A 57,671-nucleotide genomic window follows, 5' to 3' on the forward strand; every position below is an offset into this window, starting at 1 on the left:
CCCTGCTGAACCTAATGCCAAAGGCCGTCTGGCCTACACGCATCGGGGTGGCCGTCTGATGATTACCAAACCGCTGCATGGTGGAGGGCGTCAGTTGCTTGCGCAGACGGGCGACATTCATCGTGCTGACCGCAGAGGCATCATTCCCCCATGCGTGGCGGATAAAGGTGACGACGGCCGCCACCTGCGCATCACTCAGCCGGTTGCCAAAGCCCGGCATGGTGAAGGAGGAGGGCGCTCCCTGTGTGCCGTGCAGGGTGGCACCCGTCAGCACGATATGGATCAGGGAGTCCGGCGCGGCATTCATCACCACCGGGTTGCCCGCCAGCGGGGGGAAGGCCGGGGCGTAGCCTGCGCCGGTGCTGCGGTGGCAGGCAGCACAGTTATCCAGATAGAGGCGCTGGCCGTTCGTCAGCTTGCCGCCTGCGCGGAGGGCGCGTGTGGCGGCGGGGTCTGTCTGCCAGTTCTGCTCGGCCTTATTGGCAGCGGGCAGGGCCTTCAGGTAGCGGGCCATGGCAGTCAGATCATCATCCGTCAGATACTGCGTGCCGTGATGCACCGCCGTGTCCATGTTGCCAAAGGCGCTGCCCCGCATGTTCCGGCCCGTGCGCAGGAAGGCCGTCAGGTCCGCCACACTCCATGCGCCCAGGCCCGTGCGGGGTTCTCCACGCAGAGAGGGCGGGGTCCAGCCATCCACTGCCGCACCGCCTGCCAGATACTGCGGGCCATCCTCTGCCGTCAGTGCGGTTTCCTGCATGGCGAGGCCGCGTTTGGTGTGGCACGCGCCGCAATGGCCGGGGCCTTCTACCAGATACGCGCCCCGCGCCAGTTCCGGAGTGGGGAAGCTGCGCTCGGCTGATTTTCGGGCTGATTCAGGCGAGGGCGCAAACACCCACCGCCACACCGTCAGCGGAAAGCGCATGGAGAGCGGCCACGGAATGCCATTGGGCCGCACCGCCTGCGCCACCGGCTGCACGCCGTGCATGAAGTAGGCATACAGCGCGTGCAGATCCTCATCCGTCATGCGGGCGTAGGAGGGGAAGGGCATGGCCGGGTAAAGCGCTGCCCCATCTGGCCGCACGCCTTCCCGAATGGCGCGGACAAACTGCGCTTCCGTCCAGTTGCCAATGCCGTTGGTTTTATCCGGCGTGATGTTGGAGGAATACAGCGTGCCAATAGGCAACTGGAACGCATACCCCCCGGCAAAAGAGGGGGAGCCGGGCAGGGTATGACACGCTGCGCAGTCTGCTGCTGCGGCGACATAGCGGCCTTTGGCGATCAGATCCTGAGTGTTCGTGCTCGTGGACGTGCCTGAGCTGGTGTCTGAGCCAGTGTCAGCGCCTGACGGGGTAGACGGTGCTGCCGCAGCGAAAACTGGAGTGGCGAGGAGTGTGGCGAGTGCCAGACCAGAGAAGAGAGATGCAGAAAAGCTTTTGCTCTTACCCGAGTTTTCCCGAGTGTTAGAACGGACTGCGGACTGTGCGCCAGCATGCATGGGCGGGTTTGCAAAACGGCTCATAGCGCCACCAGTGGGCCGCCATTGCCCTTTAGCCATTGGGTGCGGATGTGGTGGGCGGACCAGTAGGCGAGGGCGGCGACCAGCCCCGTGGGGTTGTAGCCCATCCCCTGCGGGAAGGCGTTAGCACCCACGACAAACACGTTCGGCACGTCCCAGCTTTGCAAATACCGGTTGAGGGCTGAGGTTTTCGGGTCATCCCCCATCACAGCGCCGCCGCACAGATGGGTTGTCTGATAGTCCCGCACGTCAAACGGTTTGCCCGGCTCCCGCATGCCGTAATGGGCATCCTGCGCGCCAAGGGCTTTCACCACGTTGGCAAGCTGGCTGATGACGTAGCGGTTCATGCGGATGTCGTTGTCTTTCCAGTCAAACGTCATGCGCAGCATGGGCTGGCCGTAGCTGGTGCGCCATGTGGGGTCGAGGTCCAGATACACATCGCGGTAGGCCATGTTGGAGCCTTGCGCATTGATGGTGAAGGAGTGGCGATACGTATCAATCGCCGCCTTTTTCCACGCACTGCCCCAGCGTGGTGCCCCCGGTGTGGCGGCTTTGGCCCCGGCAATGGGTTTCACCCCCGCCTGATTAACCCACAACGGCGAGCCACCAATAAAGCCGAGCGGCCCGTGGTCAAAATTGTCGCTGTTGAAATCATCTATCGCAACACCACCAGCGGATCCGATAAACTGGTCCGTGCTGCGGGTGGGTGGCATCCAGACCGTGCTGTTGGTAATGTTCTGGTAGGTAAAGTTGCGCCCCACCGTGCCCGTATTGCTGGCAGGGTCATACGCTTTGCCAATACCGGACAGCAGCATGAGGTGGACGTTATGGAACTGGAAAGCTGCCAGAATGACCAGCCCAGCAGGCTGGGTCATGTGGTTGCCTTCGGCATCCTGATAGACAACGCCTGTGGCTTTCTTGCCTGTGGAATCCAGCAGCACCTTCAGCACATGCGCGTTGCTGCGGAGCGTGAAGTTCTCATGCCGCCGGAGGGCGGGCATGATGTTCACGTTGGGTGAGGCCTTTGCATACATGTAACAGGCATAATCGCTGCAATAGCCACAGAAGTTACACGGCCCCATCTGCGCGCCATACGGGTTTGTATAAGGTTGGGACGCATTGGCGGCAGGCATGGCGTAGGGGTGATACCCGGCCTCTGTCGCCGCATGGCGGAACAGGTGCGCGGTATAAACATCGCGCAGCGGTGGAAGCGGGAAATCATCCGAGCGGTCGGGTGCAAAGACGTTGCCCTTGCCAGTGGCTTTGCCATTGACCGTATAGGCTTCACCCGACGTGCCGAAGACTTTTTCCGCTTTATCAAAAAACGGTTCCAGCTCCGTATAGGTCACGCCGTAATCCTGAAGGTTCATGCCCTCGGGAATAAATTTGCGGCCATAACGTTCTATAATATGGCTGCGCAGGCGGAGGTCCTGCGGGGGTGCGCGGAAATGCACGCCCGTCCAGTGCAGGCCCGCACCACCCACACCAGCACCCGGCAGGAACGCCGCCAGCCGACGATACGGCACGGCTTCCTGATCCGACCGGTTGCGGACTGTCACGGTCGTTTGCGCGGGGTTCTGGAACAGCTTGTAACGGACAGCGCCTTCCAGCTCATCCAGTGAGGACGGATACGCTCCATCCCGTGCTGTGGAGCGGCGCTTGCCGCGTTCCAGCATAACGACGGAGAGGCCGGCCTCACAGAGTTCTTTCGCCATGATGCTGCCAGCCCAGCCGCTGCCAACCACCACAACATCCACGGGGGGAAGAGTTTTTTCAGCCATGCTCAGCACTCTCCCCGGCAATGGAAACGGGGCCGTAGGGATAGGGGGTGTCATACCGGTCCACCCAGTCCATGTAGTCACCCCGCGCACCGGGGAAGCCCATCATCAGCCAGCCCGCCATCTGGCGGTTGCCACCATGGAGGGGGTCCGCAAACGCGCCCTCGATCGTGTCGGACCGGAGTTGTTCAAAAAAGGTCGCGGCGGGTAGGGTGTCAAACTGCGTGGCGTTTTGTTCCAGCGCGGTCAGAATGCTGTCCTGCACCTCTGGCGCGAGGGTTTCAAACGCGGCCTGATGCGTCTGCTGCACCCAGGCCATCACGCCAGCCAGACCAACCTTGTAAATCTGCTGCGGGCTGTAGGGGAGCTGATAGCCCAGATTGGCCGGGGCATCTGTGCGGTGCGGGCCTTGCATGTACCACAGTTCGCCACGACCCCACGGGGTGTCCATCTGCCCATCAATAAAGTGGGGCACGCCCAGCGCGATGGCCCCCGGTCCCTGCGCATCCGCCGGGAAAATCCGCTCACAGGCCGCACTCAGCAAGGCAAATTCCGCCGGGTTGAAAAAGCGTGGGGCGTTGGGCTGGGTGGCGGTTGGATGTTTGGACGGAGCTGTGCCGGGGGGCGCGTGGTCCGCTGCGGCTTGCGCGGCGGAAGGGGCAGCCACGGCCCCCAATGCCAGTGCGGCGGCACCTGTGCCCAGACCCTGCACGATATGGCGGCGGGTCGGAGGGTATAGGGTCGCAGCTGGTTCCGGGGGCTCGGCACTCTGCTGTGCGGGCGGGGTCTGGGCAGGGCTGGCCGCAGCGGCATGCGGGTGGGGCGGCTGCTCGGTCTGCGGGGCTGCGGGATAAGGGCGGTTCGGCATGTCAGGCATCGGCGGCTCTTTTCCGTGGACGGGGGATGACCTCAGTCGGTCCCCGGCCCCGCTCCAGCAGCTCTGTTGCGCGACCGTTCTTTCTCTATGGTTAGCGGACCGGGGGCGCGGAAACAAGGTTGCGCCCGCTGTCTGGCGCGCCGGGAGCGGCGGATGTGGGCGGCTCAGCCCAAAAAAAGGGCGGCTCCCCGTAAGGTGCCGCCCCCTTTCTGCTCGTGTTTAAAAGCTGGTTTATTACCAGATTTTCACGCGCTGCTTGGGTGTCAGATACAGGGCCTGACCCGGTTTGACATCCCATGCCTTGTACCAGGCATCGATGTTGTGCATCGGGATGTTCACACGCGCTTCCGGCGGGGAGTGCGGGTCGGTCACGATCAGGTTTTTGACCGTGTCATCACGCAGCTTCTCGCGCCAGACCTGCGCCCAGCCGAGGAACACGCGCTGGTCACCCGTCAGGCCATCAATAACCGGAGCAGGCTGACCGCCCAGAGACGCGTGATACGCATCCAGAGCCAGCGTCAGGCCACCAAGGTCAGCAATGTTTTCACCCATGGTCAGCTTGCCGTTGACGTGCACGCCCGGCAGCACTTCAAACGCATCGTACTGCGCACCGAGGCGATCAGCCAGCTTCTGGAAGCGGGCGGCATCGGCCTTGGTCCACCAGTCACGCAGGCGGCCATGTTCGTCAAACTGACGGCCTTCATCATCGAAGGAGTGGGTCATTTCATGACCAATCACGCCACCAATGGCCCCGTAGTTCACGGCGGCGTCGGCCTGCGGGTTGAAGAACGGCGGCTGCAGGATGGCGGCCGGGAACACAACCTGGTCAAACAGCGGGTTGTTGTAGGCGTTCACCGTCTGGGGCGTCATGTCCCATTCGTTCCGGTCCACCGGCTTGTCCAGACGGGCCAGCCAGTAATCCCACTCAAACGCGATGCCGTTTTTGGCGTTGCCGTAAACATCACCTTTGGTCACGTTCAGGCTGGAATAGTCGCGCCATTCATTGGGGTAGCCGACCTGAACTTCAAAGTTTTCCAGCTTGCGCAGGGCGGCTTCCCGCGTTTCCTTGCTCATCCAGGTGTTGTGCTGGAGGCGGATGCGGAAGGCGTCTTTCAGGTCCCCCGTCAGCTTCTGCATGGCGGTGCGGTTTTCTGCGGGGAAGTAGCGCTCTACATAGACCTTGCCCAGAGCCATACCCATGGCGGCACTGGTAGCCTGCACGCCACGTTTCCAGCGCACGGGCAGAGCCGGCTGGCCGGAAAGGGCTTTGTTGAACGTAAAGCGGGCCTGCACAAAGGCATCCGGCAGGTAGGTGCTGGCGTTTTCTACCGTATGGAACGCCTGCCATGCCTGAAGCAGACCGATATCTGCCGTGGCCAGAATGGCGGCTTCACCCGTAATGGCCGTGGGTTCACCCACAATTACGGTGCGGTTTTCAAGCCCGTCTGCCGGCAGGCCGGCGGCGGTCAGCCAGGCAACCCAGTCAAAGCCCGGAGCGGCTTTGGTCAGAGCGGCCACCGTCATCGGGTTGTAGGTTTTCTGCGGGTCACGCAGGTCGGTGCGGGCCCAGTGGACTTCGGCCAGCTTGGTTTCAAACGCCACAATGGCGGCTGCGGCGTTGGCCGGTTCCGGCCATTTGATCAGCGTGAGCGCCTGCGTGATGTACGTCTGATAGGCGGTGCGCTTGGCGGCGAATTCCGGCTTCAGATAATAGTCACGGTCCGGCAGGCCCAGACCAGCCTGATCCACGTCCAGCGCGTAGCGGGTCGGGTCCTTGGCGTCTGGGTTGATGCCCAGAGAGAACGGGGACGTCATGAAGTTGGTGGACGCAGAACCGGAAAGCGTTGCGAACGCTTTGGCGTCACGCATCTTCAGGATGCTGTCCAGATCGCCCTTCATGGGCTTGGTGCCCTGCTTCTCGATGGATTTTTCATCCATGAAGGAGGCGTAGAAGGTGCCCAGCTTTTCCTCAATGCTCTTGGGGTGCTTGACCGGGTGAGCGGAGAGGTCGTTCAGGATGCTCTGCACCCGTGAGCGGGAGAGTTCAGCCAGCGCGTTGAACGGGCCATAGCTGGTCATGTCTGACGGAATGGTCAGATGGTCCAGATAGGTGCCGTTGGCGTATTTGAAGAAGTCGTTGCCCGGCTTTTCTGCGGTGTCACGCCCGGCAAGATCCACACCCCATGTGCCAAAGGAGGCCTGAGGCACAGCCGTGGGGGCTGCGGCCTGCGGGGGGGTGTCTGCACGGGCAACGCCTGCAACGCTGCTCAGGCCGAGGCCGGCAGACAGAAGCAGGGCCACACGACGTGACAATTTGGCATGACGGCGCACTGTCATGAAGTCTTCCTATATTCTGGTCGGGGGCGGGAGCCGGAGCGCCTCCCCCGTCGTTTTGTGGAACAGACTGTTCCGGTGTGGGGATAAAAGCATGCCATGCCGGAAATGCCTACCCTGCGGCATGAATTGGGGTGCCGGGTTCTGAGGCGGCCCGGAGGGGCTGTTTCTAAGTGGTTGTGCCCGGAGCTGGAGCTGGAGCTGGAGCCGAAGTCGGAGGGGAGGAGCGGATGGCCTCCTGTTTCGCGTGGGGTGTGCAGGCGAAAGGGTGCGCGAGTATCGGGTCGGAGCACGGGAGGGCATGCACTGTCAGTCAGAGCCTGAGCGCCTCAGTGGCGTGGGGAGGGGGGGATGTGGCACCGACGCAGAACATAGTGCAACAGCAGTTGGTGAGGAAGAGAGACGCGTCGTGCAGAAAAAGCAGGGGGGCGGGGCTTCAGAACAGGCTGCGGGGCAGGGGGAAGGTTAGAGGGCGCGCGGTTTCTTTTCCCTAAGGCGATTCGATTTCATAAAACATAAACGGTTTCACTCAGGATTTTAAATTCAACATTATTGAACTTTTTGCGGAGAGTGAAAAACACTGCGCCTGAATTCTTTTTTGAAAACAGTGTCTTGCTCTGTGGGGGCTTACGGGAATCTGACGTGATTCTCTTATATTTTCACCAGAGATAAACAAATTTCATGTAATACGCGTTGGTCTCCGGCGTGTTCCGGCCTTCCACGCTGTGGGAATAACGCGTTGTCAGGCTGATATTTTTGGTCAGGGTGAACATGGCCCCAACCCCCATGGCGACCTCCCGGCTGCTGGAATTATCAATCCAGTTCTGCACGGTGCGGTCACGCGTGCCCGCAGTATTCTGCCAGTCAAAGGCCAGGAAGGGTTCAACCACGCGGTGGGCTTTCCAGCTAAAGCGCAGGTTGCTGTGGAAAGTTGTGCCGGGTGTGTAACTATGTTGTCCGTCAACGTGTTTTGTCATGTTGACGATGGCGCCCAGATCCCCATCAAAGCTGAAATGCTTCCATTCATAGTCAAAAATGAAGCTGGAGAGGTTGGACCAGTAGTGCGTGGCCAATGCGTCTCGCGTGCCGCTGGGGGTTTGTAAAAAAGTCTGAATACCGAAGGTGCTGTGTTTATTGGGCTTGAACCACACCGCCGGGCCGCTGATGGTGCCGCCCAGGCCGCCATAATTGGTGCCGTTGGCCAGCGTGTAGGATTCGGTCTGGATGACTTCAAACGCAAAGCCGACATGGGGTAGAGCGTCAAAACTCCTGAAATGCACGTATTTTGTCATGCCTGCCCAGGTGTGGCTGCCGCCCTGCGGCTTGCGCGCGCCCTGACTGTTATAGGTGGAGCCGGCGGCATTGCCATCCCCATACTGCACCAGAACGTTAAACGGCTTGAAATCGACCGGCAGGTCATATTCATGCGGGCCGATAATGGCCAGAGGGATGTCCGCCGCCTGTGCTGTGGAAACCCCCGTAATGCCCCCCAGAATTGTCAGGAAAACTGCGGGGAAAATACGGAAAATATCCGTAGGAGACAGGGATTTGCACAGGGGTTTGGGGTTGAAAAAAGAGGATAAAATGGAACAAATCATACAGGCAGGCACTTTTTAGCTGGTAACGGTTTCAAACAGGTCTTACACAGCGCGGCCTGTGCCTCTGGCCAGCGTGGCGGACTAACAACGCCACTAATGAAGTTTTTTTGAAGAGACGGTACGTCACAAACAGGTGATGATTTTATAAATCACATAAATGTTATTTAAATATCGCTTGAATGATATGGTCAGTAGCAAGGGATAGGGAGACGCAGAGAGAGGCAAAAAGACCAGTATATCTTACCATTTTGGTAAAAGTCTGACGTTAATTCATAAAAACTGTGAGGTTAAAATGAAGCCGACCTTAACGAGGTCATTAGGGCTTATAACCGGTGTAGCGCTGGCGCTGGTGGGGCTTTACCTCGCCATCGCGGGCGGGCAGCTCGCCTTTCTTGGCGGTTCGCTGTTCTACCTGTTTGCCGGTCTTGTCCTGATTGTAACGGGCGTTCTTGGTGTTGTACGGCCAAAGGCGGCACCGCTTGTTTATGCCGCCCTTATGCTGGTGACCCTCATCTGGGCGCTGGCCGAAACGGGCCTGAACATCTGGGGGCTTGAAGTCCGTCTTATCACCTTTCTGGTGTTTGGCGTGTGGCTGCTGGTTCCGGCTGTATGGGCAACAGGCCGCGGCTGGATGGCGGATAAAGCAGCGCTTCTGGGCAGCGTTGCCGTAACCGGCGTTGTGCTGCTGGCAAGCTGCTTTACGTCCTATTCCATCAACGGCACCCTGTCCCCCGAGCGTATGGCTGCGAGTGACCCGACTGCCGAGACGGATAACAACATTGCCAATGCAGACTGGCATTATTACGGTCGCACGGCGCATGGGGACCGGTATTCTCCGCTGGGGCAGATCACCCCGCAGAACGTCTCTCACCTCAAGCTGGCCTGGCAGACGCAGACGGGTGACACCGCCCGCGCGGGCGAAGCCGAAGTGGCTGGCCCGGATCAGGGGCATGAGTTCAACCTTGAGGTGACGCCCATCAAGGTGGACGACACACTCTATATGTGTACGCCCCACAGCTGGATTGTGGCTATGGACGCCGCAACCGGTAAGATCAAATGGACGTATGACCCCCGCCCTGACAAAAAGGATGTGGCGGCAAACGTGTATCTGGCCTGCCGTGGTGTGTCCTATTATCAGGCTCCGGAAGGCGCTCAGACTTCCTGCCCGAAGCGGATTTTCTCCCCCACGGCAGACGTGCGTCTGGTGGCTGTGAATGCGGAAACCGGCAAGCCGTGTGATGACTTTGGCGATCACGGGTCCATTTCCCTGCGCACCTACCTGGGCAATGTGCCGCTTGGCTTCCACTTCGTCACCTCTCCGCCGCTGGTGGTCAAAGACCGCGTGGTGCTGGGTGGCTGGGTGATGGATAACCAGGCCAACTTTGAACCCTCTGGCGCTGTCCGTGCGTTTGACCCGATGACGGGTGAACTGGCATGGGCCTGGGATGCCGGCCACACGCCGGAAAACTGGAAGCCCGGTCCGAATGACGAACTGACGCGCAACACCCCCAACGCATGGGGCGTGTATACGGCAGATCCGGAACTCGGCCTGCTCTATATTCCTACGGGTAACTCCCCGCCGGATAACTGGGGTGGCTCACGCCGTCCGTTTGACGAGGCAACCTCCAGCGCCACCATTGCTCTGGATATTGAAACCGGCGAACGCAAATGGACCTTCCAGACCGTGCATCACGATCTGTGGGACATGGACATCCCGGCTGGTCCGTCTCTGGTTGATCTGCCCGGCCCGAATGGTGAGAAGATTCCCGCACTGGTGCAGAGCACCAAGCGTGGCGAGTTCTTCGTGCTCGACCGCCGCACCGGCCAGCCTGTTCCGGGCTACCCGGTTGAAGAAAAGCCGGTTCCCACTGCTGGGATTGCGCCGGATGACCATGTGTCTCCCACCCAGCCGTACCCGGTTGCCATGCCCTCTCTCACCCCGCCGGATCTGAAAGAAACGGACATGTGGGGGGCAACGCTGCTGGATCAGCTCATCTGCCGTATCCAGTACAAATCTTCCGCGTATGAAGGGCAGTTTACGCCCCCGCACGTTGGCAAAACCACCATTGTCTACCCGGCCTTTTACGGCGTAGTGGACTGGCAGGGTGCAACGGTTGACCCGGTTCGTAAGGTTCTGCTCGCCAACGCCAGCTACCTGCCGTTCCGCATTAAGCTGGACCACCGCACCGGACTGGAACAGAGCGGCGCTCTGCCCAAATGGAACGGTGAAGGCAATGAACCCACACCTAAGGGGAACGCTCTGGCGATCTCGCCGAATTATGGCACCCCGTATGTGGCCTACACCAACCCGTGGCTGAACCCGCTGCAGATCCCCTGTAAGGGGCCTGTCTGGGGCACCATGACGGCGATTGACCTGGTGACGAAGAAGATCATCTGGCAGCACCCGATTGGCACCACGCGTGACACCGGGCCTTTCCGCACCCACAACAACCTGCCGCTGCCCACGGGCATGTATAATATTGGCGGGAGCGTTGTGACCAAGGGCGGCATGGTCTTTATCGGTGCCACGGCAGATGACTATCTGCGCGGGATTGACCTTGCCACGGGTAAGGTGATCTGGCGTGACCGTCTGCCCGCTGGTGGTCAGGCTACGCCGATGTCCTATTCCGTTAATGGCAAACAGTATGTGCTGATTGCCGCCGGTGGACATGGTGGCCTCGGCACCCGCTCTGGCGACTACATCCGCGCTTACGCGCTGGATGATGCCGCTGCAAAATAACGTGTCGGGACTGGCAGTGTCCTGAAAGGCGCTGCCAGTTTTCCTCGAGGGTTCGAAAAGTCGGTTCCGACCTTTTACGAGGTTGGGGCCGGCTTTTTTTTGCGGGGTGTGCGCGGTGCGGCAGAGGTGCGCCCTTGCGGGCGGGACCGGGCACTTAGCAAAATGGCGCTGCGCAGATGGGTATACATTTCTGCCCGCGCGACACCTGCATCTCTGCGGCGAATAGCATCCAGAATGCGCTGGTGGCCTGCGAGGGTTTCTTCCACCGAATAGTCCGGCAGGGACACCAGATTACCCACGCGGGAAAACCAGATCTGGTCGTAACTGATTTCAAGCTGACGGCGGAGGAGTTCGTTTTGCGCGCCCTGTGCAATCAGGACATGGAACTGGGTGTCCAGCCGTTCAAACTCATAAAACTGTTTGGCGTGTCCGGCTTCAGCCTGGTCATTCAGGCAGGCCTGAATGGTTTCAATCAGGGCTTCATCCGCGCGTTCGCAGCACAGCGCGACGGAGGCGGTTTCAATCGCTTCACGAAATTCGTAAATCTGCCGGATGCTGTCATGAGACGGGGAGGCGACAACATAAAACCGCCCCTTCCGGCCAATCAGCTTATCCTGATGCAGCCGTTGCAGGGCTTCCCGTACAGGCGTGCGGCTCACGCCGTAGCGGCGGCCAATTTCCTCCTCCTGCAGGACGGTGCCGCCCTGCACGCGGCTGTCAATCATATCGCGGCGGAGGGCGGTATACAGCTCTTCACCTGTCAGGGAGGGGCGACTGTCAGTCATTGGTCCATCATAGCCGGTTCCGGGAGTGCGAGTATGAGGGCTTCTTATCTGAAAGTCATGCTGTGATGAAATGACACACATCACCGGCCCGCAGAGGACTCCCCGTTGCAGCCAAAACGCGCCAGCGTGAAGTGTTCACGCCCGAGTGTATCCTGCTCCCCGGCAATTAGGTTGGCCATGAGTTTGCCAGCGGCTGGCCCTACGCCAAACCCATGCGCGGAAAAGCCAGTCGCGACAAACAGGCCGGGATATCGGGCGACAGGGGAGAGAATGGGCAGAGCGTCGGGCACCACATCAATAACGCCCGCCCACATGGCGGCAACGCGGGTTTTTTCAAAGACCGGCATATCTTCACGCAGGCGTTGCATGGTGCGGGCGAGTGTTTTGCGGTCCGGGGCCGGGTCACACGCGCGGTACTGCTCAAACGGGTTGAGGCGGTCTTTCCCGAACTGTCGTTCCTGTTTGAGTTCTTTCACAAAGGAAGAGCCGACACGTACGCTCAACAGTTTTTTCTGCTTTAGGAAATTGGGCATGAACTCCCGCATAAAGCGGAAGGAATCTGGCGTGACGTAGGTGATGGATGAATTGCGCTGGGCAACCGTATAGCCGCCGTCCATCCGTTTCCGCACGGAAAAGCGGGAGGATGCAATAATCGGGTCCGGCCCACCCTCTACAGGCTCCGTGCGCAGAACGGAGGCAATCACTTTGAGCTGCGGCAGGACAATATCAACCGTTTTGCACAACCAGCGGGACCAGATGCCAGCCGCAACCACAACGGCGGAGGCGCTGATGCGTCCGGTTTCTGTTTCAAACCCACAGGCGCGGCCGCCCTGAATATCAATGCTTTTGACTGCAGTATCCGGCAGGATAGTCACGCCTGCGGCTTCGGCCTTGCGGGCCAGAAAGCGCATGGCGAGATCAGGCTCGGCCCGACCATCGCCCGGGCTGTAAAGTGCGCCAGCCCATTGCCCGCGGCTTTGGGGGAGCAGGGTGTGTATTTCAGGCTGCCCCAGTTCACGCGCATCAAACCCATGCGTGCGTGCGGCGGCCAGCCAGCGTTCCAGCGTGTCCCACTCTTCCTTATCCTGCGCGAGGGAGAGCAGGCCGCAGCGCGTATAGCCAAAGTCGCCTTCTTTTGCCCATTGTTGCCAGAGCGGACGGCTGGCAACAGCCAAAGGCAGTTCCTCCATGGCTTGGCTGATGGTGCGCACCCAGCCCCAGTTGCGGCTGGACTGCTCATAACCGGGGCGACCTTTGTCCAAAACGGCAACAGAGAGGCCTTTTTCGTGCAGAAACAGCGCAGTGCACAGGCCAATAATGCCACCACCAGCCAGAATAACATCATAATGGAGCGGTGCAGACGACGGCTTTGTCATGATGACCAGAATCTCCGTTGCAAAGCGTTTAAGAGAGGAACTTTTTCGGCATACTGAAAATAGCGATAAACGCTGACGTGAGTCTTGGGAAGAAGTTTTTGTATGCTGAATTGCGTGATTCCGGGCAGATGCGTAGACCGGTCGGTGATTTTTAAACGGATATAAAATTCTAAAAATCTACTGATATAAAAACAATAAAATTATAAATTATGTGTCAATAACTGAGACTATTTTAGTCTGCAACATACCGGAAAAGAAAAGATTTTCCGAAGCGGGTGGCCAGGCTGAAGAAGTGGGAGAGAGAATCAGGTTGGCTCTTTTTCCGCAAAGGAATAGGGAGAATCTGCAGGACTGAGACCTTTTTTGGAAATCTGAAAATCCTGTAGGGAAAATATTATATTATTCAGACAATGAAGAATAAAATCCTTTTCTCATAAGGGGATGTGTAGATTTGATGTGTTGGGTTGCCGGAAATTAATAGTTCCGTTTTCAAAACATGATTGACAGGCATGTGTTGGGTGAGACTAATCTCGGTATACCGAAATTTGGGATGAAGAATTGCCAGTGTGATGGTGCCGGTTCCCCGTATACCGAAGATCCTGCGGGGGCGGACCGTGGCACACTCTCAGACCAGACAAACAACGCCTTGGCCTGTGACAGGAGACGTAATGTGCGCCGTCTTTCAGCAAATTCTGTAAGTCTTTTTTGTGTTGCGGTTCTGGCGGCTGGCAATACGGCCTCCGCATTGGCGGAAACCGGCAAGGATACTGTGCGGAAGCGGGCACCCGTTCGGGCAACAGGCCGGGCATCCGCCACTCCTGCTTCCGCCCGTCCCGCACGGAAAGCCGGGCCGCTGATGGCGGGAAAAGCTGAAGAAATTACGGTCAGTTCCGGCCTGACGCCGAATGGTGTTTCAGGTCGTTCCGCTGGTGGCGGCATGATGCCGAAGCAGACAGATCCTTTTGCAAAAAGTGGTGTTACCCGCGATTATATTGCCGCACAGGCCCCTGCAACCAATGCGCTGACGTTGTTGCGGAATGTGCCGGGCGTTGTAGTGGCCTCGGCTGACCCGACGGGGGCGACAGACCGTATGAGTGTCTCCATTCGCGGGATGAACCAGAACGAACTGGGCTATGAGCTGGAAGGGATGAACCCGTCGGACGTTCTGTATTACTCCCCGACCTCCTCCGGCTGGGCGGATACGGAAAATATCGGATCTGTGACGGTAACACCCGGCGCGCCGGATCTGATGGCCCCGACATTCAGCGCCGTGGGTGGGTTGATTAGCGAGAAGCTGCGGGACCCGTCCCATAAATTTGGCGGTTTGCTCGACCTCACTTATGGCGGCAACAATATGCGGCGTGAGTTCCTCCGGCTGGATAGCGGGGAGTGGGGCCACACCGGTATTCACAGTTTTGCGTCCTTTTCTGATACGCAGGCGTCCAACTGGCGTGGGCCGGGCGGGCTGCACCGCTGGCATGTGGACTTTAAGGCGAACAAGAAGTGGGGAGATGGCAACAGCATTTCCGCCTTCATGTCCTATAATGACGTGCAGGAAAACCTGTATACCTACCCCACCATGGCGCAATGGAACGCCTATGGCATAAACTATAATTACAGTAAGAATTTTACCGGCAGTAATACGAACTATTACAAATTCCATCAGTATGAATGGAAACATGCGCGCGCCAGCGTGCAGATGAAGTTCAAGCTGGCGGAAGGGCTGAACCTTTCAGTCACGCCGTATATTTTTGATGTGGATGGCACGGTGCAGGGCGGCAGCACGCTCAACCAGAACAAGGCGTTTCTGGGGGCAGACTCTGCCACCCCGCTACAGTTTCCTGATGGCTCGGCGTCCTCTCAGGTGGCGCAGTCCAATGATACGTTCCATGAATCCACTTTTGGGATCAACAGTGTTCTGGACTGGAAAAAAGGCCATAATGACCTTCAGTTTGGCTACTGGTATTCCTACATCAATTATGCGGAAGACCCGACATATTCTCTGCCCGATGCAGCAGGGAACGCCAGCCGGTGGGGGCAGGACCCTGTTCTGACAGCCTCCGGCGCAGCGCTGAAACAGTGGGATGCACATGTTATTCAGCAGACCAACACGCTGAGCCTGATGGACACCTATTCCCTGTTGCATGATCGCCTGAAAATTTCAGTAGGTTTCAAGGAGGCCATGATTACCCGCACGGCAACCAACCTGATGCCCGGTGCGACTTACGCAACCGGCTTCAGCGATGCGCAGCCTCTGCCGCGTGTGGCGATCAGCTACCAGATTACGCCGCGGGATCAGGTGTATATCAACGGCACCACGGCCTTCCGTGAGGCCGCCGCCATTACGCCATCTGTGGACATGTTCAGTTCCTCGACCGGTCAGATGACGTCACGGCATGTCACAGGTGGGATCAAGCCGGAATACTCCATTGCGGAAGAGCTGGGGTATCGGCATTACGGCAAGTATTTCAACCTGTCTCTCTCTTTCTTTAACTACAATTTTACCAACAGGCAGATTACCAGCAGCTCTCTGGTGGAAGGGACAACCATCACCACGTCCCTCAACGGGGGCGGGCAGACCACACGCGGGATCAGTGGGGAAATCAGCCTGCCGCGCTGGCATCACTTCACACCGTATTTTTCCGGGCAGTATCTGCACGCCACGACGGATAATAATCTTGCGTCTAATGGGACCTACCTGCCAACGGCCGGGAAAGTTGCTGTGCTGAGTCCGAAGTTCAGCGGTGCCATCGGTCTGTCTTATGATGATGGGCATGTGTTCGGAAACTTTGCCTTTAATTATGTCGGCTCTGAATATTCCACCTTCATGAACGATGAGAAAATTCCCTCTTACGTGACCGCCAATCTCGGCATTGGCTACCGGTTTAACGATGTGTTCTTCCTCAAACGCCCGCAGTTGCAGCTGAACCTGACCAATCTGGGGAACAACCACTATCTGTCCGGCGCATGGGGGCTGACAACCAATGCCCATAATACGCTGGGCACGGACGGACATACTGTTATCAAGGGAGGAGCGCCCACCTACATCACTGGCGGTAACTTTACCGGTCTTGTCAGCTTTACGTCGGGGTTCTGAATGACACACACGCCGCACGCCCCCACCAATGCCCGTCTCTGGCTCTCTGTGCTGGCCACAACGCTGGGGGGTGTGCTGGAGTGGTATGACCTTATTCTTTACGGTCTGTTTGCCGTAGTCCTGTCTCACCTGTTTTTCCCGGCCACAACGGCCGGGTTTTCCCTTCTGCTGAGCCTTGGCAGCTTTGGGGTGGCGTTTGTCGCACGGCCCATCGGGGCGGCGTGGCTTGGTTCCTATGCAGACCGCAAGGGGCGCAGGCAGGGGCTGGTGCTCTCGTCTTTGCTGATGACAGTCGGGACTGGTCTTCTGGCTGTGGTGCCGAGCTATGCCTCCATCGGGCTGGCTGCGCCGTTGATTGTGGTGTTTTCCCGCTTGTTACAAGGGTTTGCGGCAGGCGGGGAGTTTGGGGGCGCCGCCACCATGCTGGCGGAGCGCAGCCCAAAATATCGTGGGGTGTATTCCAGCTTGCAGTGGTCGGCCGGTGGAGTGGCTGTCACGCTGGCGTCTGCTGTAGCGTGGCTGGTGCATCAGGCGTTTAGCGAGGCACAAATTCTGGCATGGGCGTGGCGCCTGCCGTTTGCGCTGGGCATGGTGCTGGGGCCGCTTACGGCCTGGCTGCGGTTGATGAGTGATGAATCTCCGGAGTTCAGGCGGCAGGACAATCATCAGCCCGTGCGAGAGGTTGTCCGGCATGAGCCTTTGCGCCTGTTGCTGGGAATGGGACTGGTGAGTGCGGGGGCCACGGGGAGTTATCTGAATATCTACATGCCCACGCTGGCAAAAACCCAGCTGCATCTGGGGGATTCTGTTTCTTTTATGGGAACAATGGTTTCAGGCGTTTTGACCATTATTCTTCCGCCGCTGTTTGCCTTGCTGGGGGATAAAGTGGGGCGTCGGGGCATGATGGCTGTTATGGCGGCTGCGGGCGGCCTGATGGCGTGGCCGTTGTTCCATTTTCTGGTCACCTTTCCATCCGGACTGCATCTTGTGCTGGTGCAGGCGTTTCTGGTGACGACAGTCTATTGCGGGTATTATGCGTCCGTCCCCGCGCTGTTTGCCGAAATCTTTCTGCCGCGCAACAGGACAACGGCCATAGCCTTAAGCTACGCATTGGGGCAGCTGGTTTTTGGTGGGTTTACCCCCATGATTCTTTCTGTTCTGGTCACTTACTTTCAGGATAAGGCAATTCCGGGCCTTTATCTTCTGGGCACAGTGGTGCTGAGTCTGGTTTGTCTGGCTTTTACGAGGCAGTATGCAGGCCGTGGGCAATCGTTAAAGAGTGGAGAGCGATAATCATGGTGTGTCTGGTCATCAAACAGGGAGGTTCCGCAGCGCTGCCGGAATGGAAAGCTCTGTTCGCTCGGCTCATGCCGGAGCTTGAGGTGCGCGACTGGAATGACCCGACGGTAGACCCCGCCCATGTGGATTATGCCTTGGTGTGGAAGCCCGATCCGGGCCGGCTGGAAAAAATGGTCAATCTGAAAGCCATTTTAAGTGCCGCCGTGGGCGTGGACCATATTACCTGTGACCCGACATGGCCTAAAAACGTACCGCTGATCCGCATGGGGGGCGAAGAGCCTGTTATGCAGATGGAAGATTACGTGCTGTGGGCGGCTTTTTCCATTTTGCGGGACGCGGCCTCCTGGCGAGTAGGCCAGCAGGAAAAGGTCTGGACCCGGCAGGACGCTCCCGCTCGAACCTCTGCCGAGATGACAATAGGGGTAATGGGCCTTGGCAGCCTCGGTGCCCCGGTGGCTATGCGGCTGGCGCGTGCGGGCTTTCAGGTGTCTGGCTGGGCACGACATGCCAAAACGCTGGAGGGTGTGACCTGTTACGCGGGTGCCGAAGGGCTAAGCGCCTTTCTGCATGCGTGTGACACACTGGTCTGTCTGCTGCCGGAAACACCCGAGACCACCGGCATGGTGACGTATGATCTGCTGGCCCAGCTCCGCAAACCCGCCGGGCTGATTAATGTGGGGCGCGGCCCGCTGGTGGTGGAGGCTGATCTGCTGCGGGCTCTGAACGACGGCACGCTGCATACCGCCGTGCTGGATGTGTTTGATAAGGAACCGCTGCCGGCGTCCTCGCCGCTCTGGGCGCATCCGCGCGTAATCATCACCCCGCACGCCGCGGCGGATGCCTCGCGTCCGGCACGGGCGGCGTATGTGGCGTCCGTTATTGAAGCGCTGGAGCAGGGGAAGGATGTGCCTCTGCGGTATGACCCTGCAAAAGGCTATTGAGGCTTCCACTCTGATGTGACGCCTTTATGTGACTGTTGCGCGAAAAGAGTACGCCAAAGCCATTCCATGCTTGCAAGAGCGGTGGAGCTGCCTTCATAGGAAGGCTGTTTTCCGGGGTGGCTGAGGTTGGCCATCCGCGTTGCATTCTCTGACTGGCCTGAGGGGGCGGAGGGCTGTCTCCGCCTCTTTGTGCTGGTTCAGGATCATGAAGGAGTGGTCTTATTTTCTACCATGGTCAAAAAGCTGTCTCCCGCCGTAAAGCGGGCGTAACCAGACGGATGAGCAGGCTCAGCACGGCGCTGACCATGGTGGGGATGATGCCTGTCTGGTGCGCTGCGGCGCAGGCTGAGGCCGGGGTGGGCGCTGGGGGTGCGCCGACTGTGCCCGGCAACGTGGCGGTGCGCACTACGGGAACGACTGCGCATGGAGCATCTGTGCCTGTAGGCACTGCGGCGGACAATGCGGGCAGGGCAAACACGGCCAGACTGGGCAAAGCAGGGCAGGGCGGAAACGCTGCGTCTCATGGTGGGGCCCATCGTGCAGGACCGGTTCGGCACACTAGCCCGGTCAAGCCCGGCCCGGTGATGGCGCGGCAGGCAACGGCGGTGGATGTCAGCGCGCGGCGGCATGATTTTGCGTATCAGGAAGCCCAGCATATCCCGGACGCCACGACCCGCATTACGGCGGAGCGGCTGACGGAACGGGGCGTGGTCACGCTGCGCGGGCTGGAACGGGTGGCCCCCAACCTGACCATTCAGAGCATTAACGGCACGGCCTCCACCAATTTCTATCTGCGCGGGGTGGGGTTTAATGACTTCACGCAGAACAACATGGCCCCAGTGCTGACCTACGTGGATGACGTCGCTTTCCCATACTCCTCCATGATGAACGGCATGATGTTTGACCTCGCCGGGGCGAGTGTGACCCCGGGCCCGGTAGGCACGGAACACGGCCAGTCCGACACGGGCGGGGAAGTGCATCTGCACACCAATGACCCAACGGACGCATGGCATTTTGGTGCGACGGAGGACATTGCCTCCTACGCCCGCAGCCGCAGCGAGGCCTATATTTCCGGCCCGCTGGCGCGTGGGCTGAGCTTCCGTCTGGCCGGGCAGACCCAGCATGGCGGCGGCTGGCAGACCAACCCGCTGAATGGCGACCATCTGGGTGATGCGGACCTCTGGGCCTTGCGTGGCAAGCTGCGCTGGAAGCCGGATGCGCACACCACCATTTTGTTGGGCGGCCATTTTACGCAGGATAATAGTGAGGTGGTGTCCGCCGTGCCGGTACATCGGCTGATCGGCAAGCAGCCCTTGCCGGATATGGCGTCCTGGCAGCAGGCGGAATGGTCGTCACGCCCGGAATTTGCACAGCTGATTGGCCGTAAGGCAGGGATCAAGCCGAGTGAACATAACCAGTTCTGGGGCGCGGACCTGCATATCGACCATGATTTCGGGCCGCTGACCGTCAGTGCCATCAGCGCGTTCGAGACTGAGCGGCAGGGTGAGTATACCGATCAGGACGGCACCGCGCTCTCACAGGCGGATACGTACCGCACCATTGACGCCAATACGTTCACGCAGGAACTCCGGCTGCATTCCTCCAACACGCAGGACAAGCTGCAATGGGTGGTGGGTGCGCATTATCAGCGCACGCGGATGAACCAGCGGTTCTTCTTTGACTATACGGACTACACGCCAGCCCGCGGGTATATGATGTCCACTACGTTTGGCCTGAATCAGGAAAGTCTCTCGGAATTCGGCCATGTGAGCTATCGGCTGCCGCATGGCGTGATGATCTGGGGTGGCCTGCTGCATGAGCGGGATGAACGCTCTATCACCGGTCTGCAATCCCAGATTTTTGGGGGTGTGACTAGAAACTTTCATGGTGAGAGCACCACGTCTGACCAGTTTGCCGGGCAGGTTGGCGTGTCCTGGCAGATGCTCCAGCATGCGCTCGTCTATTATAAAATGAGCAAGGGCTTCAAACCCGGAGGCTTTACCGCCAACAATACCCAGATTCAGGCGCAGCTTGATCCGTTCAAACCGGAAACCGTGCTAACGTATGAGGCTGGTTTTAAGTCCGACCCCATTCCGGATAAGCTGCGTATTAATGGTGCTGCGTTTTACAACGATTTTCACAATCAGCAGATTCTTGGCACTGTGCTGATCCCCAATTACGGGCCGCTGAGCGAAATTACCAACGCCCCCAAATCCGAAAGCTGGGGGTTTGAAGGCACTATTGAGGCGCATCCGTTCAGCCATTTGCATCTGACGCAAAATCTTGGCTGGCAGCGCGGGAATTTTCAGGATTTCCCGACCGTAAACCGCGCGAAAACAAACGCCTATTACGCACAGCATGGCGTGTGGAAAGCCATTAACGATAATTTTGGAGGCGTGGATAACGGCCAGCCCAAGCTGACGCTAAATGGCTCGGCAGAGTGGCGGCAGCCGCTGGCGCGAGCCTATACGCTGGAATTCGGGCCGGACTGGCAGTATCGCGGCAGTCAGGCCATTACACCGGGCGGTACCGGGTTTTACCGCCTGCCGCCGTATTTCCTGCTGGGGGCGCATGTGTCCTTCCGCTCCGCTTCCGGGCGGTGGGAAGCCACGGTTTATGCCCGCAATATCCTTAACCGCCGCTTTGCGGAAAGTGGCGGGCAGGCGACGACAACCTACTTCTACATCCCCGGCGAACCCCGCTTTATTGGGGGACGGATTTCCTGCGCGTACTAAATCGCGTTATCCCTTTTTTTCGACATGCCACGCATGGCTGTGTATTCATACGGGCATGACACAGGACGATAGTGACAGATTCACCCTAAAATTCCCTCGCAAACAAGACCTGCAAACAGGCGGAGGGGTTTGTTTCTCATGAGCGACCAGCACGACTCTCACGCGCATTTCGGCTGGTTTAAACGCCGAAAACACCTGACGACCGACGATATTACGGTTGTCGATACCGATATGCTCAAGCGGGCCGTGGGGGCTGCTGCGCTGGGCAACGCCATGGAATGGTTCGACTTTGGTGTGTACGGTTATATTGCCGTCACCCTGGGGAAGGTGTTCTTCCCCTCGTCAGACCCAACCCTTCAGCTGATTGCCACCTTTGCGACGTTCACGGTGGCCTTTCTGGTCCGCCCCATTGGCGGGGCTGTGTTCGGCCCGATGGGGGACCGTTACGGGCGGCAGAAGCTGCTGGCTGTCACCATGATTATGATGGCGCTGGGTACGTTCTGCATCGGGCTTATTCCGTCTTATGGGCAGATTGGCGTGTGGTCGCCCATCCTGCTGCTGCTGGCGCGTCTGGTGCAGGGTTTTTCCACCGGCGGGGAATATGGCGGGGCGGCGACCTTTATTGCTGAGTATTCCACGGACCGAAATCGCGGCCTGATGGGCAGCTGGCTCGAATTCGGCACGCTGGCGGGCTACATTGCCGGGGCCGGGGCGGTGATGGCGCTCCAATTCACGCTGAACGATGCCGATATGGTCAGCTGGGGCTGGCGCATCCCCTTCCTGATTGCCGGACCGCTGGGCTTGATTGGTCTTTATATGCGCACCCGGCTGGAAGAAACCCCGGCCTTTCAGGCCTATGCGGCGGAAGCTGAAAAGCGTGAGCATGAAAAGCCGGGCTGGCGGGACCTGCTGACGGTCCACTGGCGGCAGTTGCTCAAATGTATTGGGCTGGTGCTGGTCTTTAACGTGACCGACTATATGCTGCTGACCTACATCCCCAGCTATATGACGGTCACGCTGAACTACCCGGAAAGCAAAGGGCTGCTGCTCATCATTCTGGTGATGGTGCTGATGATGCCGCTGAATATTCTGGGCGGCTATTTCAGTGACCGTCTGGGCCGCCGCCCGATGGTTATCAGTGCCTGTGTGGCGCTGGTGGTACTGGCTATTCCCAGCCTGCATCTTATCCGCAGCGGGAATGATATCGAGATTTTTGGTGGCCTGATGTTGCTGGGGCTGGCGCTGGTCTGTTTTACCAGCTCCATGCCGTCCACACTGCCGGCTCTGTTTTACACGCCGGTGCGTTACACAGCGCTTTCAGTGGCGTTTAACGTCTCCGTTTCGCTGTTCGGCGGCACCACGCCGCTGGTGACAGCCTGGCTGGTGAAGCGGACCGGCATGCTGGATATGCCCGCATGGTATCTGATGGGGGCCGCATTGATTGGCGCGCTCACCATGCTGACAGTGCGAGAGACAGCCCGCCTGCCGCTGCGCGGCTCTCCCCCCGCTGTGGGGAGTGATGATGAGGCCGAGCGGCTGATGAACGGCAAGCAACGCCTGACAGTAGACCCCACGCCGCCGTCTGTGCCCTGAGGCAGCGTCTGGCAAAAGAAAGAGCAGAGCGCGGTATGATCAGTCTTTTTGATATTTTCAAAGTTGGTATCGGGCCGTCCTCATCCCACACAGTGGGGCCAATGCGGGCGGCGCTGCGTTTTGTAGAAGCCTGTGCCGGGCTGGAAGCTGAAGGAGCACCGGACGAGCCTGGCCCAGCGCCGGTGGCGCATATCCGGGTGACGCTCTATGGCTCTCTGGCCTGGACAGCCACCGGCCATGCGACTGACAAGGCCGTTATTCTGGGGCTGTGTGGTGAACACCCGGAAACAGTCCGGCCCGACCAGACGGATGCCATGGTGGCCCATGTCCGGGCGGAGGGCTGCCTGCCCGCGCGGGACGGGGCAGCACCTATCCGGTTTCAGCCCGAGATGGATATCATCCTCGATAAAGAAACCCAGCCGCCCAAGCACCCCAATACCCTCCAGTTTGAAGCGTTTGACCAGACGGGAGCGTTGCTGCTCAAGGCGCGGTTCTGCTCGGTAGGGGGCGGCTTTATTACCTCGGAAGAGGCCGCGGAGAGCAGTTCCTACGCTCTGCCGGATGTGCCGCATGACTTCCGTTCCGGCGCGGACCTTCTGGCCCTGACGCAGAAAACCGGACTGAGCATTGCGCAACTGGTGTTTGAAAATGAAAGCGCCCTCCGTCACGCCGCTGAGGTGAGGGCGCATCTGGACCATATTGTCCATGTCATGATGCACTGCATTGAGCGGGGCGTGGCGCAGGCCGGTATCCTGCCCGGTAAGTTGCACGTGCAGCGGCGGGCGCATGCTTTGTACGCGCGGCTGAAAGACAAGGACCGGCGCAACAGCAGTCTGCCGCATGAAATTATGGATTGGGTCAGCCTGTTCGCCATTGCGGTGAATGAGGAAAATGCCGCCGGAGGGCGCGTGGTGACAGCCCCCACTAACGGAGCGGCAGGCGTGGTGCCTGCGGTGCTACGCTACTATCGGGATTATTGCCCGGGGGCCTCCGTGGAGGGGATGCGGGACTTCCTGCTGACGGCGTCGGCCATGGGTAGCCTGTTCAAGCTGAATGCCTCCATTTCCGGCGCGGAAGTGGGGTGCCAGGGGGAAGTGGGCGTTGCGTCCTCCATGGCGGCGGCGGGGCTGGCCGCCGTGCTGGGGGCCACGCCCGCGCAGGTGGAAAACGCGGCAGAAATTGCCATGGAACACCATCTGGGCATGACGTGTGACCCGGTGGCCGGGCTGGTGCAGATCCCGTGTATTGAGCGCAACGCCTTTGGTGCGATCAAGGCGATTAACGCGGCCTCACTCGCCTTGTGCGGTGATGGAGAACACCGCGTCTCGCTCGATCAGGTCGTGCAGACCATGGCCGAAACCGGCCGGGATATGAACCACCGCTATAAGGAAACCTCACTCGGTGGACTGGCGATGAATTTCCCCGAGTGCTGAGCAAAGTGTGTCCACACGGCCCGCACAATGCAGATGCGGGCGTGTTTGAATAACCGGTATGCCCGGAACCGTCTGGCCGCTATGTGCCGGAACCGAGCTGCGTTTTCTGCACGAGAGCCGGTGCCTCCTCGGCAGAGGCGTGGCGCTGCTGCAAGCGATGATGAAACGCCGGGGCCGGGCGGGGTTGTTGCGCGGCCATGGCAGCAACGCGGGCGGGGGCATCGGCCAGCATTTGTGGGATAAGCTGCGTTTCCGGCAGGTTTTTCCAGTATTTGCGCGGCATTTCAGACAGCATGGCTTTGGTCTTGATACGCGCGGGGTTGAAGGTCGAGACGTAATAGGTCTGCCAGAGCTGGTCGATATCATCTGACAATTTGGGTTTGGCGCAGGGCGTGGGGCTGAAGGCGCAGGTCTCACCATTCCATGCCAGAGAGCCTTTTGGGGTGAGGATCACCCAGTCCATATCCACAAACCGCTTTGAGAAAAACGGGGCCACACTGGGCAGCACGTAATGGTCTGGCTCAAACCATGCGTAAAAGGACCGGCGGCCATTTTGTGCAACGCCATGTTCGCGGAAGCGCACATACGCCGTCATTTTATGTGTATCCTGCCGCACCTGTTTGTGCATGTTCAGGGCGCGGGCAATGTCCGGATCTGTGGCGATGCTGGCGAGGGCCGGTTCCGTCTGCGCGCGCCAGAGAATGCGGTAGGCAAGGGCAAAGCGCGTCTGGTCCGCATGGCGCAGAATGGAGCGCAGCAGAGCAAGGCACTTGCTCCGTAAAACTGGCGGCTCTGCCCCGTTTTTGGGTGTGGGGGCGACCAGCGGCGTATCAAACAGCGTGGTTTCTGCCGAGGCACAGCGCCATTCAATTTCCTCCGGCGCGCGGTCGGCCAGAAAGCACTGGCGCGCCAGTGGCCGCCATGCGGAAAAAGAGGTGTGGTCGTCGAGGATAAAACCGTAGGCCATGATCAGAAAACGCGTTTCAGAAAAGAGCAAGTTGCTGAGGCTGCGGCACAAAAAGCTGCCGGAGGTTCTGCTGTTCCGCCAGCCTGCCGGGGGACCAGCCGGTGGCGTAGAGGAAGGGTTTGATCTTGCGGATGGAGACTTTCAGCTTTGCGAGGTCTTCCAGCCGCAACTGCCGGTGGCGGCGGGCAGCCACAATGGCCTGCACGGAGCGCACGCCTAAGCCCGGCACCCGGAGCAACATTTCCTTCGGCGCGCGGTTGAGGTCGATGGGGAACATGGCGCGGTTGGCCAGTGCCCAGGCGAGCTTAGGGTCAAGTTCAAGGTCCAGCATCCCATCGGGGCGGCTTGCCGTGATTTCAGAAAACTGGAAGCCGTAGAAGCGGAAAAGCCAGTCAGCCTGATACAGCCGATGCTCACGCAACAGCGGCGGGGCTTTGACAGGCAGAATGGCCGAGGCATCCGGAATGGGGCTGAACGCCGAGTAGTACACGCGCCGTAATTTGTAGCCGGTGTAAAGCGAGGAACTGCTGGAGAGAATATCGCGGTCCGTTGCCTGATCGGCCCCGACAATCATCTGTGTGCTCTGGCCGCCGGGGGCAAAACGCGGGGCTTTGCGGCCCGTGAGCGTGCGGTCTTTTGCGGCGTCGATATGCGTGCGCATCTCGCCCATGGAGTGGCGGATTTCGCCCGCATGTTTTTGCGGGGCGTAGTCGGCCAGCCCGCGCTCGGTCGGCATTTCCACATTGATGGAGAGCCTGTCCGCATACAGCCCGGCTTCCGCCAGCAAAGCGGGGGAGGCGTTGGGAATGGTCTTGAGGTGGATATAGCCGCGGAACTTGTGCGTCTGGCGCAATTCCCGCGCCACGCGCACCATCTGGCTCATGGTGTCATCTGACGTGCGGATGATGCCGGAGGAGAGGAACAGCCCCTCGATATAGTTCCGGCGGTAGAATTCCAGCGTCAGCCAGATGACCTCATCAGGCGTAAACCGCGCGCGCGGCACGTTGGAGGAGGATCGGTTGATGCAATACGCGCAGTCATAAATGCAGAAGTTGGTCAGCAGGATTTTCAGCAGGGAAATGCAGCGGCCATCCGGGGTGAAGGCATGGCAGATCCCGTTGCTGACGGACCCCAGCCCTTTGGTGGCCGCAGAATCCCGTTTGCCTGCGCCGCTGGAGGAGCACGAGGCATCATATTTGGCGGCATCGGAGAGCAGGGCCAGACGGTCAGACAAGCTTTGCTTCATGGTGTTCATGTTATGTTCTTGTGTGGGGTATTGCAAGAGATCTCTTTAGCTGCACATAAAAAATGTAAGATATTTGTGGTTTGGGTTTCTCCAAATGACGTAAAGCACTCAGTATTTTCTGAGTATGAGAAATCGTATAGATAGAAATTAAATATATTTTTCAGCATAGTAAAATGAGAGGTGTATTTTTTGTATTTTCTTATCAGTATGATAAATTCCCAATGATTGAAATGAATTTTGCGTCAAAAGAAAGTTGCTTAGTTATGAAAAAATCCCAACATATTCTTTTTTTTCTTATGGTTATGGCAGCATCGCCTGCATGGGCAAAAGGAGAGGGTGAGCTTTTCCCTTCATACGTTAATTTGCAAAATTATGGTATTAAATTTGATGGTAGTGATAATGATAAAGCAACTCTTGATGCTATATTTTCTTCTATAAATTCAGGGAGTATTTTATCTATCCCATATGTAAGAAACGCTACTCTTCCATCTGGTTACTCTCCACAGGGAACAAGCGGGAAAACTGATTTGCTGATAAATTTCAATAATGATCTAAAAAATCAATCTGATTTCGATAATATAGATGGTTATCCAAAAATACAATTTGATAAAAATGGAGTTTTGTCATATAAAAAATCAGTTTCAAATAATGATAAAGCTATAGTTCCAAATGTGTGGTTGGAATATTATAATAACCATACCTCTCCTCCAGGGCAAAGACCGGATCATAGAAATCTGGTGTTGATGGGCCATAGCGGTGAATCCTTAGGATATCCCCCCAATAATCCACGGGCTTCAGGAGACACGCTTAATTTAGAAAATATTATGCGTTCTATGGGGCGGTCTGGATATGGTGGCTTTGATATTAATAGTTATAATTTTATGAATAGGTATGGTACTAATTGGGTATGGAACTCCATTAATCAACTAAATGAATTGGGAAATACGCCCATTCATTCAACTGATAAAGCATTGAATGATGCGTCAGATACCCGTGAATGGGTGCAGGAGTGGGATCTATCCGGATTCGGACCTGAAGAAAAATGTTCTTATTACAATCCCTCATGCGGATATCGTACCGGGTTGTTGTTTTCGGCATGGTTGACTGGAGGTGGGGTAAATAGACAATGGCAGCCTGAACATGCCTATAAACTTGGAGAGGCAATTAGTGTTTCTGTAAATGGTATAGACTATTCGTTTATCGCAACAAAAGAAGGGATATCTGGTAAGAAAAAGCCAGATTGGGATATAAATTTTGTTGTTGTTGGATGTGACCCGCGCTTTCCTAACAGCAACACTGCTCATGCGACACTTCTAGATTCTAAAGGAAAATTGTTGGAAAGTTGCGAGGATTATAAAAAAAAGCATGACAAGCCATTGTATGATGGAGAAGTTGAGTGGTCTTTTAATTCTCTTATAGGACTTGAAATTAGCAATGTTATAAGGCTCAGTCAGACCGATAACCAGGATATTAAATACGGAACATTTTTATCAAGTAATGCTATTTTTTATAATGCTATAATGGATTTTTCAGAAGCTAAATTTTATAAAAATTCAGAATATCAGACTGTCTTAAGAACAAAACCAGATACATATATCGATTTCACAGCGCATGCTAACCTGGAAACACAAAATTTACATATCCTTGGTTATGACTCTCATGAGAAATCGCTTTCTTATAAAATCAATAAACAATCTGTCTTAAAGGTAAAAGATGACGGAGGTATTGTTTTGAACAGTGCAACAAGAGAAGAGATAAAAAATATTAAAAATTCTGAAGATGGAGAAATTATTTTTGATAAAACAGATAAAATTCCTGTTATTTTTACAAAAGGAAAATGGTTAAAAATCGTAGTGAGTGGAGAATTATAAATTAATTCTATTAAAATATTATCCGAAAGATTTCGGTTTTAGGTCCGCTGAAAGAAAATTATGATTTTTTTTGAAGAGGTAGATCCGGTTGTTCGGGCAGTTTTAGGGAGTGAATAAGTTATATCCGATGGATGTCATGCCATCATTCTGACGGCATTGCTGCGGGCCAGATGACGTTGGCACGGTATAATAAGTACGCGCTCATCGGGCGTGCGTCTACCCAGTGCTGTATGCGGACGCTGCCCGCTGTAATGGGCGATCCACTTCGCGAAGCTCGGACTGAGATCTGAACCGGTCTCAAAAGCATACAGGTAGACGCATCGTATTTCAGTGACCGTTAGAGACGCTCGATGAAAACGTTGCCCCGCCTGCGGCCTCCCATGCGGATGCAGATCTGCCGTAACTCCAATATTTCGGTGAAGTGAGGCATCGTGAACTGCGAGCTCTGGTTGGTATTGAAGATATCCGGTGAGCGCGTAGCGCATCGATGTAGAACTTGGCATCCATCCCGTTCGACAGGCGCCAGGCCAGAACTCTGCGCGTTGCCCAGTCCATGATAGCCACGATATTGAAGAAGTCTCACCTCGCGGGGATGTAAGCGATATTAGAACACCAGATTTGGTTGGGCTGGTCGATTGCTAGATCACCCAGCATATAAGGATATTTCCAATGTTCAGGATACGCACCGTGGTGCGCAGCTTCTGGTAGATTGCCCGTGGCACCATCTTGGCCATGAGTCTGCGGGTCCGTTTGTCGCGGGTTTCGTGACACAGGCACCCAAGATGCCCCGTAATCGGCCATACAGAGGGGACGCGTAAAAATCCCCACCATACCCTCGATCAGCTACCATTTTCATGGGGCGGTCATCGTCTGATTCAAGCACTGTTTTGAAGCCAGTACCAGTTTGCCACGGATCGCTTCTAGAGCCGCTTGCGATTTGAACTACTTGAACACCATTTTTCCGCAATCTTTCAGATCGAATTATAACTTAATCGCTTGTCCAAAATCCTAGGCAAACTCTTGATGTTAGGCTAGAATATCAAAATGTAATATCCTAGAAAACTATTTTAACTAACCAGTAAACGCTATTTACTCTATTACATAATCTATTTGAATTTCTGATATCTATAACTTCCCCATTTTTGTGATATCCTATATATAACAAAAGCGTCTAGAATCCTTTTTTACAATAAAAAGTGGGGTAGTTAGTATTATGAATATATCTCCAAAGAATGATATGAAAAAAAAAATAGATCGATCAAGAATTATAGAATCTGTATGGCAGTTTGGCTGCTGTGGTGGTGAAGAATTTGCGAGAGAATTACATTTTAAGGAAGATGGAAGCATAAGAACAGATTCTCTTATAGGAGAAAAATATTGGAACATAGAAGAAGATAAAATTCATCTCAGTGATGAAGATGGAAAAATTTTATCATTTACTCTTTCTGGTGATGAGGTTTCAGGTTTTATACTTTATGCCAATCATTGGGCTAATAAGTCAATGAGATTGTATTTGCTTGAAACACCAAAATTTATTTTTCAAAAATATGAGAATCTTAGGATCAATTATTTAAAAAAAGAACTAAAAATTAAATCTGTTAAAAAAAGTATTAATCTGCAAGGAACACTATCACATTTACATTCGTGTCATTTATTAGAGGAAAAGGATCCATTTTTATGTCAGAAACCCCACAAAAGTTTTGCAGATCAATCTTTTGAGGATTTGGATAAATCATTATCAAAGGAAGGTTTGAGCAAGAATGGCATATATTATTCCAGTAACAAATTAAGAGTACATATGTGTACAATAAAAAATGGTTATTTTTTCGTTGGGAATGGGCTTGATGGTGCAATATTTACAGAGGATTTCCATCCTGTAGAATACACAACCTTATTCAATAAACATCCAGGTCTTGGTGTCAATGAAAACACTCCTGTAGATATTGATGTTCTATCGGAATTAGATGAAGCATTTATTGGGTTTGATTTTTTTTGGGGGAATTATTTTCATTTTTTAAATTTTTCTCTTGCAAAATCATATATGGCAAAAATTTTTCTTGGAGATAATATTCCTATTGTTTTTCCGGACTGTGATAAACAAAATGAGCATTGGTCAGCATATAGTAATAAGGTCCGTGACCAAGCTTTTGAATTTAGTGGTTTGAACAAAAACTTAAGATTATTACCAAAAGGAGCTTACAAAGTCAAAAAACTACATTTTTTAATGATTGATCCGTCTCATGCATGGGCTATAATGTTTTCAGATGGATTGACATCGCTTTACAATGCAATGGCGCGACATGCACGCCGTTCTGATAGTATTGGAAAAAAAGTCTACATTGCGAGAGGCAAAAATGTTAATGCCCGTACTTCTGGTATAGCCAATTCTGCTATAGCTGAAGCCGCCGGTTCACATAATTTTGTGCAGACTAGCTTTGAAAATATGGATTTGCAGCAACAAATAAGTATTTCAAAATATGCTGAGCAATTTATTTCACCTCATGGTGCTGGTTTGACAAATATATTATTTAATCCAGGCTGTTTGAAAGTTCTTGAAATCAATAAAAAGCTGGATGGGGTTGAGAACGGTTATAGACCCTGCTTTTACATGGCTTCCGCAGCACGGGGGCATGATTATTATATGTTGGATTCTGATACGCTAGATAAGTCTCCTTGGCAGGCAAATTCTGCCTTGCAAGCAATGAAAATGTTATAATATAAATTAAAATTCTATAATGTATCTGCGGTGTATAGGGTATTTATTTAATGTCCCAACACCGCTGATCATCTTCATAAAAACTAGAAATTTGATTATTAATCATAAACAAATATTTGTATTTATTTTTATAGTAATAAAATTTTAGATATAAAATATGAGAAATTCACATATTCGTGAATGTCATTAATCAATGCAACACACCAAAGGTCTGGGCGTTGTGAGCAGGCTTTCTTCGGTCAGCCACACAAAAAGAAAAAAGGACGTGGTCTATGCAGATTTCCAGAGAGACCCTGCTGCGGTCCTACCGTGCCATGCGCACCATCCGGGCGTTTGAAGAGCGCCTGCATCGTGAATTTGCAACCGGGGAAATCCCGGGCTTTGTGCATCTCTATTGCGGGGAGGAAGCCTCCGCCGTTGGGGTCTGCGCTAATCTGACAGAGCAGGACACCATTGCCAGCACCCATCGTGGCCACGGGCATTGCATTGCCAAGGGTGTGGATGTGGGCGGCATGATGGCTGAAATTTATGGCCGCAAAACCGGCGTGTGCCGGGGCAAGGGCGGCTCCATGCATATTGCCGATCTCTCCAAAGGGATGCTGGGCGCAAACGGCATTGTGGGCGGTGGACCGCCGCTGATCTGCGGAGCCGCTCTGTCCCACAAGGTTCTGAAAGATAACGGCGTGGCCGTGGCTTTTTATGGTGATGGGGCCTCGAATGAAGGCACAACGCTGGAAAGCCTCAACCTGGCCACTGTCTGGCATCTGCCCGCCGTGTTTGTGGTGGAAGATAACGGCTACGGCGAAGCCACTGGCGCGTCCTACGCCTGTGCGGGCACCCAGAAGGACCGCGCTGCTGGCTTTGGCATGCCGTATATGGAGTGTGATGGCTCGGACTTCTTTGCCGTGCATGATGCCGCGCGGGATGCCATTGACCACGCCCGCTCCGGCAAAGGCCCGGTGATGCTGCATGTGCATCTGCAGCGGTGGTATGGGCATTTTGAAGGCGATGCCATGAGCTATCGCGCTCCTAATGAAGTGGCCGATGCCAAGAAAGACCATGACTGCCTTGAAAGTTTCCGTGAACGGGCCGGGCAGGAAAAGCTGCTGGATCTCAGTGCGCTGGATGAGATTGATGCCGCCGTAGCGGATGAGATTGAAAGCGCCGTGCAGGCCGCCAAACAGGCGCCCTGGCCGGAAGAAGCCGACCTTATGGCGGATGTGTACGTCAAAATCTGATGAGATTTCGGGCGAGGGCATCCCGCCTGTTGCCCTCAACGTATTTGGGAAAAAACGAGCCGGTTTGTGCAGGTAAACGAAGGTCAGCGGGCGTTGTGACCGTACTTCTGATCCCACGTTTTGCAGAATGCGCAACAGGCCCGGAGGGGAAAGACCAATGAGCAAGAAGAGCTTTCGTCAGGCGATTAATGAAGCCCTGCGTCAGGAAATGCGGCGTGACCCTACGGTTGTGCTGATGGGTGAAGATGTGGCCGGTGGCCAGGGTGGTTCCTCCGGCGTGAAAGATGCCTGGGGCGGCGTGCTGGGTGTGACCAAAGGCCTGCTGACCGAATTTGGGGAAAGCCGTGTGCTGGACACCCCGATTTCCGAAGCCTCCTATATCGGAGCAGCGGCGGGCGCTGCGGCGACGGGCCTGCGCCCGGTGGCGGAACTGATGTTTGTTGATTTTGTCGGCTGTTGTCTCGATCAGATCATGAATCAGGCCGCAAAGTTCCGTTATATGTTTGGCGGCAAGGCGCGTACGCCGCTGGTCATCCGCGCCATGTATGGGGCCGGGTTTAACGCGGCGGCACAGCATAGTCAGGCGCTGTATCCGCTCTTTACGCATATTCCGGGCCTGAAGGTTGTGGTGCCGTCTTCTCCCTACGAAGCCAAAGGCCTGCTGATTGAAGCGATCCGTGATGATGACCCGGTGATCTTCCTTGAAAACAAGGTCATGTATGATGACATCGAGGAAGTGCCGGACGAGGCCTATACCATCCCGTTTGGGGAAGCCAACCTGACGCGGGAAGGCGATGATGTCACCATTGTCGCCATTGGCCGCATGGTGGGCATGGCGAATGAGGCAGCAGACCGTCTGGCAAAACAGGGTATTTCCTGTACCGTGCTGGACCCGCGTACCACGTTCCCGCTGGATGAGCAGACCATTCTGGAATGTGTGGAAGATACGGGCCGTCTTGTTATTGTGGATGAATCCAGCCCGCGCTGTAACATGGCATGCGATATTTCCGCCCTTGTAGCCGAGCAGGCTTTTGGCGCGCTGAAAGCCCCCATCCGCCGCGTGGTGCCGCCGCATACGCCGGTGCCGTTCTCCACCCCGCTGGAAAACCTCTACATGCCCAATGCGGATAAGATTGAAGCGGCGGTCAAAGCCGTCATGATGCAGAAAACACGTGAGGTTGCCTGAACGATGACAAAGAACCTGACAGCCCTGACGATGCCCAAATTCGGTCTGGCCATGACAGAGGGCAAGCTCGCCTCCTGGACCCTCTCCCCCGGTGATGCCGTGCGGGAAGGGGATGAAGTGGCGGATATTGAAACCAGCAAAATCACCAGCGGGTATGAAAGCCCGGCCTCTGGTATTTTGCGCAAACAGGTTGCACAGGCAGGCGAGACGCTGCCGGTTGGCGCGCTGCTGGGCGTAGTGGCGGATGCGGAGGCCTCAGACGAAGAGATTGACGCATTTATTGCCAGCTTTACGGCCGACACCGCCGAAGAAGGCGGAGGGGAGGCTGAGGCCGCCAATGCGGACCCGCGTGTGATTACGGTCGGTGAGCATAGCCTGAATGTGCGTGATGTTGGACGGGGCGCGGGCGCACCTGTCCTGCTGATCCACGGGTTTGGGGGTGACCTGAGCAACTGGATGCTGAATCAGGATGTTCTGGCCCGCCATCAGCGTGTGATTGCGTTTGACCTGCCGGGGCATGGGGCATCATCCAAGGATGTTGGCGATGGGTCCGTTACGGTTCTGGCCGAGGCTGCGTATGAGCTGCTGAAGGCGCTGGATATTCCGAAAGCGCACATTCTGGGCCACTCACTGGGCGGGGCGATTGCGCTGGCTCTGCTGCGGGATTATCCGGACGCCGTGCTGACGCTCACACTCGTCGCACCAGCCGGGCTGGAGCGGGAGGTTAACGCGGAAAGCCTGCGGGAGATGGTGGAAGCCGACCGCACGCGCGATATGCAAAAAGCCTTGCAGGCTCTGGTGCATGATAAATCTCTGGTTGGCCGCAGAATGGCGGATAACGTGTTGCGTGTCCGCCGTCTGGATGGCGCACGGGAGGCTCTGCGCACCATCGAAGCCGCCTGTTTTGCCAACGGGCAGCAGTCAATTGACCTGCGCCCGGTGCTGGATGCTGCGCGTATTCCTGTCACACTCTTCTGGGGTGAAGAGGATGAAGTGCTGCCGGTAGCCGGGGCAAAAAATGCGCCCGACCATGTGGTAAAGCATCTTCTGCCGCAGATAGGCCACATGCCTCAGCTTGAAAAAACTGTTGAATTCAACAGGCTGGTTGAGGCGTTTTTAGAGAAGGCTCAGGTGACGGCCTGACCTCTCAGAATACTGACATGTGCGGCATCGTGCGGGAGCAGGGTGCCGTACTGGTCTGCGTAGTGGGTGGCAAAGGCTTCCCGCTCCAGCCGTTCACAATAATCCAGATACCGGATTAACGCGCGCTGGCCGCGGAGCGTGTTGCCATAGGTGCGTTTATAGTGCTTCCACAAAATCAGCACGTTGACGGACCACGCATCATACGCGTGTTCCGCCACGCGCTGGCGGACTAACGTGGGGAGCTGGTCAAACGCCTGCCAGTCATCCCCCGTATAGCGCCGCCACATCTCATCTCGCAGTGTGCGCTCGTTAGAGGTTTCGGCCTTAGGCATAGGCGTCTTCCTCTTCCGGCTGGCGGTGCCGCCATGCGGGGAAGGGGTCGGGCAGATTGGCGTATAGTTCTGGCTGGAAACGGTCCGTATCCTGCGGGGCAAGACAGGCATCCAGAGCGGCACGCAGGGCGGCCTCATCCATTTCCGGTGTGCCGATAAAGACAATTTCCTGCCTGCGGTCCCCGTAAACCGGGTCCCATTTCCCGACCAGCATGGCTTTCCAGTCATCATCCTCCGGCCAGTGCTGAGTGGGGATCACGCACCACCACAGACCCATGGCCTGCGTGCGGACCAGTGCGCCAGCCTGCCCGAGTTCGCCCACCCATTCCGGGCGCGTTGCCAGCCAGAAATGCCCTTTGGCGCGCACCACGCCGGGCCACGACGTATCAATAAACGCTTTGAATTTTTCGGGAATAAACGGTCTGCGCGCGCGATAGACAAAGCTGCTGATGCCGTATTCTTCCGTCTCCGGCACATGCTCCGCGGCACCATAAAGTTCTTTATACCAGAGCGGGTGCTGTTCGGCTTTGTCATGGTCAAACCGATGGGTGTTCAGCACGCGGTCCAGCGGCACGATGCCCATATCGGTTTCAATCAGATCGGCATCCGGGTTGAGGGCACGGATAATCTGTTTTGCGGCCTCCCGCTGCTCCGGCGTGGCGGTGGACACCTTGTTGAGAATGACGACATCCGCAAACTCAATCTGCTCCACCAGCAGGTCCACCAGTGCGCGGTCATCCGCATCCCCTGCGGTTTCGCCCCGGTCTTTTAAGAAGTCTGTGGAGGCATAGTCTTTCAGCAGATTAACCGCATCCACCACCGTGACCATGGTATCCAGCCGGGCAATATCCAGCAGGCTCTGGCCGTCCTCATCCCGGAAGGAGAATGTAGCGGCGACGGGCAGGGGTTCGGCAATGCCGGTTGATTCAATCAGCAGATAATCAAACCGGCCTTCATCCGCCAGCCGTCGCACTTCTGTCAGCAGGTCATCGCGCAGGGTGCAGCAGATGCAGCCGTTGCTCATTTCCACCAGCTTTTCATCCGTGCGGGAGAGGTCCGAGCCCTCACGCACCAGATCGGCATCAATATTCACGTCGCTCATATCATTCACAATCACGGCCACGCGGCGGCCTTCCCGATTGTTCAGAATATGGTTGAGGACCGTGGTTTTTCCGGCTCCCAGAAAGCCGGAGAGAACGGTAACAGGAAGCCGGTTTGGCATGGTGCTCTTTCCTTCGGATTGCGGTTCCGATGTCGTATATGATACGTTATATCATAACGTCACGATAAAGCGAAACCCCATGCCGCACACGCCCTTATCCTTCCATTATCCCACGCCAGACGCTGCGTTTCAGGCCATTGAGCAGTCCACGTGCCATATCGCGGTCGCAGACCGTGCTCTGGGGCAGGATCTGGAAAACGCGGCGCAGACCTATCTTGAAGAGGGACCTTCCCTGATCCTGACAGCAGGCACCCCGGACGAGCTGGCGCAGGAGCTTGCGCCGGTTTTTACGCCCGCAACACGGGCCTTGCTGGAGGATGCGCTGGGGCTGGTGGACGGCTATTGCGCGGCGACAGGGATGGACGCCGTGCGCTTCCGGCTGGAGCGGATTACGCATGATAGTTGTCGCCGTTTCCATGTGGATCATGTCGTGCTGCGCCTGTTGTGCACCTATGTAGGGCCGGGCGTGCAGTGGCGTGTGGCGGATCTGGGAGAAGAGGCCCCCGTGTATCAGGCGGACGCAGGCGCTGTGGCGTTACTTAAGGGCGGTTGTTATCCGGGCTGGCAGCCGGAGGGGGCGGTGCAGCATCGTTCGCCGCCGCTTTCTGCGCTGGCAAAACCCGTCACACGCCTGTTGCTGACGCTGGATGCCCCACAGGCCTGCGGGATGTCAGATGATCAGCGGCGGATCGTGCGGAAGGAAGTGGCGCACTCTTAGGCGTGCGCGTGCGGGAAAGGAGTGTGAGAGCTTCCGTTTAACGGCGTGAAAAGGTAGAGTTTGTTTTTCATCATGAACCCTTGAAGAAACGGCCATGCAGAAATCAAAGCTCTTTTTTCTTGCGGTTCTGGTCATGCACCCTCTAGTTGCCTGGGGTGCGCAGGAGGACAAGGCTGCGATGGTCTTTCGGATTACGCCGGTTAAACCCCTCGATGTTTTGATGCATGAGGCGCTTGCGGCCTCACCCCCGGCGCAGGATAAGATAGTGCGTGCGCCGGATCTGGTTGATCTTGCAACACTCACACCGGATTTCAAATTTGATATCCGCTATGCCACGACAGAGAATTTTCTCAGCACGCCGGTTTATTCCTCATCCCACGCCTTTTTAGAAAAACCTGCGGCGGAAGCGCTCGCCAGAGCCTCGGAATATTTAAAAACAAAAGGCTATGGTCTTCTGATTTTTGATGCCTATCGCCCGTGGTTTATTACCAAACTGTTCTGGGACGCAACGCCTGCGGACAAACACCAGTTTGTCGCCAACCCCGCGCAGGGCTCCAGACATAACCGGGGCTGTGCGGTGGATCTGACTTTATATGACCTGAAGACCGGGCAGCAGGTTGTCATGCCAAGCGGGTTTGATGAAATGACGCCCCGCTCCTATTCCAACTATCCCGATGCGCCGGAAGAGCAGAAAAAGGCGCGGGATCTGCTGCGGGACGCCATGCAGCAGGAAGGCTTTATACAGCTCCCCGCTGAATGGTGGCATTTTGATTACAGGGACTGGAACAAATACCCTGTGCAGAACATCAGGTTTGAAGACATTCAATAACCGGGTTGAGCCGTGTGTTACGGTGTGGCGGATGCTGCGGTATGCACCGTAAGCCAGCTTTTTGCCGTATCAATGGTGATGGTGGCAGGTTTGTAGGCTTCCGGCGGTGCGGTGAAAATGGAGCTGACATAGGTTTGCGGGTTGCGGTCATACAGCGGGAACCAGCTTGACTGCACCTGCACCATAATGCGGTGGCCGGGCAGGAAGGTGTGGTTCATGATCGGCAGCCGGAACTGGTAAAGCTGAGACTGATTGGCCGGAATAGCTTCGGGGTGTTCAAAGCTTTTACGGTAACGCCCGCGCAGAATGTCACTGCTGACCATCAGCTGATAGCCGCCCAGTTCCCGCTGTTCGGGCACTTCATCCGGGTAGACGTCAATCAGCTTCACAACAAAATCGCCATCCGTGCCGCTTGTTGTGGCAGTCAGATGCACAAGCGGCTGTCCGTCGAGTGCCACCGGCTGCGTCAGCACGGGCGTGGTAAAGGTTGCCACATCCGGGCGCGAGGCCGCATTGCGCTGGTCTGTTGAAAGCCAGTTATCCCATGCGGAATTTGCGGCCCCTCGGGTAATGACCGGACGCTGCACATACGGCACCGGGTGTGCCGGGTCGGACAGATAACTGACAGAGCCGGAGGTCTCGGCCGCCCCGTTTACAGCCAGCTGATATTTGGCCGTAAGATGCAGGGTTGTGCAGTCTTTTGTGCAATCCCACGCGGGAAGAGCCTCTCTGGTTTCCCAGTCATCAGAGCCACTGCGGTAGGCGGACACGCGCTTCGGCAGGGCGACGGCATCATCTTTCAGATAATGGGCCAGGAAGGGTTCAAGAATTTTTTTGCGGAAATACAGGCCCGTATCGGAAGGAAGTTTGATGGGGCCAAGCGTGCTGGCTTCTTTGATCTCGCCGCCATGGTTCCACGGCCCCATAGCCAGCCAGAGGTTGGGCTGGTCTGCCTGCTTCTGTTTGAGCGCATAATAAAGGGCAATGGCCCCGTAATTATCTTCCTGATCCCACAGGCTATGCACGAGGAGCGTTGGCACCTTCAGCGGCAGGTCGGCCAGCACATGGTCCATCGCCTGCTGCTGCCACCAGCTATCATACGCCGGGTGCGCCAGAAGCTGGCGGAAAAAGCCGATCTGCTCCATGCCCCGTTCTTTCCCCAGAGCGCCTGCGGAAACGGAATTCAGGAAAAGATCGTAATTGTCATACTGGTTCCCCCACCAGATGGCCGTTTTTTTCGCCGTGGCATCCTGATTGTAGATATAGGACAGCATTTCCTCACGGAAGGCGCCGTTATGGAACCAGTCATCGCCCATCCAGCCATCTACCATCGGGTTCATGGGGACGGACACCTTCAGCGCCGGGTGGGGGTTAATCAGGGCAGTGAGGGAAGTATAGCCGTCGTAAGAGACGCCGATAATGCCAACCTTGCCGTTGCTCTGGGGCAGATTATGGACCAGCCATTCAATGGTGTCCCATGTATCGGTGCTGTGGTCCACCTTTGTGTGGTTCAGCGCCCCGATCAGGGGGCGGTTCATCACATACTGCCCCTCGGACCCATATTTGCCGCGCACATCCTGAACCACGCGGATATAGCCACCATCCGCAATAACATCTGGCATGTTATCGTAGCCCTGCAAGACGGAGCGCATGGTGCCGCTTTCTGCCTTGGAGGTCATGAGCGTGGCGTTATAGGGGGTGCGGGTCAGCAGGATAGGGGCGTTATGGGCGGATTTGGGGATGAGGATGACGGTATGCAGTTTGGCGCCATCACGCATGGGGATCATTACATCCCGGCGGATAAAGTCAAACTTGTCTGTATTCACAGTAAATTTTGCAGGCATGTCAGGGGCGATGTCAGCATTTTGTGCCGCATGATCCTGCGCGAAGGCGGGTGTTGAAAGTGCCGTCATGCAGAGCAGCAGAAGAATATTCTTGAACATGGGTCCCCTGACCGTAAACAACTGTGGCTGTGTCCTGTATGGCAGCTGGCGTCAGAACTCGGCCGAGACTGTGCCAAAGAACTGCCGCGGAGCCGCAACAAACAGGTTGGCGTTATCATCCCCTTTAACAGAGGCCGCACCGTAAACGCCGCCAATATAGTTGTTATTGAACAGGTTGGTAATGCCAAAAGTGGCTTTTAGGTTCTCTGTGAAACCAATTTTTCCAAAATTATACGCAAGGTTCATATTGGCGACCCAGTAGGCGGGAATTTTCTCATCGTTCATATAGGTCATCGCGCGGGAGCTGATATAGTTTACGTTAAAGTTAAACATGGCCCGTTTGTAGGTGTAGTTCAGGTTCGCTTTATACATGAACTTCGGGTAATAAACCTGATGCTTTCCTTTGATGTTGTAGGTCTGGCCGCCGTAATTGATGGAACGACTCTGATATTCTGCATCGTTCCAGCTAAAGCTGTTGGTAATTTCAAGCCCTTCTATCGGTCGAATGGTGCCCATAACGTCTGCACCATTCATGGTTTCCCGGCCGACGTTCAGGTAGGCATTGTTCGCGTTATTGGCACTGCCCTCACTGATGGATGCAAGGCGGTTGTAATAATCCGTATGGTAAAAATCCGCAGAGCCTGAGAAAAAGCGGGAGTCATAACGATACCCCACAACGTAGTTCCATGTGCGCTCGGGGCGGAGCACTTTCTTGCTTTCATCAAACACTGTCTGCGCGGGCCGGCTGGCATTCCCCAGACCACCCCAGGCTGTATTGCTGCCAATCTGGGAGTAATAGTCATACGCACGCATGTTTTCTGCAATATCCCAGTAAAATTCATGATGACTGAGGAAGTGGTAATCAAAATTGAAATGCGGCAGAAACGCAGCAGAGGCCGTGAGGGAGCCGTTAACAGCGTGCCGGTAGTATGTGTTCCAGCCTTCATCCGCCAGTTGCTGCGTATAATCGCCTTTTGTGCCGCCATGGGTTGTCTGGGTCAGGGATTTAAAGCCGGCAAGAAGGGTCATGCCAGGGGTAATGGTCCAGCGGTCCTGCAGAAAGAACTGGAAGGTGTTGGTGTTAAATGTGTTTTCAAACCAGGTATGGCCCGTGCCGTCCTTGAAATCAGAAAGCCAGTTGTGTCCTGATGTCAGGCCGTCTTCATAAAGTCTCTGATTATAAACCCACTGGTTGTTTTCATACCAAAGGCCGGTTTCAATTTTGTTGTGGTGGGGGGCTTCAATGGTGAATTTCTGCGTAAAGCCCAGACGACGCATGGCTGCATGCGCCATGGAGAGCGCCATAGGAACGCCTGACACACTGCCATCCGCATTCAGGCTCGGGACGCCATAACTTGGAGAGGTAATGAAGTTGTTTGTGCCCCCATACAGGCCGCTGTTCACGTTGCCATAAGCGACTGTATCAGACTGAACATTTTTAAACAGGTCATAGTGCATGTTGACAGAGGAGACATAGGTTCTCTGCAACTGGGAGGCATCCCACGCATAGTTGCCAATTTCATCGTTGGAGAGCACGCCTTCATAACCCGGGGGGACATCAGACGTATATTGGGCGTAATAGGCCCACTGTTTTGCTTTTTCGTAGTCGGGTTTGAGATAGGTTGAATTGCGACCCATCTTTTCCCACATGTTTTTGGTCATTGCCAGGTAATTGCCCTGTGCAAAATTACCATAACCGAAAAATGCTGAAATTTTGCCGCGGTCGCCAAGGGGCTGTACCAGTTTGGCATCGGCCTGCAATTCGCTTTGGTAGCCCTGACCTTTCCACATATCTGTTTTGGTGCGTGCGAACGATGCATAGAATTTTGTGCCGGTGGAATTCAGGATGCCACTATCAACGCGGCCATAGGTGCGGAAAGCGTTGTAGCTGCCAAATGTCTGGCTGATTTTGCCGCCTGCCTTATCTTTGGGGTCGGACGTGACATAGGTCATGGCCCCGCCAAGATTCTGGGCGGAAAAGGAGTCCAGCGCGCCAGCACCCTGAGACATGGACATGCTGGCAATGTCATCCTGAATCATGGCCTGCGTAATGGAAACACCATTATAGTTGGCAAAACCCTGCGTACCCATGGGGATGCCATCAAGCGTTGCGCCAATTTGCATTTGCGTGAAGCCGCGAACGTAGAAAGTGTTCCCATAGGTATCAAGGCCAAAGGCGTCTGTTGAGGCAAAGTTTGCGCCCGGGGTGGTCTGAGCAAGGATCTGCATCGGGTTACTGCCCTCAACAAATCGGTCCATGACCTTACGGCTTACAGTGACTTCAGCGCCATGACTTGCAACGCGGCGCGTGCTGACATTGACTTCTTCACTATCTTTGCTGAGCAGGGGGCCTGTGCTGCGCTTTTTACGTGGCGACGTATGGTCTTTTCGTGCCGAAACAGAAGAAGACGTTGTGTGCGCCGCAACGGCATGGGATGAGCGCTTTTTGGTGCTTGTGCCTGTTGCGGACGGAGAGGCTGCGCCAGCGCTTGTATCAAAAAGAAGGCCTGCGAGCGCAGTGCCAAAGAGCAAAAGTGACTTACTATATCGTTCTTTTACAGCTTTGTTACGCTCGCTCATAGTGAACCCCTGCTCCCTGGTATGTTCCTGTTGAGATCAGTGCGCGTTGGATACGGCTTTCTCTGGAGCACCGATTTAGCCCACGATCCTGCGCTAACATGTTGCTGATTCGCAACTAAGATTGTCAACAACCGATAATGAACAGGTCTGATAACCCTAGGTTAAGGGGTAAGGGACGGCACTGCTCTGTATGGAGAGGTATTATCTCGCATATGAACCCTGCCTATGAGGCAGGCTTTTGGTCATTTTTTGGGAAGCTGGCAGGGGTTGCTGTTTATCGCGCTTGCCCCGTGAGCGTCGAACCAGACGGTGCCATTGGCAACCATGGCCTGCCCGTTATGCACAAACATCTCGTGCGGAATAGCGTCTCGTAGCCTGTTGAGGACGCAGGGCGTGAAAACCCGTGACCAGGAGGCGGACAATGCTGCGGGCGTTTTGAGGGTGAAGGAGTGTTCTGCATTCACTCTCAAAGGCCAGGAGATCAGTTTTGCTGTTTCTGCTTTGTTGCCGCTCAGCACGTTGCGCAGGAAGCGCTGCACCACGGCTTCGAAAACCGCAGGGGGCGCGTCTGTGACGCCCTCATACAGCGCGTTGGGGGTGACGTTATCAATGGACTCAAAATTTAGTTTTACGGGATAGGTTTTTGTGCCGTCAGCCCATGTTCCGGCCAGTGCTGTTGAGGTCTGGAAGGTGAGCGGGGCAGGTGCTTTTTTGTCGCTTGTTTCAAAATGCAGGGTGAAGCGGCCGCCACCGGGTTCGCTCAGTACAATCTGCTCGCCTGATTTTTGAGCGGACAAGGGAATATCGACCAGATTTTTTACGTAGAAATAATGCGCGTTTGCCACTGTCTGATCGGGCCGAACGGAGAGTGTCGCCCCGATAGGATACGGGCCAAGCGTGCCGGACAGGCGGTAATTGTCCGCCGCGGGCTGCGGTATTGGCGCAGCAGAGATGGCTGTGTCCGGCGTGCGCTCGGCTGGGTGGGCTGCTGTGCTTGCGCTTGTGGCCGATGGTGAAGGCGATGAGGTTTGCGCAGGCGTGGCGGAAGGCGCAGCAGATGTGGCAAGGGGAGCGGTGGCGGCACCTGCCGTGGTGGCTGGCAGGCCGAGCAGGCTGAAGGCCAGTAGCCCTGTAGTAATCCGCTTCATCCCTCTTGGTCCTTTCTAACGTGGCAAAGTCTTGAGTGGTAGCATAGCGGCAAAAGAGCGACTGTGCAGCGTGCGGAGGCGCATTATGGTATCTTGCGAAAAGATAACGCGGGACGGGGAGCAAAGCTGCGCATGAAATGCGAAGAGTGCGGAACGGAGTTCCCTTGCACGGCAGATGCCCAATGCTGGTGTATGCAAAGGCCCCATGATGTCCCTCTGCCTGCGGACGCCGCGCCGCGGTGCCTGTGCCCAGCCTGTCTTGAAAAACGGCTCCGGCAGGCACCGGGCCAGTTTACAAGGGCATCGTCGTCGTCCGCAGGGGTGGCTTAAACTGTCAGCCTTCAGGGTTTTTTAAAGCCTGAGCCGCCTGAGAGATGAACACATAGACTTCCTTGCTGAAGGGTGTGGTGTGGTCTTCTGTTTTCCACTTGTCCATTTCAGAATACATTTTAGCCGCACGGCTCCATTGCTCCGGGCCGAGGGCTTCGACCATGGGTGTTTGCAACTTCAGCCATTCCTGAGCCAGAGCCTGAGCCGCCGGAGCTGTTGCTGGCAGGCCTGCGTCTATCTCTGTTTCAATACGTCTGATCAGACTTTCCCATTGTTTCTGATAGTCTGTTTGTTTTTCAGGTGAGAAAAGGGTTTTGGCGGTGTCTTCCCATCGTTTCTGGTCAGCCTGCGTGAAATACTGGTCCAGAACGGGTTGCATGGCTTTTTGTGTCATCAGATATTGTCCTTCACGGATAAGGGTGCAAAGCCCCTCAACATCCAGAGCCTTCTGCTCTCCCAGCAGGGCACGTGCTTCTTTCAGACCGGACAGCAGGCGTGTGATGGCGGTCTTTTGTTGGGTGAGGCAGGTAATCTGGACATCAAGCAGCGTTTGTGGGTCTAGCACCGGACTGTGAATAATCCGGGCGATGTCACTCAGCGTGTATCCGGCGCGTTTCAGTAGCAGAATTCTGGAAAGTTGATGCACATGCTTCTCTCCGTAAACACGCCGCCCTGCCTCTGTCCGGGCTGGCTGGATGAGTCCATGTGTTTCCAGATGACGCAGGCTGCGCACAGATACGCCGCATGCCTTTGCGACGTCCCCGATTGCTAAAAACTGTCCCATGTCTGCTCCTTTAAGACCCTGCATTCCATAAGCCATGCTGACACAGTGTCAGGAGCAAGCAGAAAATAGACTGGATCTGTACTTTTTTGCATGTGGCGTGCGCATTGCCGTTAAGCGGCAGCAGGGACGAGAGTTTGATTCAGATCAAGGGCCAGATCAGCCGTAAGGCAGACACTGTTTTCAACAGAGCCGGATGGGCATTCAGAAACCGTCCGTTGATCTGAAAGGAAAGACCATGACTGCTAAAACAAACAAAAGCGTTGAAATTGCCGGCACCCGTTATGAAATGCTGGGCACGATGAATGATGGTGACTGCAAGGTGCGTCTGAAAAATACCAAAGGGGAAGTCGTGGAAATGACGTGTGACTCCTTTATCGACCAGCTGAATAACGGCACAGCCCGCTATCTGTAAGGTCTCTGGTTTGTCTGCCCGGTTATCCTGAGCAGGCATTTTCAGACCCCTTCAGGTGCTGCAGGCCGGAGGGAATGGGGGACACGGTTTGGGCGCTGCCTAAGGCAGGCCCGGCCCTGTTGGCCCAGAGAGAGGGCTGCCCGGAAGCGGGAGCCAATATAGGATCATCTGGTCAGAAACCGCCTGCCAACGGGGTTTGTGCCAGAGAGGCCTGAAAACACAAACGTCCCCTGTGGTGATGGACCACAGGGGACGTTTGCGTCACGGAGAAAGGATATATCACGTGAATAACGCTCACTGGTATTTTATGTTGTTGATGTTTGTGATGGATTTGCGGTTCTCTTATAAAGAAATGTAAATATTGCGTTTTAAATAAGTAATTTCTATGCGGAGGTAGTGAAAATGAAAGCGTTGCGTGAACTTAAAAAATGGTTCCCTACTGGAACAGCAGAAGGAGAGCGCGCTATTTTAGAAGAAGCATTTATATATATTGATGAATTTGATGAGGTCATTGAACCTCCTCGTGGTAGCCCCCATTTGTTAATAGGAAGAAAAGGAAGTGGGAAAACTGCAGTTATTGATTTTTCAGAAACTGTTATTGAAAGGCATGGTATACCCGTTATAAAATTATCTCCAACTGATATAGATACATCTATAATTACTGACGATTCATCTACGGGTGAAATGAATAAAATTTTTTTAGATGCGTTAATTTTGTCTATATGTAAGAAATTATCCGAAAAATCTATTGGTTGGTTTGATTCTGATTTTTATACTATGTATTCCGCCGCTGTTGAAGCAGGGGTGAGATCTCCGGATATATGGGGGCGTGTAGGAAAATTTTTTTCATCTATAGCGAAGGGACCTACTAAAATTGATCTTAATAGTTCGTTTCCACACTTAACAAGCGCAACACGATCAGAAATAGGCGGAGCTGTTGAACGTGCACTTCAAGGTGAAACAGTTCATATTTTTATCGATGATACAGATCAAGTTTCAAATCCCGATAAACCCGGACACTTGAATAGAATCTGGTCTCTATTACTTGCTGTTCGATTGTTGGCAGAAAAAATACCACAAATAAAAGCAGTGATAAGTTTACGTACAGAAGTGTGGGAGCGCTTAAAGCGTGATCAAGCGGGACAAAGAGATCAAACGGATCATTTTTCTTCACTCGTAGTGGAGATGCCTGGAGGGAATGAGCACGTAGAAGAAATTATTTTACGCCGTTTGCAACTGGCGGCTGGGCGTTTGGCAATCGCGGGGGATCCGTATAATCCATTTTTCGAAGGTAGTGCTGCACGGGCACCGGGTAGTAATGAAGCTCGATCATGGAAACATCTGTTGTCGGTTCGTTCTAGAGGGAGACCGCGAGATACAATTCAGTTAATAAATGCTCTTGCTAAACGGGCAATTCAAGCAAAAGCGCCGAAAATTACAGAAAAACATTTCAGAGACGAAATGCCAGGATTTTCTAAAAAGATCGTAGAACAATTTGCAGTTGAGACTTCGGGTGAGTGCCCTACGGCTGTGGAAATACTTCGTACCTTTACGCGAAATGCTTTCAATGATTCCGGTTATTCCATGACATCGGAACATGCTTTTCAACACTGCTTAACCTTGCTTACGCGGTTTGGTATTACTTTATATGGGATACCGTTAAAGCATAACGATGTGGCAGCATTCCAAATTTGGAGTTTTCTTTATATTAGTGGAGTACTAAGCGCTCGTGCGTCAGATAGTAGAACAAAAAATGGCTTTAGACATCTTGATCCAATGCAAGATTTGACTCTTGTATCGAAATCTCGCTGGAATGATTTGCAAAAATTAATGTGGGAATTAAATACTGTATATAGAGATTATATGACAAATATTAGTGATGATATAGAAGCATCTATAGGTTTGGCTGTTAAAGTAAAAGCTCGAGAATCTAAGCGTATAAGAAAAAAATGAATTAAATTCTTGCTCACTTTATAATTTAATTGGAGAAATAGCGCTTTAAAATTCCAGCGCTATTTCTTTGTTTCTTAAAAATCGAGTCGGTTAAAAACTGAGTTTGGTGTTAATCCATCCGCACAGACGGGCGGACGAAGCGGTCCAGCCAGTCGGTCAGGCAGGCAATGGTGCCGCGCGGGACACCGTAGAGTTCAAACTGATGCTGGCGATACAGGGCAGTGTGGCCCAGTCGGGCGCTCAGCCCATGCAGCGCACCGCCGCCAAACGTTTTGCCATCCGCAAACGCGCCCCAGCCATTGTAATTGCCGAGGGCAACAATCGCGCCTTTGTTGTTGAACTTGAAAGGAGGCACCGGCGTCTGGTTCACAATCCATTGCGGCAGATATTTTGCCAGATGGTGCGCTTCCTGCCGCGCCACCTGCGCGGTGGGGGGCAGCGGGCTTTCCGCAATAAAGGAGCAGTCACCAACTGCAAAAATCCGGTCATCCAGTGTGGTTTGCAGGTTGGGTTTGACCACCAGCTGTCCGCCACGGGAACATTCCAGACCATCCATTTCCCGCGTGACATCCGGGGCTTTTACGCCCGCCGCCCAGACGCGGAACTGAGCATCCACGCGGGAGCCGTCTTTAAGGATAAAGCCTTTCTCATCCACGCCGCTGACCATGGCACCGGTGCGGACGGAAATCTTGAGGGCTTCAAGCTGCTGCCGGGCTTCCTCGGACACTTTTTCAGGGAAGGACGGCAGGATGCGCGGCCCGGCTTCCAGCAGGGTGATGCGCATTTCCGGTGTGGTGGGCGTAAAGTTGTAGAGGGAGCCGATATCCAGCGCCTTGTGCAGCTCTGCGGCCAACTGCACGCCAGTCGCCCCACCGCCCACAATGGCGATATCCAGCGGTGTGCCACGCCCGTAAGCCTGCAGAACGGCATGGCGGAAGCGTTCATTAAAGTTGTTGGCTTCCACCACATTATCCAGAAAAATGCAGTGGTCCTTCACGCCCGGCGTGCCAAAATCGTTGGCGCGGCTGCCAATGGCAAAAATCAGGGCGTCATAATCCACATGCCGTTCTTCCAGAATGACTTCATCCTCATCCTGCTCTCTCAGCGGGGCGAGGGTCAGCCTGCGGGCGGCGCGGTCCAGATGGGAGATTTCCCCATAGCAGAAGCGGAAGCCATGGCCTGCGGCATGGGAGACAAAGGTAATGCGGTCATTCTCATTGCGCGCGGTGCCAGCGGCAAAGCAGTGGAGCATAGGCTTCCAGACATGGCTGAACCCTTTATCCACCAGGGTGATATCCAGCTTGCCAGAGCGGCCCATGCTGTTTCCCAACCGTGTGGCGAGTGCCAGGCCGGCAATGCCGCCCCCTACAATAACCAACCGAAACCGATCACTCATAACGTCACTATCCTTTCGTGTTCCGCAAGTATCGGCGGCGGAACAGAACTGCGCAACACACTGCCTCTTGAGGTCACGCAATTGTCTCTCATGCAGGCGGGTGCCTGCTTAACCTGCGGAAAGGTCCACAAGGCCAATCAGCCCGTCTTCTGTGCCAAATCCCAGCAGGCATCCATCCGAACTGTAGGACAGCGCGCTGATGGCGCTCCCCCCGTTCAGGCAGACGGGCAGAACCCGTTGCGATTCCGGTTCGATCATAATGACAGACCCATCCGCAAATCCAGCCGCCAGAATTTCCTGCTCGGGGTTGTACGCCACGCGGGTGCAGAGCGCACCGCCCATTCCCGGCAGTTCCGCAGGCGGTTTGCCCATCGGGCCGCCCCCAAAAAACGGCCACAGCACCACAACATCCGCACCACTGGTCGCCAGCCATTTCCCCGTGCGGGAGAAGGACATGGACTTCACTTTGGTGGGGTAGCCGCTCATGCGGATATTGTGCCCGTCAGACAGCCGCCAGCCGTGCAGGTCGTTATCCTGCATGGAGGTAATCAGCGCCTCGCCAGCCGGATGGATTGCAATGCCGGTATGGCTGCCCTTCCATTCAAGCGAGCGCACGCTCTCACTTTTAGGCTGCGTGTACCACACGGAGGCCCCGTTATAATGAGACGCCGCAATCCGCTTGCCCTTGGCGTCAAACACAATGCCGGTCACGGAGGAGGGGTGCTCCAGCGTTTTCAGCACGGTCTCACCCCGGCCATCGCGCAGTTCCACCTGCTTGCCGGAGGCGCTGGCGATATAGGCGGTCTTGGCGTCCACATGACTTACGACATGCTCTACCCAGCGACGGGTTTTGCCCAGTTCCTCAATTTCCCCGTGCATGTCCAGACGGCACAGGCGGCCATCGTCACCGCCGGTCAGAAAACCGCCGGGGTCTGTATCCGGGGCCAGAGCAAGGGCTGCGCCATCATGCACGGCGTAGGTGGCCCAGCTGGCAGGTTCCGCCAGATCAGACCGATGGGCGACAATCACGTCGCCTTCTGCCGTGGTGAAGGCAAAACGCATGTTATCGCGGGAGGCGGCACAGGCGGTGATATGGCCTTCAACCGTGCGGGATGCCCCACGCTTTTCAATCAGGCCGCGGAGTTCGGTAGGAGTGCTCATGCGACAGCGCAGCTTTCAAACCCGCGCCGAAGCTGGGGCCGGTTGAGGTTGCGACCAATAAAGACAAGGCGGGATTCCCGCTCTTCGCCCTCTTTCCACGGGCCGATGTCATTGCCATCCGCCATCATGTGCACGGCCTGAAACGCAAAACGGTCGGACTGGCCTTCAAAATTCAGGATGCCTTTGGTGCGGAGGATGTCAGCCCCTTTTTCCTGCAGCAGCGCGCCAATCCACATCTGGAAGCGACCTGCATCCAGCGGCGTTTTGAGGGAGAGGGAGATGCTGTTCACGTCTTCCTCATGATGGTGGTGCGTGTTTTCCAGAAAGTCCGGCGTGGTGGAGAGTGTGCGCTGGAGGTCAAACCCGCCAACATCCATCACATCCGTCAGCTTCACATTGCCCTTCTGGGCTTTGTGGATGGGTGCGAAGGCGTTGATCTTGCGGATGGCGTCTTCCACGGCCTTAAGCTGTGCCTCATCCACCAGATCGGTTTTGTTGAGGATGATGACATCCGCAAAGGCGATCTGCTGGTGGGCTTCCGGGCTTTCCGTCAGCGTTTGCAGAAAGTTCAGCGCATCCACCACCGTCACCACGGCATCCAGTCGGGTTTTGGCGCGGACGTCTTCATCCGCAAAAAAGGTCTGCGCGACCGGAGCCGGGTCTGCCAGACCGGTGGTTTCAATAATAATGCCGTCGAACTTGTTCCGGCGCTTCATCAGGCTGCCGAGAATGCGGATCAGATCCCCGCGCACGGTGCAGCAGATGCAGCCGTTGTTCATTTCGAACACTTCTTCATCCGCATCGACAACAAGGTCGTTATCCACGCCCAGTTCACCGAATTCGTTAATCACCACAGCATATTTGCGGCCATGTTCCGCCGTCAGAATGTGGTTGAGCAGCGTGGTTTTTCCGGCACCCAGAAAGCCCGTCAGCACCGTAACAGGTACCAGCGTATCCGCAGGCTCGGAAGTAAGGGACGCATCAGACATGAAGACAGGCCTCCGTTAAAATTACATTCGTGCCTCTTCATATAAGGGGCCAGAGCGCAGAGGGCCAGAGAGGGTGCTGAGAACGGCTGTTTAGAGGGTGTGGGAAGATGGCGAGAAAGCTTGCATTAAGAAACCGTATGAAATGCTTTTTTCTTACCATTTTATGAACGGAAAAAAGATCGGATCTTGTGATTCGTATCACCAGGAATCGGCACCGTTTCAGTCCGAATCGATTTTTAGATTGTTGTAAGGTCTTATTTTATAAATGAATATCACCTATATGCCCCTCCATATCATTGATATAACACAAAAAATGAGACTCTCACAAATAGGTGAAAAAAGTGGATAAAAATTCATAACATTAATTGGGCGCGAGTGATGTTATGAAAAGAGTATCAAAACAGTCCTGATTTGTTCAGCAGTTTTGAAAGATAAGAGCGCAGCCTTGTTCGACCCGTGAATGAGGCAATTTTTTGTTGTGTTTGAATAAGCATCCGGAGGTCAACTATGGCTAACTATAGTGGGACGACAGCGTCAGGCCTCATCTATTCTGCAACGTCTACCAATATCGGGATTCCTCCTCTTCTGGGGACAGTTGTCTATGACGTCACCATTAAAGGAAGTGATGGTTCGACAGTCCAAACCCTTGATGGTCTGACGGCAGGTATCCAAATCGCAACGCTTAGCGTTGCGCCCACGGGCAATGTTGTTACCGGTAGCACTGGCATCAGCACCCTGCTGAATCTGGTGGGGGCCACTTACGTCACTATGCCCGGCAGTACGGGGGGTATTACCATTGTTGCTAATGCTGCCAGCGGGAATACCTATTATATTGGTGGCGATACAAATATTAACATTCTTGTTAATGCTATTTCTGGAAACACGATCAATATTTACGGCGGCACGGCGCAGTTCTCCGGTAATCTCGTTGCAGGACTTTTGACTGGGTCGACCATTAATATTGGTTATGGCGGCACCTATTCTGGCTCTGTCGGGCTGATCAATATCCTCAGCGGGTCCACAGTGAACTTTCAGACTGGGGGTGGCACGCTGGTTCTGAACGCGGATAATCAGGTGCTCAGCCTGCTGGCCAGTAATGGTGTGCAGGGGGTAACGTTCAATAACTATAATCCCGTAAGCGATACGATTGAACTCCAGAATACTGTTGATATGATCAGCAGCTACAACATTAGCTCAAATGGATCCCAAAAAGTGGTGACCCTGTATGGGGGAACCGATAACAAGACGGTTGTTGCAGAATATGCAGTCACCCCGGCCTCAGATGCTTCGTTGCCGGATGGCACCTATAATAGCATTGGCAGCCAGGACACATCGCTCAACCCGCTGCAAATTACCTATAATAACGGCAATACTTATATCGGTGCCTGTTTCCTTGCCGGCTCCATGATCCGCACTCCGGAAGGGGAGCGTGCTGTGGAGGATCTGAGCGTTGGTGAGACTGTCTGCGTTTTTGAAAACGGCCAGTTTATTGAACGCCAGATTGTATGGGCCGGAAAAACAACTGCTCATGTGCGGGTTGGTCTGCCGGATGACGAGGCCGGTTATCCCGTCCGCCTGCTGAAAGATTCCATCAGCGCCGGCGCGCCGGACCGTGACCTGCTGGTAACACCGGAACATTGCCTGTATTTTGAAGGCGGTTTTATTCCGGCACGTATGCTGGTGAATGGCCACTCCATTGTGTTTGACCGCAGTGTGACCTCATATGACTACTACCATATCGAGACGGCGCAGCATTCTGTGATTATGGCTAACAACGTGCTGACAGAAAGCTATCTGGATACCGGCAACCGCAGTAGCTTCCTGCCGCATGGAACGGTATCGCGGATTAGTGCTGGTCAGGCGCGGAGTTGGGCGGAAGATGCCGCTGCGCCGCTCATGGTAGCACGGGAGCGTGTTGAGCCGATTTTCCACCAGATTCTGGCGCGCGCGGACGCTATGGGTGTGCCGGCAGTAACGGCTGCCCCGGCGCTGACGGAAGACCCGGACCTTTATCTTGTAACGGACGAAGGACGCACGTTGCGGTGCATGCGGACAGTGCGCGGGAAAGCCCTGTTCATGGTGCCGGGGCAGGTGCAGGCGGTCAGGCTTGTCTCTCGCACCAGTCGCCCGTGTGATGTGCAGGGGCCTTTTGTGGATGACCGCCGCGCCCTTGGTGTGTGTGTTGGGGAGATGGTGTTGCAGGTTGCAGGAGCAGGCTTACCTGTTACGGCGCATCAAACCGAGGCCGATCTTTCTGGCTGGGCGGAAGCGGAAGAGGGTCCTGGTCGCTGGACCATGGGCGATGCGTATCTGCCCTTGCCGTCGCGCGCATCGGAAAGCTTTGGGATGTTGAGTGTCCAGATCCTGGGTGCTGGCCCTTATCTTGTACCGGATACCACGGAGGCAGACAGTGTTGTGAGCTTCTAAACGCATCGTCTGGCTCCATTGAGACAGCAGAAAAGGCCCGGTGATACAGCCGGGCCTTTTTTTGTGCCCGCACCAAGGATGTTAACTAGTATTTAAAGGTTTTTATTTAAATAACAGAGTCGGTTCAGAGTATTGTTCTTATTAAGGAAATATTAAGACATGGCCGACTATGTAAATGACGCAGGCGTCGTCTACTCGCTCACTCCCAATAAAATTTTGGGAGTGCTTGCGTCCTATGCCGTTAAGATTACAGACCCTGATGGAGCGGTAACTAATCTGGGGAATGTCAACGCCGGCCATGTTCTCACGCAGAATGGCGGCACGCTTTCCATCGCTTCCATTCTGGGGATTGGTGGGGGCCCGTTTGTTATTCCGCCGGGGATCACCGGAACAGTCACTACGCTTATTTCCGCGCTGAGTGGTGCGACAATTTATGTGGGCGGCACGGCGACCATTAATACAGGTGTCTCCGCTCTCAGCGGGATGACTGTGAATGTGGATGGCGGTAAGGCTACGCTGGGTAGTAATGTCGTCGTCGGAGCACTGTCTGGGTCCACGATCAACATGACCAATGGCGGCACGTTCAGTAACGGTAGTGGGCTGATCGGGCTTTTGAACGGCTCTACCATCAATTTTGGTAAGGGCGGCGGCAAGTTTATCGCCAATGCTGGTGGAACGCTGCTGGATCTTTCCTCCACAACCATCACGGGCTTTGATGCTGCCAGAGATTTTATCTCCTTTGAAAATCTTTCAGCTACGCCAGCCACTTATTCCATTGCAAACTCCCTCGGCTCTCAGTCCCTCACAGTTTACGACGCAAGCGGAGATGCCATTGCGTCTGTGAACGTTTCCGGGCAGCATTTTACGGCCGGTAACTATTCTGCCACCGGTGTTGGCCCGCTGACCGTGTCCAGCGATGGTGCCTCCCTGAGCATTGAAGCTGTGGGGTCAGTCTGCTTCCTGCCCGGCACTCTGCTGCGCACCCCTGAGGGCGAAGTTGCGGTTGAAGATGTGCAGATTGGCGATACCGTGCTGACGTTTGAGAACGGCAAGCCTGTTGCGCAGCCGGTTGTGTGGGTTGGCTCCCGTCGGGCAGACGTGCGCCCCGGTTTGCCGCTGGATGAGGCCGGCTGGCCGGTGCGTGTGCGTCAAAATGCTCTGGCAGACGGCGTGCCCAGCAAGGATCTGCTGATCACCCCGGAACATTGCCTGTATCTGGATGGTCAGTTTGTGCCTGCGCGTATGCTGGTGAATGGCGAGACCATTGCGTACGACCAGACAATCCGCGCCTACACGTACTACCATGTGGAAACAGCCCAGCATGCGGTGATTATGGCGGATGGGGCGCTGACGGAAAGCTATCTGGATACAGGTAATCGCCGGGCTTTCCAGCAGGCGGGCACTGTGGTGCGTATTCCCGGTCTGGCACGGTGCTGGGCGGACGATGCTGCGGCCCCGCTGATGACGGCGCGTGACGCTGTGGAGCCGCTGCATCAGCGCCTTGCTCAGCGCGCGGAAACGCTGCGGACGGCAGAAGCTGAGGCCCTTCGCCCTGTGGATGCTGCAACGCTGACGACAGAGCCGGACCTGCATCTGGTGACGGAAAGCGGTGCCATCATCAACAAGGCACGCAGCCATAACGGGCAGAGCATCTTTATCGTGCCGCCGCATGTGCAGGCTGTGCGTCTGGTCTCTCGCGCCAGCCGTCCGGTTGATACGATTGGCCCGTTTGTGGATGACCGGCGCATGCTGGGCGTTCTGGTTGGGCAGATGATGCTGCAGGAAGGCACGGGGAAAGCCCGGGACCTCGAACCCGTAACGGGTACGCTGGCAGCAACTGGCTGGCACGCGGCGGAAGCCGGGCAGGCAGGGCGCTGGACCAATGGCGATGCCGCGTTGTCTCTGGGTGCGCGGAAGCCCGGAGGCTTTGGGATGCTCATGGTTGAGGTGCTGGCCGGTGGGCCGTATCGCCTCGAGCAGGCTGCTGCGCAGGTTCGCGCAGTCTCCTGAAAAGCGTCTTTTCTCAGCGGTCCGGTGCTAATGTGCCGGACTGCTGATGCCTGATGGAGTTGTCATAAGAGGGCGCACGTGTGTGTGCCCTCTTATTGCGTTGTGGCACTGCTGTTTGATAGCCTGTCTTTGTCTTGGGAAGGCAGGCGGTGCAGGGCGCAGAGTCATGCTGGTCGTCTCTGTTTTCCTTCCCGTAGAGAGGGCAGAAGGACTAACCATGCGTAACGTGCCACCCGGCAAAAATCCCCTGAAGCTGGGCGCTTATACCATCCTGAAAATGGGCGCTTGTATTGGCGTCCTCTTTTTTGCTGCCCTGCAGCTTCTGTACGGATTGGGAGTGCCGCATCTCTCCCTGATGGCGCAGGAAATGCTGGTGGGTCTGATTGCCACCTCGGTTGTGGGCGGACGCTTCCTGTTGGCGCGGTAAGCCGGTGGGTTCCGCTCAGTCGTCGTTCCGCCGTTGGCCGCGCTGCTTACTGTTTGCGGCCCATGGTGTCGGTTGCCGGGGCGGGTGATGAGGACGAATTGGGGCGCGGATCTGCAGTGCGCAGGAAGCGGACTGCCAGCGCGCCATACAGGGCGTGGCTGCACAGGGCGCGGGAGACACCAAATGCCAGAAAGGCGCTGGCCAGCAGGGCAAGGGTGATCTGCTGGTTGTCACACATTTCCATGACAATGACGGTCGCGGTCAGGGGAGCCTGCGTCACAGCGGCAAAGTAGGCCACAGTGCCCAGCAGCACCACCGCACCGGGGGATGTGTGCGGCAGATACTGCGCCACCCAGCCGCCCATGCCAGCGCCAACGGACAAAGACGGGGCAAACAGGCCGCCCGGAATGCCGGAACAGTAGGACACGATGGTGGCCAGAAATTTCAGCACGAAGAAAGAGGCCGGATAATCCCCGGAGCCCATGATGATATCGCGCGCCTGCACATAGCCGGTGCCGTAGGTCATGCCGCCGGACAGCAGGCCGATAATGGCCAGAACCAGCCCGCAAAGTGCGGAAAATGAAATAGGTCGCCGGGCGATAAACTGGCCCATGCGGCCCGGAATGCCGCGAGAGATACGAATGAGCAGGGCGGAAAAAGACCCGCCACTCAGCCCGCCCAGCACGCCACAAATCAGCACCGCCAGCCAGCTAACACCCACCGGCACCACGGAATTGGTATGGCCGAAGTAGGTGTAGTTCCCCACCATGGCGATGGCCGTGACACCGGCAATCACCACACAGGTGAGCATGGTGCCGCTGGTGCGTTGCTCGTAGGAATGCGCCAGTTCTTCAATGCCGAACACAATACCCGCCAGCGGGGTGTTAAACGCGGCGGCCACCCCGGCAGCACCGCCTGCTTTAATCAGCGCGCGCTGTTTGATGGGGTCATGCACCCCGATAAAGCGCCCGACGGTGTGCATGATGGACGCACCAACCTGCACGGTGGGGCCTTCTCGCCCGATAGACCCGCCGGAGAGCAGCCCGAGGCAGGTCAGGAAAATTTTGGCCAGCGCGATTCTCAGCGCCAGAACTCTGTCAACAATGCGGGAATCATTGAGATGCATGCAGGCAATGGCCTGTGGAATGCCGCTGCCCTGCGCGCCCCGGAACCATGTGCGCGTCAGCCAGGTGGAGAGCGCCAGGCCGCCGGGGGTGACAATCAGCATGAGCCAGGGGCTGATGGCGATGATCTGGTTGCGCAGCCCCGCCGCCTTGTCCGCCAGAAAGGCGAAGGTGACGGCCACCACGCCCACCATGATCGCACCGGACCAGTAGATCAGCTTGCGCCGCCAGTTAACCGTGCCGGCCTTCGCCTGGTCCCGTAAATGGCGAAGCTGAGCGGACGTGACGGGCACGCTGGCAGACATGGATAATCCTGATTGGCTGAGAAGACGTAAGGCCTTCTAACACGTCTTTACAACGAGGAAAGTGTTGTCTGGTTTTATACGCGCTCTGTATTAATAAAATGCATGTCAGCCCCGAGTAATATGCGCAAAGCGGGACGCTGAACGCCCATGCGGCGGCCAAAACCTATCGTAAAACTGAAAACGCGTTACACAGATTTTCCCGGCGCGGCGGACTCGGTTGCCGGGCGGGGCCAGAACACAATGCCTTCATGCTTGGCCATGTTGTCCGGCTCCACATGGATGTGCACCAGTGTGTCACCCATTTTGGTGCGCAGGCCGGCTTCAATCCGGTCACAGATTTCGTGCGCTTCCTCCACCGTCATGCTGCCGGGCACGACCAGATGGAATTCCAGAAAAGTAATCGCGCCGACAATGCGGGTGCGGATGTCATGCGCCTCAATCGCGCCACGTCCGTTGGTGGCGATAATATCGCGGATATCATCCAGTGTTTCCGGGGCCGGGGCCTCGTCCATCAGGCCCGCGATGGACTCCCGCATCATCTCCCAGCCTACGCGCAAGACGTTGAGGGCAATCAGCCCGGCCAGCACGGCATCCAGCCAGATCCAGCCCGTCAGCGGAATAAGCAGCAAGCCGACGACAAGCCCCACCCCGGTCCAGACATCGGACAGCACATGCTGCCCACCAGCCTGCAGGGCCGGGGAGCGGCGGCTGCGCCCGACCTGTACAAGTGTCAGCCCCCACACCAGATTGACTGCTGTGGCTGCTGCGTTGAGCAGAATACCCACGTAAGGCGCGCTGGTGGGGTGGGGGTGCAGGAAGCCTTCCACGGCCTCGCGCCCGATGACAAAAGCCGTCACCAGCACCAGCGTGCCTTCCGCCACGGCGGAGAGATATTCCGCCTTGTAATGCCCGTAGGTGTGGTTGTGGTCTGCCGGGCGTTCTGCAACGCTCAGCGCCCACAGCCCACCTAAGGCTGAGACAACATTGATGATGGTCTCCACCGCATCGGAATACAGCGCCACGCTGCCACTGGTGGCGTAGGCGGCATATTTCAGCCCCAGTGCAACCAGACTGACAGCCAGACTCCACAGAGCAATGCTCTTGTTACTTTC

General features: G+C 55.7%; 39 protein-coding genes and 1 pseudogene (1 of these 40 running past the window's edge). 19 read left to right on the top strand and 21 right to left on the bottom strand.

The genetic code is table 11. From position 1 onward, the window contains the following. The 5 genes from AD930_RS03830 to AD930_RS03855 all read right to left on the bottom strand — a co-directional run. A partial coding sequence (locus tag AD930_RS03830) for a c-type cytochrome (RefSeq protein ID WP_244150482.1) occupies nucleotides 1–1,519 on the bottom strand: 1,519 nt, incomplete at its 3' end. Beyond that, the gene (locus AD930_RS03835; RefSeq protein ID WP_061505199.1) at nucleotides 1,516–3,297 is read right to left on the bottom strand and encodes a GMC family oxidoreductase; all 1,782 of its coding nucleotides are present in this window, start codon (nucleotides 3,295–3,297) and stop codon (nucleotides 1,516–1,518) included. The genes AD930_RS03830 and AD930_RS03835, both read right to left, overlap by 4 nt. Then, nucleotides 3,290–4,171, bottom strand: coding sequence for a gluconate 2-dehydrogenase subunit 3 family protein (locus tag AD930_RS03840; RefSeq protein ID WP_244150483.1), 882 nt, complete (start codon nucleotides 4,169–4,171; stop codon nucleotides 3,290–3,292). Before AD930_RS03840 ends, AD930_RS03835 begins: the two co-directional genes overlap by 8 nt. Before the next feature lie 234 nt (nucleotides 4,172–4,405). Beyond that, the gene (locus AD930_RS03845) at nucleotides 4,406–6,508 is read right to left on the bottom strand and encodes a M13 family metallopeptidase (protein WP_061505200.1); all 2,103 of its coding nucleotides are present in this window, start codon (nucleotides 6,506–6,508) and stop codon (nucleotides 4,406–4,408) included. Nucleotides 6,509–7,164: 656 nt separating this feature from the next. Next, nucleotides 7,165–8,103, bottom strand: coding sequence for a transporter (locus AD930_RS03855; protein WP_082781680.1), 939 nt, complete (start codon nucleotides 8,101–8,103; stop codon nucleotides 7,165–7,167). A 292-nt stretch (nucleotides 8,104–8,395) separates the two neighbouring features. Between AD930_RS03855 and AD930_RS03860 the strand changes: the two genes are divergently transcribed. Next, the gene (locus tag AD930_RS03860; RefSeq protein WP_043551784.1) at nucleotides 8,396–10,843 is read left to right on the top strand and encodes a membrane-bound PQQ-dependent dehydrogenase, glucose/quinate/shikimate family; all 2,448 of its coding nucleotides are present in this window, start codon (nucleotides 8,396–8,398) and stop codon (nucleotides 10,841–10,843) included. Nucleotides 10,844–10,917: 74 nt separating this feature from the next. Here the strand turns inward: AD930_RS03860 and AD930_RS03865 are convergent, their stop codons facing one another. Further along, nucleotides 10,918–11,628 (bottom strand): GntR family transcriptional regulator, encoded by a 711-nt coding sequence (locus tag AD930_RS03865; protein ID WP_061505202.1) that lies wholly within the window; start codon nucleotides 11,626–11,628, stop codon nucleotides 10,918–10,920. 80 nt (nucleotides 11,629–11,708) lie between these two features. Beyond that, nucleotides 11,709–13,004, bottom strand: coding sequence for an NAD(P)/FAD-dependent oxidoreductase (locus AD930_RS03870; protein ID WP_061505203.1), 1,296 nt, complete (start codon nucleotides 13,002–13,004; stop codon nucleotides 11,709–11,711). Nucleotides 13,005–13,674: 670 nt separating this feature from the next. On the opposite strand from AD930_RS03870, the gene AD930_RS03875 reads away from it, so the two are divergent. The 6 genes from AD930_RS03875 to AD930_RS03900 all read left to right on the top strand — a co-directional run bounded on the left by AD930_RS03875 (nucleotide 13,675) and on the right by AD930_RS03900 (nucleotide 24,102). Next, entirely contained in the window at nucleotides 13,675–16,101 is a 2,427-nt protein-coding gene (locus AD930_RS03875) for a TonB-dependent receptor (protein ID WP_244150484.1), read from the top strand. Next, on the top strand, nucleotides 16,102–17,394 hold the full coding sequence (locus tag AD930_RS03880; RefSeq protein WP_061505205.1) for an MFS transporter: 1,293 nt from the start codon (nucleotides 16,102–16,104) through the stop codon (nucleotides 17,392–17,394). A 2-nt stretch (nucleotides 17,395–17,396) separates the two neighbouring features. Further along, complete coding sequence (locus AD930_RS03885) at nucleotides 17,397–18,341, top strand: 2-hydroxyacid dehydrogenase (RefSeq protein WP_061505206.1); 945 nt, start codon at nucleotides 17,397–17,399, stop codon at nucleotides 18,339–18,341. Nucleotides 18,342–18,619: 278 nt separating this feature from the next. Beyond that, complete coding sequence (locus tag AD930_RS03890) at nucleotides 18,620–21,076, top strand: TonB-dependent receptor (RefSeq protein WP_061505207.1); 2,457 nt, start codon at nucleotides 18,620–18,622, stop codon at nucleotides 21,074–21,076. Between the two features lie 138 nt (nucleotides 21,077–21,214). After that, nucleotides 21,215–22,669 (top strand): glycine betaine/L-proline transporter ProP, encoded by a 1,455-nt coding sequence (gene proP / locus AD930_RS03895; RefSeq protein ID WP_061505208.1) that lies wholly within the window; start codon nucleotides 21,215–21,217, stop codon nucleotides 22,667–22,669. A gap of 35 nt (nucleotides 22,670–22,704) precedes the next feature. After that, nucleotides 22,705–24,102, top strand: coding sequence for an L-serine ammonia-lyase (locus AD930_RS03900; protein ID WP_061505209.1), 1,398 nt, complete (start codon nucleotides 22,705–22,707; stop codon nucleotides 24,100–24,102). A gap of 79 nt (nucleotides 24,103–24,181) precedes the next feature. Here AD930_RS03900 and AD930_RS03905 read toward each other — a convergent pair whose 3' ends face one another. Together AD930_RS03905 and AD930_RS03910 are read right to left on the bottom strand one after the other, a co-directional pair. Beyond that, nucleotides 24,182–25,069 (bottom strand): TIGR03915 family putative DNA repair protein, encoded by an 888-nt coding sequence (locus AD930_RS03905; RefSeq protein ID WP_082781690.1) that lies wholly within the window; start codon nucleotides 25,067–25,069, stop codon nucleotides 24,182–24,184. A gap of 16 nt (nucleotides 25,070–25,085) precedes the next feature. Then, nucleotides 25,086–26,315, bottom strand: a complete 1,230-nt coding sequence (locus AD930_RS03910; RefSeq protein ID WP_061505243.1) for a putative DNA modification/repair radical SAM protein — start codon at nucleotides 26,313–26,315, stop codon at nucleotides 25,086–25,088. A 173-nt stretch (nucleotides 26,316–26,488) separates the two neighbouring features. On the opposite strand from AD930_RS03910, the gene AD930_RS17690 reads away from it, so the two are divergent. Then, nucleotides 26,489–28,186, top strand: coding sequence for a hypothetical protein (locus AD930_RS17690; RefSeq protein ID WP_156476847.1), 1,698 nt, complete (start codon nucleotides 26,489–26,491; stop codon nucleotides 28,184–28,186). 134 nt (nucleotides 28,187–28,320) lie between these two features. Here AD930_RS17690 and AD930_RS18265 read toward each other — a convergent pair. Then, a pseudogene (locus tag AD930_RS18265) lies at nucleotides 28,321–28,980 on the bottom strand (transposase); the annotation flags it as partial. 443 nt (nucleotides 28,981–29,423) lie between these two features. Here AD930_RS18265 and AD930_RS17350 point away from each other — a divergent pair. The 4 genes from AD930_RS17350 to AD930_RS03935 all read left to right on the top strand — a co-directional run bounded on the left by AD930_RS17350 (nucleotide 29,424) and on the right by AD930_RS03935 (nucleotide 34,469). Continuing rightward, the gene (locus AD930_RS17350) at nucleotides 29,424–30,902 is read left to right on the top strand and encodes a glycosyltransferase family 61 protein (protein WP_167375139.1); all 1,479 of its coding nucleotides are present in this window, start codon (nucleotides 29,424–29,426) and stop codon (nucleotides 30,900–30,902) included. Between the two features lie 272 nt (nucleotides 30,903–31,174). Further along, nucleotides 31,175–32,140, top strand: coding sequence for a thiamine pyrophosphate-dependent dehydrogenase E1 component subunit alpha (locus tag AD930_RS03925; RefSeq protein ID WP_061491426.1), 966 nt, complete (start codon nucleotides 31,175–31,177; stop codon nucleotides 32,138–32,140). 157 nt (nucleotides 32,141–32,297) lie between these two features. Then, complete coding sequence (locus tag AD930_RS03930) at nucleotides 32,298–33,326, top strand: alpha-ketoacid dehydrogenase subunit beta (protein ID WP_043551798.1); 1,029 nt, start codon at nucleotides 32,298–32,300, stop codon at nucleotides 33,324–33,326. Nucleotides 33,327–33,329: 3 nt separating this feature from the next. Then, a complete protein-coding gene (locus AD930_RS03935; protein ID WP_061505212.1) occupies nucleotides 33,330–34,469 on the top strand; it encodes an acetoin dehydrogenase dihydrolipoyllysine-residue acetyltransferase subunit in 1,140 nt (379 codons plus the stop codon). On the opposite strand, the gene AD930_RS03940 is transcribed toward AD930_RS03935, so the two are convergent. Both AD930_RS03940 and zigA read right to left on the bottom strand, forming a co-directional pair. Continuing rightward, on the bottom strand, nucleotides 34,454–34,801 hold the full coding sequence (locus AD930_RS03940) for a DUF6525 family protein (RefSeq protein ID WP_043551802.1): 348 nt from the start codon (nucleotides 34,799–34,801) through the stop codon (nucleotides 34,454–34,456). The two genes, AD930_RS03935 and AD930_RS03940, sit on opposite strands and share 16 nt — an antisense overlap. Further along, entirely contained in the window at nucleotides 34,794–36,023 is a 1,230-nt protein-coding gene (zigA, locus tag AD930_RS03945) for a zinc metallochaperone GTPase ZigA (RefSeq protein WP_061505213.1), read from the bottom strand. Before zigA ends, AD930_RS03940 begins: the two co-directional genes overlap by 8 nt. Before the next feature lie 79 nt (nucleotides 36,024–36,102). Here zigA and AD930_RS03950 point away from each other — a divergent pair, with 79 nt between their 5' ends. After that, nucleotides 36,103–36,741: a DUF1826 domain-containing protein gene (locus AD930_RS03950; protein ID WP_061505214.1), complete on the top strand. Its 639-nt coding sequence runs from the start codon at nucleotides 36,103–36,105 to the stop codon at nucleotides 36,739–36,741. A gap of 94 nt (nucleotides 36,742–36,835) precedes the next feature. Beyond that, nucleotides 36,836–37,570, top strand: a complete 735-nt coding sequence (locus AD930_RS03955) for a M15 family metallopeptidase (RefSeq protein ID WP_061505215.1) — start codon at nucleotides 36,836–36,838, stop codon at nucleotides 37,568–37,570. Nucleotides 37,571–37,587: 17 nt separating this feature from the next. Here AD930_RS03955 and AD930_RS03960 read toward each other — a convergent pair whose 3' ends face one another. The 4 genes from AD930_RS03960 to AD930_RS03975 form a co-directional block, all read right to left on the bottom strand. Then, complete coding sequence (locus tag AD930_RS03960) at nucleotides 37,588–39,513, bottom strand: CocE/NonD family hydrolase (protein WP_061505216.1); 1,926 nt, start codon at nucleotides 39,511–39,513, stop codon at nucleotides 37,588–37,590. Between the two features lie 51 nt (nucleotides 39,514–39,564). Next, nucleotides 39,565–42,093, bottom strand: coding sequence for a TonB-dependent receptor domain-containing protein (locus AD930_RS03965; protein WP_061505217.1), 2,529 nt, complete (start codon nucleotides 42,091–42,093; stop codon nucleotides 39,565–39,567). Nucleotides 42,094–42,335: 242 nt separating this feature from the next. After that, nucleotides 42,336–43,241 (bottom strand): hypothetical protein, encoded by a 906-nt coding sequence (locus AD930_RS03970; RefSeq protein WP_061505218.1) that lies wholly within the window; start codon nucleotides 43,239–43,241, stop codon nucleotides 42,336–42,338. A gap of 334 nt (nucleotides 43,242–43,575) precedes the next feature. Continuing rightward, nucleotides 43,576–44,355 (bottom strand): MerR family transcriptional regulator, encoded by a 780-nt coding sequence (locus tag AD930_RS03975; RefSeq protein ID WP_061505219.1) that lies wholly within the window; start codon nucleotides 44,353–44,355, stop codon nucleotides 43,576–43,578. Nucleotides 44,356–44,590: 235 nt separating this feature from the next. Here AD930_RS03975 and AD930_RS18045 point away from each other — a divergent pair, with 235 nt between their 5' ends. Continuing rightward, nucleotides 44,591–44,767: a hypothetical protein gene (locus tag AD930_RS18045; RefSeq protein WP_167347350.1), complete on the top strand. Its 177-nt coding sequence runs from the start codon at nucleotides 44,591–44,593 to the stop codon at nucleotides 44,765–44,767. Nucleotides 44,768–45,169: 402 nt separating this feature from the next. Continuing rightward, on the top strand, nucleotides 45,170–46,720 hold the full coding sequence (locus AD930_RS17695) for a P-loop ATPase, Sll1717 family (RefSeq protein WP_156476848.1): 1,551 nt from the start codon (nucleotides 45,170–45,172) through the stop codon (nucleotides 46,718–46,720). A gap of 109 nt (nucleotides 46,721–46,829) precedes the next feature. Here AD930_RS17695 and AD930_RS03985 read toward each other — a convergent pair whose 3' ends face one another. The 3 genes from AD930_RS03985 to AD930_RS03995 all read right to left on the bottom strand — a co-directional run bounded on the left by AD930_RS03985 (nucleotide 46,830) and on the right by AD930_RS03995 (nucleotide 50,266). Next, complete coding sequence (locus AD930_RS03985; RefSeq protein WP_061505221.1) at nucleotides 46,830–48,116, bottom strand: NAD(P)/FAD-dependent oxidoreductase; 1,287 nt, start codon at nucleotides 48,114–48,116, stop codon at nucleotides 46,830–46,832. Between the two features lie 108 nt (nucleotides 48,117–48,224). Next, nucleotides 48,225–49,277 carry a WD40 repeat domain-containing protein gene (locus AD930_RS03990; protein ID WP_061505222.1) on the bottom strand — a complete coding sequence of 351 codons (1,053 nt, stop codon included), beginning with the start codon at nucleotides 49,275–49,277 and terminating at the stop codon, nucleotides 48,225–48,227. Continuing rightward, entirely contained in the window at nucleotides 49,274–50,266 is a 993-nt protein-coding gene (locus AD930_RS03995; RefSeq protein ID WP_061505223.1) for a CobW family GTP-binding protein, read from the bottom strand. Before AD930_RS03995 ends, AD930_RS03990 begins: the two co-directional genes overlap by 4 nt. Before the next feature lie 507 nt (nucleotides 50,267–50,773). On the opposite strand from AD930_RS03995, the gene AD930_RS04000 reads away from it, so the two are divergent. The 3 genes from AD930_RS04000 (at nucleotide 50,774) to AD930_RS04010 (ending at nucleotide 55,130) form a co-directional block, all read left to right on the top strand. Further along, on the top strand, nucleotides 50,774–52,693 hold the full coding sequence (locus AD930_RS04000; protein ID WP_061505224.1) for a Hint domain-containing protein: 1,920 nt from the start codon (nucleotides 50,774–50,776) through the stop codon (nucleotides 52,691–52,693). 159 nt (nucleotides 52,694–52,852) lie between these two features. Further along, the gene (locus AD930_RS04005) at nucleotides 52,853–54,703 is read left to right on the top strand and encodes a Hint domain-containing protein (protein ID WP_061505225.1); all 1,851 of its coding nucleotides are present in this window, start codon (nucleotides 52,853–52,855) and stop codon (nucleotides 54,701–54,703) included. Between the two features lie 217 nt (nucleotides 54,704–54,920). After that, nucleotides 54,921–55,130 carry a hypothetical protein gene (locus AD930_RS04010; RefSeq protein ID WP_061505226.1) on the top strand — a complete coding sequence of 70 codons (210 nt, stop codon included), beginning with the start codon at nucleotides 54,921–54,923 and terminating at the stop codon, nucleotides 55,128–55,130. 46 nt (nucleotides 55,131–55,176) lie between these two features. Here the strand turns inward: AD930_RS04010 and AD930_RS04015 are convergent, their stop codons facing one another. Continuing rightward, nucleotides 55,177–56,559 (bottom strand): chloride channel protein, encoded by a 1,383-nt coding sequence (locus AD930_RS04015; protein ID WP_061505227.1) that lies wholly within the window; start codon nucleotides 56,557–56,559, stop codon nucleotides 55,177–55,179. A gap of 185 nt (nucleotides 56,560–56,744) precedes the next feature. Further along, nucleotides 56,745–57,671 carry the 3' portion of a cation diffusion facilitator family transporter gene (locus AD930_RS04020; RefSeq protein WP_061505228.1) on the bottom strand. 18 nt of this gene lie beyond the right edge of the window, so only the last 927 of its 945 coding nucleotides appear in the window; the start codon falls outside the window, past its right edge; it ends in the stop codon at nucleotides 56,745–56,747.

Source organism: Acetobacter malorum (assembly GCF_001580615.1).
GTDB lineage: Bacteria > Pseudomonadota > Alphaproteobacteria > Acetobacterales > Acetobacteraceae > Acetobacter > Acetobacter malorum.

Coding starts and splice junctions, on each gene's coding strand:
- AD930_RS03870 (WP_061505203.1), bottom strand. CDS start 13,004: ATGACAAAGCCGTCGTCTGCACCGCTCCATTATGATGTTATTCTGGCT.
- AD930_RS03860 (WP_043551784.1), top strand. CDS start 8,396: ATGAAGCCGACCTTAACGAGGTCATTAGGGCTTATAACCGGTGTAGCG.
- AD930_RS03940 (WP_043551802.1), bottom strand. CDS start 34,801: ATGCCTAAGGCCGAAACCTCTAACGAGCGCACACTGCGAGATGAGATG.
- AD930_RS03890 (WP_061505207.1), top strand. CDS start 18,620: ATGAGCAGGCTCAGCACGGCGCTGACCATGGTGGGGATGATGCCTGTC.
- AD930_RS03865 (WP_061505202.1), bottom strand. CDS start 11,628: ATGACTGACAGTCGCCCCTCCCTGACAGGTGAAGAGCTGTATACCGCC.
- AD930_RS03970 (WP_061505218.1), bottom strand. CDS start 43,241: ATGAAGCGGATTACTACAGGGCTACTGGCCTTCAGCCTGCTCGGCCTG.
- AD930_RS03985 (WP_061505221.1), bottom strand. CDS start 48,116: ATGAGTGATCGGTTTCGGTTGGTTATTGTAGGGGGCGGCATTGCCGGC.
- AD930_RS03845 (WP_061505200.1), bottom strand. CDS start 6,508: ATGACAGTGCGCCGTCATGCCAAATTGTCACGTCGTGTGGCCCTGCTT.
- AD930_RS03840 (WP_244150483.1), bottom strand. CDS start 4,171: ATGCCTGACATGCCGAACCGCCCTTATCCCGCAGCCCCGCAGACCGAG.
- AD930_RS17690 (WP_156476847.1), top strand. CDS start 26,489: ATGAGAGGTGTATTTTTTGTATTTTCTTATCAGTATGATAAATTCCCA.
- AD930_RS03960 (WP_061505216.1), bottom strand. CDS start 39,513: ATGTTCAAGAATATTCTTCTGCTGCTCTGCATGACGGCACTTTCAACA.
- AD930_RS03930 (WP_043551798.1), top strand. CDS start 32,298: ATGAGCAAGAAGAGCTTTCGTCAGGCGATTAATGAAGCCCTGCGTCAG.
- AD930_RS04005 (WP_061505225.1), top strand. CDS start 52,853: ATGGCCGACTATGTAAATGACGCAGGCGTCGTCTACTCGCTCACTCCC.
- zigA (WP_061505213.1), bottom strand. CDS start 36,023: ATGCCAAACCGGCTTCCTGTTACCGTTCTCTCCGGCTTTCTGGGAGCC.
- AD930_RS03990 (WP_061505222.1), bottom strand. CDS start 49,277: ATGAGCACTCCTACCGAACTCCGCGGCCTGATTGAAAAGCGTGGGGCA.
- AD930_RS03935 (WP_061505212.1), top strand. CDS start 33,330: ATGACAAAGAACCTGACAGCCCTGACGATGCCCAAATTCGGTCTGGCC.
- AD930_RS04010 (WP_061505226.1), top strand. CDS start 54,921: ATGCGTAACGTGCCACCCGGCAAAAATCCCCTGAAGCTGGGCGCTTAT.
- proP (WP_061505208.1), top strand. CDS start 21,215: ATGAGCGACCAGCACGACTCTCACGCGCATTTCGGCTGGTTTAAACGC.
- AD930_RS03910 (WP_061505243.1), bottom strand. CDS start 26,315: ATGAAGCAAAGCTTGTCTGACCGTCTGGCCCTGCTCTCCGATGCCGCC.
- AD930_RS03955 (WP_061505215.1), top strand. CDS start 36,836: ATGCAGAAATCAAAGCTCTTTTTTCTTGCGGTTCTGGTCATGCACCCT.
- AD930_RS18045 (WP_167347350.1), top strand. CDS start 44,591: ATGACTGCTAAAACAAACAAAAGCGTTGAAATTGCCGGCACCCGTTAT.
- AD930_RS03950 (WP_061505214.1), top strand. CDS start 36,103: ATGCCGCACACGCCCTTATCCTTCCATTATCCCACGCCAGACGCTGCG.
- AD930_RS17695 (WP_156476848.1), top strand. CDS start 45,170: ATGAAAGCGTTGCGTGAACTTAAAAAATGGTTCCCTACTGGAACAGCA.
- AD930_RS03995 (WP_061505223.1), bottom strand. CDS start 50,266: ATGTCTGATGCGTCCCTTACTTCCGAGCCTGCGGATACGCTGGTACCT.
- AD930_RS04015 (WP_061505227.1), bottom strand. CDS start 56,559: ATGTCTGCCAGCGTGCCCGTCACGTCCGCTCAGCTTCGCCATTTACGG.
- AD930_RS03975 (WP_061505219.1), bottom strand. CDS start 44,355: ATGGGACAGTTTTTAGCAATCGGGGACGTCGCAAAGGCATGCGGCGTA.
- AD930_RS03835 (WP_061505199.1), bottom strand. CDS start 3,297: ATGGCTGAAAAAACTCTTCCCCCCGTGGATGTTGTGGTGGTTGGCAGC.
- AD930_RS03885 (WP_061505206.1), top strand. CDS start 17,397: ATGGTGTGTCTGGTCATCAAACAGGGAGGTTCCGCAGCGCTGCCGGAA.
- AD930_RS03880 (WP_061505205.1), top strand. CDS start 16,102: ATGACACACACGCCGCACGCCCCCACCAATGCCCGTCTCTGGCTCTCT.
- AD930_RS03900 (WP_061505209.1), top strand. CDS start 22,705: ATGATCAGTCTTTTTGATATTTTCAAAGTTGGTATCGGGCCGTCCTCA.
- AD930_RS03925 (WP_061491426.1), top strand. CDS start 31,175: ATGCAGATTTCCAGAGAGACCCTGCTGCGGTCCTACCGTGCCATGCGC.
- AD930_RS03905 (WP_082781690.1), bottom strand. CDS start 25,069: ATGGCCTACGGTTTTATCCTCGACGACCACACCTCTTTTTCCGCATGG.
- AD930_RS03965 (WP_061505217.1), bottom strand. CDS start 42,093: ATGAGCGAGCGTAACAAAGCTGTAAAAGAACGATATAGTAAGTCACTT.
- AD930_RS03855 (WP_082781680.1), bottom strand. CDS start 8,103: ATGATTTGTTCCATTTTATCCTCTTTTTTCAACCCCAAACCCCTGTGC.
- AD930_RS04000 (WP_061505224.1), top strand. CDS start 50,774: ATGGCTAACTATAGTGGGACGACAGCGTCAGGCCTCATCTATTCTGCA.
- AD930_RS17350 (WP_167375139.1), top strand. CDS start 29,424: ATGAAAAAAAAAATAGATCGATCAAGAATTATAGAATCTGTATGGCAG.